At 41.5% G+C, this 57,671-nt stretch carries 44 protein-coding genes, 2 tRNA genes and 4 pseudogenes; 27 read left to right on the top strand and 23 right to left on the bottom strand.

Annotated elements, in window-relative coordinates:
* The first annotated feature begins 346 nt into the window (after window positions 1-346).
* The gene (locus EAE90_RS14100; RefSeq protein WP_214054020.1) at window positions 347-1,840 is read left to right on the top strand and encodes an APC family permease; all 1,494 of its coding nucleotides are present in this window, start codon (window positions 347-349) and stop codon (window positions 1,838-1,840) included.
* Entirely contained in the window at window positions 1,815-2,411 is a 597-nt protein-coding gene (locus EAE90_RS14095) for a DUF3156 family protein (RefSeq protein WP_246550746.1), read from the top strand. The genes EAE90_RS14100 and EAE90_RS14095 overlap by 26 nt, the downstream gene beginning before the upstream one ends.
* A gap of 86 nt (window positions 2,412-2,497) precedes the next feature.
* On the opposite strand, the gene EAE90_RS14090 is transcribed toward EAE90_RS14095, so the two are convergent.
* Both EAE90_RS14090 and EAE90_RS23865 read right to left on the bottom strand, forming a co-directional pair.
* Window positions 2,498-3,946, bottom strand: a complete 1,449-nt coding sequence (locus EAE90_RS14090; protein WP_214054019.1) for a M20 family metallopeptidase — start codon at window positions 3,944-3,946, stop codon at window positions 2,498-2,500.
* A pseudogene (locus EAE90_RS23865) lies at window positions 3,943-4,299 on the bottom strand (M20/M25/M40 family metallo-hydrolase); the annotation flags it as partial. The gene EAE90_RS14090 and the pseudogene EAE90_RS23865, both read right to left, overlap by 4 nt.
* A gap of 94 nt (window positions 4,300-4,393) precedes the next feature.
* Between EAE90_RS23865 and EAE90_RS14080 the strand changes: the two are divergent.
* From EAE90_RS14080 to EAE90_RS14050, 7 genes are all read left to right on the top strand, one after another.
* Entirely contained in the window at window positions 4,394-4,798 is a 405-nt protein-coding gene (locus EAE90_RS14080; protein ID WP_052739523.1) for a hypothetical protein, read from the top strand.
* A 173-nt stretch (window positions 4,799-4,971) separates the two neighbouring features.
* Window positions 4,972-5,715, top strand: coding sequence for a HipA family kinase (locus tag EAE90_RS14075; RefSeq protein WP_214054017.1), 744 nt, complete (start codon window positions 4,972-4,974; stop codon window positions 5,713-5,715).
* A complete protein-coding gene (locus EAE90_RS14070) occupies window positions 5,712-6,530 on the top strand; it encodes a DUF3037 domain-containing protein (protein WP_214054016.1) in 819 nt (272 codons plus the stop codon). Before EAE90_RS14075 ends, EAE90_RS14070 begins: the two co-directional genes overlap by 4 nt.
* 586 nt (window positions 6,531-7,116) lie before the next feature.
* The gene (locus tag EAE90_RS14065) at window positions 7,117-8,562 is read left to right on the top strand and encodes a 4-hydroxyphenylacetate 3-hydroxylase family protein (RefSeq protein ID WP_214054015.1); all 1,446 of its coding nucleotides are present in this window, start codon (window positions 7,117-7,119) and stop codon (window positions 8,560-8,562) included.
* Between the two features lie 326 nt (window positions 8,563-8,888).
* Window positions 8,889-10,457 carry an esterase family protein gene (locus EAE90_RS14060; protein WP_246550743.1) on the top strand — a complete coding sequence of 523 codons (1,569 nt, stop codon included), beginning with the start codon at window positions 8,889-8,891 and terminating at the stop codon, window positions 10,455-10,457.
* A 103-nt stretch (window positions 10,458-10,560) separates the two neighbouring features.
* Window positions 10,561-12,003 (top strand): alkaline phosphatase, encoded by a 1,443-nt coding sequence (gene phoA / locus EAE90_RS14055; protein ID WP_214054014.1) that lies wholly within the window; start codon window positions 10,561-10,563, stop codon window positions 12,001-12,003.
* A 160-nt stretch (window positions 12,004-12,163) separates the two neighbouring features.
* Window positions 12,164-12,430: a DUF1435 family protein gene (locus EAE90_RS14050; protein ID WP_214054013.1), complete on the top strand. Its 267-nt coding sequence runs from the start codon at window positions 12,164-12,166 to the stop codon at window positions 12,428-12,430.
* A gap of 54 nt (window positions 12,431-12,484) precedes the next feature.
* On the opposite strand, the gene EAE90_RS14045 is transcribed toward EAE90_RS14050, so the two are convergent.
* The 3 genes from EAE90_RS14045 to rsmC all read right to left on the bottom strand — a co-directional run bounded on the left by EAE90_RS14045 (window position 12,485) and on the right by rsmC (window position 13,899).
* Window positions 12,485-12,571 (bottom strand) — tRNA-Leu (locus EAE90_RS14045).
* 68 nt (window positions 12,572-12,639) lie between these two features.
* Window positions 12,640-12,726 (bottom strand) — tRNA-Leu (locus EAE90_RS14040).
* Window positions 12,727-12,882: 156 nt separating this feature from the next.
* The gene (gene rsmC, locus EAE90_RS14035; protein ID WP_214054012.1) at window positions 12,883-13,899 is read right to left on the bottom strand and encodes a 16S rRNA (guanine(1207)-N(2))-methyltransferase RsmC; all 1,017 of its coding nucleotides are present in this window, start codon (window positions 13,897-13,899) and stop codon (window positions 12,883-12,885) included.
* A 127-nt stretch (window positions 13,900-14,026) separates the two neighbouring features.
* Between rsmC and EAE90_RS14030 the strand changes: the two genes are divergently transcribed.
* The 6 genes from EAE90_RS14030 (at window position 14,027) to EAE90_RS14005 (ending at window position 19,340) form a co-directional block, all read left to right on the top strand.
* Entirely contained in the window at window positions 14,027-14,440 is a 414-nt protein-coding gene (locus EAE90_RS14030; RefSeq protein WP_214054011.1) for a DNA polymerase III subunit psi, read from the top strand.
* Window positions 14,409-14,855, top strand: coding sequence for a ribosomal protein S18-alanine N-acetyltransferase (gene rimI, locus EAE90_RS14025; RefSeq protein WP_214054010.1), 447 nt, complete (start codon window positions 14,409-14,411; stop codon window positions 14,853-14,855). The genes EAE90_RS14030 and rimI overlap by 32 nt, the downstream gene beginning before the upstream one ends.
* Window positions 14,856-15,011: 156 nt before the next feature.
* Entirely contained in the window at window positions 15,012-16,601 is a 1,590-nt protein-coding gene (gene prfC, locus EAE90_RS14020; RefSeq protein WP_214054009.1) for a peptide chain release factor 3, read from the top strand.
* Between the two features lie 322 nt (window positions 16,602-16,923).
* Window positions 16,924-17,301: a BON domain-containing protein gene (locus tag EAE90_RS14015; RefSeq protein WP_214054008.1), complete on the top strand. Its 378-nt coding sequence runs from the start codon at window positions 16,924-16,926 to the stop codon at window positions 17,299-17,301.
* Window positions 17,302-17,497: 196 nt separating this feature from the next.
* The gene (locus EAE90_RS14010) at window positions 17,498-18,562 is read left to right on the top strand and encodes a patatin-like phospholipase family protein (RefSeq protein WP_339921469.1); all 1,065 of its coding nucleotides are present in this window, start codon (window positions 17,498-17,500) and stop codon (window positions 18,560-18,562) included.
* Between the two features lie 4 nt (window positions 18,563-18,566).
* The gene (locus EAE90_RS14005) at window positions 18,567-19,340 is read left to right on the top strand and encodes a TatD family hydrolase (protein WP_214054007.1); all 774 of its coding nucleotides are present in this window, start codon (window positions 18,567-18,569) and stop codon (window positions 19,338-19,340) included.
* Between the two features lie 146 nt (window positions 19,341-19,486).
* On the opposite strand, the gene EAE90_RS14000 is transcribed toward EAE90_RS14005, so the two are convergent.
* The 9 genes from EAE90_RS14000 to EAE90_RS13960 all read right to left on the bottom strand — a co-directional run bounded on the left by EAE90_RS14000 (window position 19,487) and on the right by EAE90_RS13960 (window position 31,464).
* Complete coding sequence (locus tag EAE90_RS14000; protein WP_214054006.1) at window positions 19,487-20,233, bottom strand: SDR family oxidoreductase; 747 nt, start codon at window positions 20,231-20,233, stop codon at window positions 19,487-19,489.
* Window positions 20,234-20,290: 57 nt separating this feature from the next.
* On the bottom strand, window positions 20,291-20,743 hold the full coding sequence (locus tag EAE90_RS13995; protein WP_246550742.1) for a cupin domain-containing protein: 453 nt from the start codon (window positions 20,741-20,743) through the stop codon (window positions 20,291-20,293).
* A gap of 72 nt (window positions 20,744-20,815) precedes the next feature.
* A complete protein-coding gene (locus EAE90_RS13990; protein ID WP_214054005.1) occupies window positions 20,816-22,540 on the bottom strand; it encodes an FAD-dependent oxidoreductase in 1,725 nt (574 codons plus the stop codon).
* Window positions 22,541-22,597: 57 nt separating this feature from the next.
* Window positions 22,598-24,259 carry an FAD-dependent oxidoreductase gene (locus EAE90_RS13985; protein WP_214054004.1) on the bottom strand — a complete coding sequence of 554 codons (1,662 nt, stop codon included), beginning with the start codon at window positions 24,257-24,259 and terminating at the stop codon, window positions 22,598-22,600.
* Window positions 24,260-24,299: 40 nt separating this feature from the next.
* Entirely contained in the window at window positions 24,300-24,995 is a 696-nt protein-coding gene (locus EAE90_RS13980) for a methyltransferase domain-containing protein (protein WP_214054003.1), read from the bottom strand.
* A 21-nt stretch (window positions 24,996-25,016) separates the two neighbouring features.
* Window positions 25,017-27,452 (bottom strand): AMP-binding protein, encoded by a 2,436-nt coding sequence (locus EAE90_RS13975; RefSeq protein ID WP_214054002.1) that lies wholly within the window; start codon window positions 27,450-27,452, stop codon window positions 25,017-25,019.
* Window positions 27,453-27,496: 44 nt separating this feature from the next.
* Window positions 27,497-28,285: a class I fructose-bisphosphate aldolase gene (locus EAE90_RS13970; RefSeq protein WP_281422344.1), complete on the bottom strand. Its 789-nt coding sequence runs from the start codon at window positions 28,283-28,285 to the stop codon at window positions 27,497-27,499.
* Between the two features lie 9 nt (window positions 28,286-28,294).
* The gene (locus EAE90_RS13965; protein ID WP_214054000.1) at window positions 28,295-29,602 is read right to left on the bottom strand and encodes a 3-dehydroquinate synthase II domain-containing protein; all 1,308 of its coding nucleotides are present in this window, start codon (window positions 29,600-29,602) and stop codon (window positions 28,295-28,297) included.
* Window positions 29,603-29,946: 344 nt separating this feature from the next.
* The gene (locus tag EAE90_RS13960; RefSeq protein ID WP_246550740.1) at window positions 29,947-31,464 is read right to left on the bottom strand and encodes an MFS transporter; all 1,518 of its coding nucleotides are present in this window, start codon (window positions 31,462-31,464) and stop codon (window positions 29,947-29,949) included.
* A gap of 176 nt (window positions 31,465-31,640) precedes the next feature.
* On the opposite strand from EAE90_RS13960, the gene EAE90_RS13955 reads away from it, so the two are divergent.
* A complete protein-coding gene (locus tag EAE90_RS13955) occupies window positions 31,641-32,534 on the top strand; it encodes a LysR family transcriptional regulator (RefSeq protein ID WP_214053998.1) in 894 nt (297 codons plus the stop codon).
* Window positions 32,535-32,559: 25 nt separating this feature from the next.
* Here EAE90_RS13955 and EAE90_RS13950 read toward each other — a convergent pair whose 3' ends face one another.
* On the bottom strand, window positions 32,560-33,216 hold the full coding sequence (locus tag EAE90_RS13950; protein WP_214053997.1) for a phosphohydrolase: 657 nt from the start codon (window positions 33,214-33,216) through the stop codon (window positions 32,560-32,562).
* Between the two features lie 348 nt (window positions 33,217-33,564).
* Here EAE90_RS13950 and EAE90_RS13945 point away from each other — a divergent pair, with 348 nt between their 5' ends.
* From EAE90_RS13945 to deoD, 5 genes are all read left to right on the top strand, one after another.
* The gene (locus tag EAE90_RS13945) at window positions 33,565-34,830 is read left to right on the top strand and encodes a NupC/NupG family nucleoside CNT transporter (protein ID WP_214054052.1); all 1,266 of its coding nucleotides are present in this window, start codon (window positions 33,565-33,567) and stop codon (window positions 34,828-34,830) included.
* A gap of 502 nt (window positions 34,831-35,332) precedes the next feature.
* Window positions 35,333-36,112, top strand: coding sequence for a deoxyribose-phosphate aldolase (gene deoC / locus EAE90_RS13940; RefSeq protein ID WP_214053996.1), 780 nt, complete (start codon window positions 35,333-35,335; stop codon window positions 36,110-36,112).
* 73 nt (window positions 36,113-36,185) lie between these two features.
* Window positions 36,186-37,508, top strand: a complete 1,323-nt coding sequence (gene deoA / locus EAE90_RS13935) for a thymidine phosphorylase (RefSeq protein ID WP_214053995.1) — start codon at window positions 36,186-36,188, stop codon at window positions 37,506-37,508.
* A gap of 196 nt (window positions 37,509-37,704) precedes the next feature.
* On the top strand, window positions 37,705-38,928 hold the full coding sequence (gene deoB / locus EAE90_RS13930; RefSeq protein ID WP_214053994.1) for a phosphopentomutase: 1,224 nt from the start codon (window positions 37,705-37,707) through the stop codon (window positions 38,926-38,928).
* Window positions 38,929-39,004: 76 nt separating this feature from the next.
* A complete protein-coding gene (deoD, locus tag EAE90_RS13925; protein WP_036811781.1) occupies window positions 39,005-39,721 on the top strand; it encodes a purine-nucleoside phosphorylase in 717 nt (238 codons plus the stop codon).
* Between the two features lie 88 nt (window positions 39,722-39,809).
* Here the strand turns inward: deoD and EAE90_RS13920 are convergent, their stop codons facing one another.
* The gene (locus tag EAE90_RS13920) at window positions 39,810-40,964 is read right to left on the bottom strand and encodes a trans-sulfuration enzyme family protein (protein WP_214053993.1); all 1,155 of its coding nucleotides are present in this window, start codon (window positions 40,962-40,964) and stop codon (window positions 39,810-39,812) included.
* An 18-nt stretch (window positions 40,965-40,982) separates the two neighbouring features.
* Complete coding sequence (locus EAE90_RS13915; RefSeq protein ID WP_214053992.1) at window positions 40,983-42,350, bottom strand: pyridoxal-phosphate dependent enzyme; 1,368 nt, start codon at window positions 42,348-42,350, stop codon at window positions 40,983-40,985.
* Between the two features lie 484 nt (window positions 42,351-42,834).
* On the opposite strand from EAE90_RS13915, the gene EAE90_RS13910 reads away from it, so the two are divergent.
* The 4 genes and pseudogenes from EAE90_RS13910 to EAE90_RS24710 form a co-directional block, all read left to right on the top strand.
* The gene (locus EAE90_RS13910; RefSeq protein WP_214053991.1) at window positions 42,835-47,322 is read left to right on the top strand and encodes a hypothetical protein; all 4,488 of its coding nucleotides are present in this window, start codon (window positions 42,835-42,837) and stop codon (window positions 47,320-47,322) included.
* Window positions 47,323-47,324: 2 nt separating this feature from the next.
* The gene (locus EAE90_RS13905) at window positions 47,325-49,370 is read left to right on the top strand and encodes a hypothetical protein (protein ID WP_214053990.1); all 2,046 of its coding nucleotides are present in this window, start codon (window positions 47,325-47,327) and stop codon (window positions 49,368-49,370) included.
* Window positions 49,371-49,556 carry a hypothetical protein gene (locus EAE90_RS13900; RefSeq protein WP_214053989.1) on the top strand — a complete coding sequence of 62 codons (186 nt, stop codon included), beginning with the start codon at window positions 49,371-49,373 and terminating at the stop codon, window positions 49,554-49,556.
* 23 nt (window positions 49,557-49,579) lie between these two features.
* A pseudogene (locus EAE90_RS24710) lies at window positions 49,580-49,663 on the top strand (zinc ribbon domain-containing protein); the annotation flags it as partial.
* A gap of 289 nt (window positions 49,664-49,952) precedes the next feature.
* Here the strand turns inward: EAE90_RS24710 and EAE90_RS23860 are convergent.
* The gene (locus tag EAE90_RS23860; protein WP_214053988.1) at window positions 49,953-50,180 is read right to left on the bottom strand and encodes a type II toxin-antitoxin system TacA family antitoxin; all 228 of its coding nucleotides are present in this window, start codon (window positions 50,178-50,180) and stop codon (window positions 49,953-49,955) included.
* 1,017 nt (window positions 50,181-51,197) lie between these two features.
* Between EAE90_RS23860 and EAE90_RS13885 the strand changes: the two genes are divergently transcribed.
* Window positions 51,198-51,662 carry an avidin/streptavidin family protein gene (locus EAE90_RS13885; RefSeq protein WP_052105826.1) on the top strand — a complete coding sequence of 155 codons (465 nt, stop codon included), beginning with the start codon at window positions 51,198-51,200 and terminating at the stop codon, window positions 51,660-51,662.
* Window positions 51,663-51,804: 142 nt separating this feature from the next.
* A pseudogene (locus tag EAE90_RS13880) lies at window positions 51,805-51,960 on the top strand (IS4 family transposase); the annotation flags it as partial.
* On the opposite strand, the gene EAE90_RS13875 reads toward EAE90_RS13880, so the two are convergent.
* From EAE90_RS13875 to EAE90_RS24290, 5 genes and pseudogenes are all read right to left on the bottom strand, one after another.
* Window positions 51,944-52,135, bottom strand: a complete 192-nt coding sequence (locus tag EAE90_RS13875) for a hypothetical protein (RefSeq protein WP_214053987.1) — start codon at window positions 52,133-52,135, stop codon at window positions 51,944-51,946. The pseudogene EAE90_RS13880 and the gene EAE90_RS13875 overlap by 17 nt on opposite strands.
* A gap of 123 nt (window positions 52,136-52,258) precedes the next feature.
* Window positions 52,259-52,699, bottom strand: a complete 441-nt coding sequence (locus tag EAE90_RS13870) for a hypothetical protein (RefSeq protein WP_246550738.1) — start codon at window positions 52,697-52,699, stop codon at window positions 52,259-52,261.
* Between the two features lie 791 nt (window positions 52,700-53,490).
* Window positions 53,491-55,365: pseudogene (locus tag EAE90_RS13865) on the bottom strand (hemagglutinin repeat-containing protein); the annotation flags it as partial.
* 80 nt (window positions 55,366-55,445) lie between these two features.
* Window positions 55,446-55,817, bottom strand: a complete 372-nt coding sequence (locus tag EAE90_RS13860) for a DUF6911 family protein (protein WP_214053986.1) — start codon at window positions 55,815-55,817, stop codon at window positions 55,446-55,448.
* Between the two features lies 1 nt (window position 55,818).
* On the bottom strand, window positions 55,819-57,671 hold a 1,853-nt coding region (locus EAE90_RS24290; RefSeq protein WP_214053985.1), incomplete at its 5' end, for a cytidine deaminase-like fold-containing protein.

The following is a 57,671-nucleotide window of genomic DNA, read 5'->3' as shown; positions in this document are numbered from 1 at the left end:
AACGTGATATGGATTGCAATAAATGAAATTTCTCAACGTGATGATCACTGGCTAAGAACAGGTGTTTTGGTATATATCTGAAATAGTTTCTTAATGTATTAACCAAGCGATTTTATTTTTATTGATTGATATTTAAGTGATTATTTTTGCTTTTTTCTGTTTTCTGGTATTTTTCGTGACACCTTTTCCGTTATTAATCCCTCTTTAGGTATCGTTCTTTAGGACGATGGTCGGTATTCCTCTTCACTTTCTATAGTGTATTTATCCTCAATGAAATTTACAAAAAATTCACAAATGAATCTCGGTGTACGTTATTTTTACGGCTAGAAGTTAAGAGGGAAGATAAATGAATATGTCAACACGACTGACTTCGCATATTGAAAAGGGAGTGGTGGGGTTTCCTACCGCACTGGCAAGTTCCGTCGGGGTGATTATGGCAAGCCCGGTTATTCTGACTGTAACCAGTGGTTTTGGGATTGGTGGTGATACTTTCGTCCTGGCAATGCTGATCAGTTTTATCATGATGCAGGCCCAAGTGACGACGTTTGCTGAGGCGGCGGCTATTTTACCTACCTCCGGCTCTGTCTATGATTATATCTCTTGTGGAATGGGGCGATTCTGGGCGATTACCGGCGCGCTTTCGGCTTATTTGATTGTTCATATTTTTGCGGGTACAGCAGAAACTATCCTCTCCGGTGTTATGGCATTGGTGAATTTTGACAGCCTTAATACGATGGTGGAAAGTTATAACGCTTCATGGATGGTTGGTGTTGGGTTAGTGATTATATTCGGATTACTTAATGCGTTGGGTATTGAAGCGTTCGGTAAAGTCGAAATTGTGCTGACATTCTGCATGTGGAGTACTTTGGTTATTTTCAGTATTTGTGGATTATTAATGCCATTTGCTGTGCCGATGGAGAGTTGGTTTGGTGAAGGGCTTAATTTGAACGAACCCTTGGCGGTGCTGAGTTTAGTGGGAATGGCGATGTTTATGTTTGTCGGTTGTGAGCTGGTGACGCCAATGGCCCCTGAAATTAAAAATTCTGCCAAAGTTCTTCCGCGAGCAATGATAACCGGCCTGTGTGGGGTGGCTTTATGTATGGGGCTGTATGGAGCGTCAATCAGCCATCAGGTAGAAAATGTGCTGGTGGATGTAGAAAATAACGTTCGCTTGCTAGAAACGCCAATGGCCATTCCGGCTTTTGCCAGTCAGGTGATGGGGGATTTTGGTAAATATTGGATTGGTATCGGGTTATTACTGGCGGGAGCGGCGACGATTAATACCCTAATGGCGGCGGTGCCGCGTATTCTCTATGGTATGGCATTGGATGGCGCATTACCGCGTATTTTTGCTTATCTACATCCACGTTTTAAAACGCCAATCTTTGGAATTTTGGTTGCGGTAATGATTCCCTGTTTACATACCTTTATTATTCAAGGTGATTTGAACCAGATTATGCCTTTGGTATTAGCAGCCGTATGTGCCTGGTGTGTTGCTTATTTGCTGGTGACATGTTCTGTGATATTGCTGCGTATCCGCAGACCTGATTTACATCGTGCTTATAAATCACCTTTTTTCCCATTACCTCAGATTATCTCTAGTGCAGGAATTATTTTGGCGATCATTCACATCACACCTCCGGGAATGAATCCCGGTGATATATATATTCCATTCGCTATTATATTAGGTTTGACCGCCAGCTATGCCCTGTTTTGGACGCTCTGTGTACAACGGGTGAATCCGTTTAAGCCTGTACCTGTTGAGCAGATACTTTCGCATACTTTTGTTAAGGGTGAATTGCCGGGGGTGCAACTTGAGCCACTTCGTTCCCTTAATTGATGGTATTTGGCGGCGGTTGAATAAACCCCGCTATCTTACTGGCTATCGGGCTGGAATAACGCTAAATCGTTTGGAACAGAATTTGCTGCCTTACTGTTGTCAGCGCTTATCAGCAGAAAGTTTGCAAGTGACGTTACCTGATGGATTGCAGATTGAAGTTTGTGAAAAGCCGAAGGCGCTGTTTCTGGCTTATATTGTCAGTTGTTGTTTTCGTTTGCAGGGAATTACGTCACTCAAGGAAAAAATCGTTATTCGAGCTAAGGTAAAGGGAATATTTCGGCGAAAGAGCGTGACTTATTACTGTTGTGATGGTGCAGAATTTGGGCAACAAATTATTGATTTACTCAATCAATATCCATTAATTGGAGAAACATTAACAGAGCTGGATTTCCGGGATCTAGTATTAAATATTCATCAAGGGCAATGGCAACTTGAGGTGGAACATTTTGCTGCTTCTGAGGTTGTCAGCCGATTGCCGGCTAGTCGTCGTTATTTGCGTTTGACTGTTGAACAGCGCCATTTGTTGCTCAGTACTTTGCTGATGTTTAGTCAATTTATGGGAAAGATCTAATAAGAGATAACTTGAAAGATAACGGGTATAAGTGACCGAGTACTGGTTTGACTGTTATAGGCAAACCAGTATTTATCGGAACAAAGTTACTTCAAAGGTGATGGTTTAACATCGGGTGGAATAGGGCTCTGATAGGGATTTTTATCCCTCTGGCGCTTGAACTCCGATTGAACCTCTGATAGCAGAGCAGGGTCTGTTAATAATTCAAGCGCGGTAGCGGCCATAATTTTCCCGGCAAGACACATCCCTTTGTGAGCAATGGATGAACGCCCTTGTGCGACTAGTTGCCAAGTATGTAGTGGTGTACCAAAGGCAAAGCAGGGGCTGAAGCATTGGGCGGTTGGTGTTACCCAGCTAACATCCCCAACATCGGTAGAGACATACATTAACTCTTGCGATTCTATATAGGGTAAGACTTCATCTGTCAGAGCTTTTTCCCCTTGTCGCTCACTCCAGAGTTTACCCTCTTCACCCGCTATCTGAGCTGCATTGAATTTGACATTGCGTAAATCATCTTTTGTCAGTGTTTGATGGATTTTTTCAGCAAATTGGCGTTCTTCATCAGTGTATTCAGGAATACCAAAAGCTTGAATATACTGATACATCACTCTTTCTATCGTGCGGTTAGGAACATCATTTGAACACGCTGTGTCAAAGCGAATATTCAATTGCGTACCGGTCATTAAGGCGGCACCTTTAGCGATATCAATAACTCGTTGGTAAATATCTTGAGCCTGATCCAGTTGAGGAGCTCGAACAAGGTATAAAACTTCGGCATTAGCCTGTACAACGTTAGGCGACATACCGCCCGTATTAGTCACTGCATAATGAATTCGTGCTTCCTGAATGATATGTTCACGAAGAAACTGAGCACCCACATTCATCAGACTGACCGCATCTAAAGCACTTCTGCCTAAGTGAGGGGAATTGGCGGCGTGTGATGCAATCCCTTTGAAATGAAATGCTGTTTGGATATTTGCCAGAGACTGGACATTAAATACGCTACTGAATGATTGAGGATGCCATGTAATTGCCGCATCAACATCATCAAAAAGGCCCTCCCGGACCATAAATGTTTTACCGGAACCCCCTTCTTCTGCTGGGCAACCGTAAAACCGCACAGTTCCAGGACGTTGATTTTTTTGCAGCCAGGCTTTCACTGCAAATGCCGCAGCGAGTGCGGCCGTCCCCAATAAATTATGTCCACACCCGTGGCCGTTACCGTTTTCAACTATAGGGCTGGGTTCATAACAGCCTGCTTTTTGGCTTAAACCAGCCAGTGCATCATACTCACCAAGTAAAGCAATCACAGGGTGTCCACTACCATAACTGGCGATAAACGCGGTCTCAATATTGCCTACCCCACGCTGAACTACAAACCCTTCATTTTCTAACGCATTTGCGAGCAGTTCAGCAGAAAAGCTTTCTTTAAAGTTGGTCTCAGAGTGTTCCCAAATCTTATCGCTAAGGTAAGTAAAATCACTTTGGCGTTGATTAATGTATTCATGGATGAATTCAGTTAATGAATTATTCATAGTATGAACTCCGAAATCAGTAAGTTAAGGGTGACAGCGGCTAATGTTTCCACCGCGGTTGTCATCACGTTTTCATCAAAGTTAAACCGTTCATTATGATGATGACCTACACTGAGTTCTGTACCGAAAATGAGGTAGGTGGCTTGACCACCATTCGATTTGACGCGCTCCATAAAGTAGGCTGCGTCCTCCGAGCTAGCCGCTTGCTGGCGTCTTTTGACAACAGATGAAAGTTCTGGGATATATTGTTGAGCCTGTCGGTAAATGAAATCGACCTATACAGGGCTAGGTTGGTTACTTTGAGCGGCTCCCATTAACTGCATTTCGTATTCAACCCCCTGCATTTTTGCCGCTGCTACGTTCAAGTGAATCAATATATTTTTTAGTTCTATGTTTCACTCATTAAGTTTCAAATGTAGGTTTATTAATTATTAAACTGAGAGTAAAGTGTTTGCTTGTTTAGTCAATACTAATCAAAATTACAGAATGGACATAAAAGGTATCAGGCGAAAACGCCTTAAAGAATGGTTTTCTACCAAAACTCTTCCCGAAAAAGAGAAGAGTTATTTATCGCAACTTATTAACGGTAAAGCTTCTTTTGGAGAGAAAGCAGCTCGGCGTTTAGAACGTGATTATCACATGCCGATCGGCTACTTAGACACTGATACAAACACTGGTGAGGTTTCTCAATGTATAGAATTATCAAAGAGACAAAAAATTCTTCTAGAATTATTTGATGAACTACCAGACAGCGAAGCTGATGAACTTTTAAAAACGCTTGAAGAAAAAAAACGGTATTACAATCAGTTATTAGAAGAACTATCACAGAAGAAAAGCAAAAAGAAAGCATAAGGAATTTTTTTTAATAACCAAAACGTTCTCTTTTCATGGGGATGGATCGCATTCTGAGTATTATCACACAATAATTTGGCAATAGTGATTCAGTATGATGTTCCACACGTTGGCGAGTAGATGATTTAAGTTACAGCTACTATAAGATAACGTATTAATCAAAAATGTAAAACATGAATAATAACGATGAATTACAAGTTGTTGAACTAATACGCAAAATGGATGAAGGTTCTACTCAGCCTTTTTTATGTCGATGTAATGATGACAATCTTTACGTGGTAAAAAGCGCTGCGTCAATGCCTAGAACACAGCTAATACATGAACTAATAGCGTCAATTCTGGCACAGAGCATTGGGTTATCAACCCCTGATTTCTCTGTTGTTTATGTACCAGACGACTTTGTGGACTATCTTCCTCCAATTTATAGGGGGGGATTAAGTCCAGGCTACGCCTATGCTTCACGTTACATCGCAGATTCAGCAACAATAACATTTTCATTAGTTCATGAAGTTATTGATATACAAAAACAAAAAGAAATATATCTATTCGACAGATTGGTGAATAATTCTGATAGATGCCTTTCAAAGAAAGGGGGTAATGTAAATATCATTTATAACTACAAAAAACAAAGATATTATCTTATTGATCATAATCTGGCTTTCGACCCACAATGCGATATATCGGAATTTGATCTTCATGTCTTCTCACCAATACATAGAGATTGGGTTTATGATTTACCTGATGATGAGGTCATTGATGATATTGTTGCAAAATTAAATAATAAATGCGAAGAAGCAATTTTAAATTTACCTGACGAATGGATTGATGAGTTGCCAGAAAAGGACGCTGTACTAAATAGTGTTACTTCTTTGCTCAACAGGGGATCAGATCAAAACTTTCGGAGCACCATAGTATGAACACACCGTTACTCTATAGCATAGTTAGATATGCGCCATATGCGGAGACAGAAGAATTTGCCAATGTGGGTGTGATCATTTGTGCGCCAAGACTTGGTTATATGGTTTACAGGTTAACCAAGACAAACGATGCTCGTGTAAAAAATTTCTTTAAAGATGACACCATCTTTCATGTAGTAAAACCATCTATAGATAGAGAGTTACAAATAGCCACTAGCATAATTTCTGAGTTGCATAGTCCAGAAAAGATACGTGATTTCTTTTACACATTCACGTCACCAAAAGAATCAATTTTTTACTATAGCCCACCCAGAGTCTTACTAGCTTGCGATTGCAAAGAGGAACTAAGCAGGCTGTTTAATAAGTTCGTGAAACATACTGAGCATACAAAAGAAAAACGTGAAAAAATATTAGCCAGAGAACTAAGGGAGCGATTTCAGTCTCATCAGGAATTGAAAAATATTTTTAAAAAAGAAACTGTTGGAGGTGAATTGACCCGTTTTTCAATGCCATTAGTTGCCATGAAAAATAAAGATGTTTTGTGTGCAATAAAGCCGTTAGCCTTTACCCAGGAAGAACCAAGTAAAATGCTTGAGCATTGCGATACTTGGGTATCTAGAATAAAGAGAGCCGCAAGCGAAAATATCCTAAATATGAAGACGGTTTTGTTCACCATTGATCACAGAAGAAAGCCAGGACTGGCAGAGCAAAAAGCTATTGATGAGATAAGAAAAACCTTGGATTTCAGTGAGATATTTCATCTAAGTCATGATGATGAGAAATCAATAATCGAGTTTGCAAAGCATTCAATATAACCAGCCTTAGCCCTCTATCGAGGGCTCCCCATCAAACTAGCCAAAATCTCACCCCGGAAATTTTTTTGAAAATAAATTAATCTAAAAAACAATGATATATTAAACTTTGCTAAACATTTGTTTAATGATTGCTTGGTAAATATATTTATTAAACTTACTCATATCAAAGTACAGCGAACAGGCAAGGAAAGCCCACGAAGTAGCTGCGTATTAAACCACCATGCCAAAATCTATCGAAATAGGGTTTTGATTTATTAGCGCTAAATTTGTGGGTATACCTCAGCGCAGTGTAGCTTGGGATTGTGATACTGGAGCTGGACTGGTCCTTAAATGAGTTGATGGTTAAGATAAATAGAGTAAGAAGATAAATCGTATTTATGTATCAAATTAAGAGAGAGATCACAGATACTCAAGAAAATTTACTGAAATATTTTATCGAATCATTGTGATTCAATCTATACTGGATACGTAGAAAATAATTAGATAGAAAAATTTAAATGGCGATGCCCGACAATAGGGTAGGGAATTGCTATGCCTTTGAAGATCGATTTACCTAAAATTAATTCTATTTCGGAGGAAGTTGCTAATGTCTAAGACCGGTGAGGAATATATTGAAGGCTTGCGTGATGGAAGAACCATTTTTCTGAATGGAGAAAAGATTACTAATCACGTGGATCACCCTGCTTTTCGGAATGCAATTAGAACCGTAGCTTCACTTTATGATTATCAGGCAGCACATGCTGATCAGATGACGTTCGAAACACCTGGTGGTAAGCGTGTTGGTTTATGTTGGGAACTTCCTACTACCCGAGAGAAATTAATTGCCAGAGGTGAGGCTGCGTATGCTTGGGCAATGCAGAGTTGTGGTTGGCTAGGTAGAAGTCCAGATCATGTTTCTGCTGCTTTTACCGGAATAATGACTCATCTGGAAGTATTTGAGGAATATTCTAAGGATAGGGCTGAGGCATTGAAAAATTACTATTCATATGCCCGCGATAAAGATATTTATTTGGCTTTCACATTAATCAATCCACAAGGTGATCGTTCCAAAACGCCTAGTGAGCATATAAAAAACGAATTTCATACTCTTGGTGTATTGGAAGAAAAACCGCAAGGAATCATTGTTCGCGGGGCAAAGATGTTAGGAACCGCGGCCGTCCTTGCAGAAGAAGTGGTTGTTGGCGTGTTTAATCCACTTAAAGAGGGCGTTGATGATAAATATGCGGTGTCTTTTGCATTACCGCTGAATACTAAGGGAATAAAAATTCTTTCCAGAAAATCCTATGAAATAGGCAGTAATAAATTTGACTCCCCTTTAGCGTATCAATTTGACGAAAATGATGCGGTAATTTATTTCGACGATGTTTTTGTTCCGTGGGAAAGAGTTTTTGTGTATAAAAATACGGATATGTGTCGTCGGCAATTTCTGGCAACTGGCGCTGACGTTTTAATGGATGTTCAGGGCATGGCTCGGTATGCCGTTAAGCTACATTTTTTAACGGGTTTGGCCCATCAGCTTACCGAAGCTACCGGCGTTAATGAATTTCCGGCTGTTCGTGAATCGTTAGCAGAGCTTGCTTGTTATGCTACTAATATTGAAGGGCTGTTTCGTGGTTTGATCCACAATCCTGATCGGCATAATGAATATTATATTCCCAATCGATCACAACTGTATGCTTGCCAGGTTTTATTGCAGTCAACTTATCCAAAGGTGATAGAAAGCATCAGAAAACTCTCAGGTGGTGGTGTGATTATGTTACCGTCAAATTATATTGATTTAGCAAATCCAGAAATTCGTGATTTAATAGAAAAAACACAATATTCAACTTTACTGGCCCCCATTGAACGAGTGAAATTATTGAAGTTAGTGTGGGATGCGATCGGTTCTGAATTTGCATCACGTCATACTCAATATGAAATGTTCTATTCAGGCGCGCCTTTTATTGCTCTGTCTCGTGTTTATGAAAAATATGATTGGGATTTTGCTAAAAGTATGAGCCAAGGGATTTTAGATTCTATGGATGTGAGTTAAATTCTGTATTTAATTCAGATGTAGCTAACTCGTTTTATTTTTATCAAATTTGACGATGCGGGATAGATTATATCCCGTATTATTTTTTACTTAATCTTTTGAAAGATAGGGTGGTTCGACTAATATCATATCAAGATATTGAATTATTTATGTATCCACCCATAAATTATTTCGTCTTGTTAGAGAGTTGTTTTAATGAAAGTTAACACACAATTTATGCTATTAATAATAGTAATTGTTCTTATTATTAAATAAAAATTTAGTGCATGATTTGCCGTGTCAAAAAAATTGAATACCAATAATCAACAATTAAAGAAGAGAAAAAAATGAAAGTAAACATAATGATATGTGCTCTTATGGCTTCCTTTAATGTCTTTGCCTCTCAGTGTCATCAAATAAAATTTCAGCAAGATCAACAGGCGATAGCCGGAAATTTTAATTCTCAAGGGGTAGCATGCATTGAGTTTAAAATTCAGGCTGAGCATTATGTAAAAGGATCGGCACTGGGTATGCAAAAATTGGTGGTGCAGAAGGGTAATCAACAACATATTCGCACGCTTTTCACTGATAACCCGGTGGATGCTCGTCAGTCAATTGGCTTTACTGTTCCTCAGGCAGGAAAATATCGGTTGGCAGCCAAGGGCAAAGCAGGAGAGCCGTGGCAACTTACATTGTCATTTCCGCCTTATACTCCCAAGGATAATGATTATAGGCAGCCGCCAGAGAGTCCACGCCTGAAACAACTCCAAGTTGAAGTCGCGCAAGGAAAAGGTACCCATGCCTTCTGGCGAGAAATAACCCGTAAGGGTGCGCCGTTAATTGAAGATTATGATGATAAGAATAAGCGCGTCACTTTCCTGTGGCGTGGAGCGAAAGCGAATGTCTTTATTTTTGGTGCGCCGAGTGGCGATCACGATCCGATGTCACATTTGTCAGGGACTGATGTTTGGTTTCGCAGCTATATCGTTCCGTCAGATACCTTGATGCAATATAAATTGGCGCCGGATTTGCCACGAATCGAAGGCACGGCTGAGGAACAGCGTAGATCGATTTTGATTACTGCACAGGCTGATCCGTTGAATAAAAATGTAGTACCGGTTGTATCCGAAGATGTGTTTAACCATGATTCATTGCTGGCGCTAAGGCCAACTCTATGTGATATCGCACAATTTAAGCAATCGCCTTTTCATGGCGCGACTAAACTTCATCAGCTTGAGAGTAAGATTCTGGGTAATAGCCGAGAAATTGTGATTTATCAACCGGTTACTCCGATGAAACAGACTGCTATGTTGGTGCTGTTTGATGGGAAGATTTACCGTAAGCAGTACTACATTGATAGATTTTTCGATTCCCTGATTGAACAAGGCAAGATCCCACCTATGTATGTGGTGTTTATTGATAGCTTGGATAGTGTACGCCGGAGCCAGGAATTGCCGCCCAATCCTAATTTTGCTGAATTTATGGCGAGTGAATTGATACCGTGGCTGGCCGGTCAAGGTATTAAAGCACCGGCAGAACGTACCATTATTTCGGGTTCCAGTTATGGTGGATTGGCATCTTCATGGGTGGCATTTAATCATCCTGAGTTGTTTGGCAATGTTCTTAGTATGTCTGGTTCATATTGGTGGGCTCCTCAGGGGGAAAAACCTGAATGGTTGATCCGTGAATTTGCCAAAGCGGAGAAAAAACCGCTGCGTTTCTATTTACAAGCGGGATTGTTTGAAACCCGTGTGGGGGAATTGGAGGGCATTTTATATAATAATCGTCGTCTGAAAGAGACGTTATTACAGAAAGGTTATCCAGTTGAATCCAGTGAGGTTTCTAGTGGTCATAACTATATTTCGTGGTGTGAAACCTTGTACCACGGAACCCGGTCGTTGGTAGCGAAATGGTGAATTAATTTATTTTCTTCACATAATTGTCACATAGTTTATTTAGTATCCCTTTACCAGATAACGATGATTTTTATGCCGATTGCGTTTTAATAAGGAAACTTTAATGTCGAACAAGTATATGAAAAGTTTGGTTGCAGTCATGGTCTCAGCTTTAATTTCAGGTGTCAGCTTACCGGTGTTGGCGGCTGATGAACAAAATGCTAATCAAATTATGGCGGAAAGTCGGGCGGTGAAGGGTAATATTACGGAATTTGGCGGTGCTCGCCGTATGACTCAAAACCAGACTGAGGCATTAAAAGCAGCGATCAATAACCATAAAGCTAAGAACGTTATTTTGTTTATTGGTGATGGTATGGGGGATTCTGAAATTACTATTGCCCGTAACTATGCGGAAGGTGCGGGTGGATTTTTCAAAGGAATTGATGCCTTGCCATTTACCGGCCAGTACACTCACTATTCTCTGGATAAAAAGAGTCATAAACCCAACTATGCGACTGATTCAGCTGCTTCTGCCACCGCTTGGGCTACTGGTGTAAAAACCTATAATGGCGCGTTGGGTGTCGATGTATTTGGTAAAGATCATCAAACTCTGCTTGAGCTGGCAAAAGTGAATGGTAAAGCAACAGGTAACGTAACGACGGCTAGGATACAGGATGCAACGCCAGCAGCACTGTATGCGCATATCACTGACCGTGACTGTTATGGCCCGCAGGAGACGATAAAAAAATGTCCAACTAATGCGCTAGAAAATGGCGGGCGTGGTTCCATCACCGAGCAATTATTAGTGGCTCGTGCTGATGTCACATTAGGTGGCGGCGCCAAGTTTTTCGCTCAGAAATCGGTTGCCGGCGCTGGCAAGGATAAAACGTTGGAACAGCAGGCACAGGAGCAGGGTTATCAGATTGCCAGGGATGCTAAGTCACTGGCATCCGTGACTAGAGCGGATCAGAAAAAACCGCTGTTGGGTCTGTTCCATGAAGACAATATGGACATTTCTTGGGAAGGACCTAAAGCCGTTTATCACGGTAATATTGATAACCCCCCAGTGACTTGTAAAGTCAACTCGAAACGGAATCCTGATGCGCCGACGTTGGCGCAGATGACGGAGAAAGCCATTGATCTGTTGAAAGAAAATAAGAAAGGTTTCTTCTTACAAGTGGAGAGTGCTTCGATTGATAAGCAGGATCACAAAGCTAATCCTTGTGGGCAGATTGGTGAAACGGTCGCATTGGATGAGGCGGTGCAAGTTGGTTTGAAATATGCGCGTAAACATGGTGATACATTAGTTATCGTCACCGCTGATCATGCTCACGCCAGCCAGATTATCGAAGCTGATTTGAAATCTCCGGGGTTGACTCAGGCATTAATCACTAAAGATGGTTCGGTGATGGCGGTAAATTACGGTAATTCTGAAGGTAAGGAGCAGGAGCACACGGGGGCTCAGCTTCGGGTGGCCGCTTATGGTCCCCAGGCAGCCAATGTTGTGGGGCTGACTGACCAGACAGATCTGTTCTTCACGATACGTGATGCGATGCAGTTAAAGTAATTCGGTCAGATGATGTTTTGAGTAGTTGAGGAATAAAGAGTTAAGGCCGGATAGCATCCGGTCTTAATTTGTCTTTTGCTTAGCAATTGCAACTGGCTTGTACTTCACACTTTTTTGTATATGATATTGGTAATCATTATCATTTGACTGGGTGCAAGTTATGGTCAGAATTAAAGACAGAGAGAGATCGCTTTTCTGGCAGGGTATCACCAGCTTGTGGGGCATAGGTTTATCTAGCCTGGCTGGCATGCTATTCGTCATCGTCAATCCTGGAATTGAGCAGTTCAAAATTGGAATGGTATTAGCGATGTTGCTGACGCTATTTATGTTGTTAAACCAGAAGTCACGCCATTTTTTGTTGATACCATCAGGGTTTGCTGTGTTGTGTGCTTTATTGGCTGGAATGCACCGATTTGGCTGTTTTTGACGTTTTATTGAAGAAAGAATGGATGAGAAGCGCGATTATAGAAAATGAACAGATTGGTGCGAAAGGAGGGACTTGAACCCTCACGTCCGTAAGGACACTAACACCTGAAGCTAGCGCGTCTACCAATTCCGCCACCCTCGCAGGTACTGTCATTTAACTTTTTATTGCCAACTCAATATTGGCCGAATTTAATCAGCGGTTGTCTGATTTGGTGCGAAGGGGGGGACTTGAACCCCCACGTCCGTAAGGACACTAACACCTGAAGCTAGCGCGTCTACCAATTCCGCCACCCTCGCAAATTCAGACACTATCAATCTGTTGATTGATAGCATGGAGGCGCATTTTAGAGGTTTTGTAGTCGGCGTCAATCATTATTTATTATATACCCGTCATCTTTCAAGTTGCCTCTATCAAAAATAACCTGTCCTTGAATCAAGGACAGGCTGAGTCAATTAGAATTTTTTTGTTGCCTGATAAACCTTGAATTTCCCTGTCTGAGCAATGACTTCATGAGTGCCAAAAGTTTTATCCAGTAAATCGGGATAAGGCAGGAAGGCATTGGCTACAATCCGCAATTTTCCTCCGGGTTTGAGGTGGTTGGGGGCTTGGCGGATCAGATCATCGGCTGCCAGTAAACTGGTTTTTAATCCATCATGGAAAGGAGGATTAGAGATAATCCAGTCGAATTTATCTTCAATATTGGAATAAACATTACTGACAACAACATGACCTTCCAGTTTATTGGCTTTTAAGGTTGCTTTACTGGAGGCAATGGCTGCTGCATTAACATCACTGAGAGTCAGTGCTAACTCAGGATTTTTCTTACCCAATACCGCGGCTAAAACACCCGCGCCACAGGCGATATCCAGTAAATTGCCAGAGAGAGGTTTGTCAAAGGTAGAAAGCAGTAAACGGCTGCCAACATCCAGTTCATCCTGGCTAAATACACCCGGTAACGTATTCACTATGACGTTTTCCACCTGATAACTGTTCCACCAGTTATCCTGTTCGAACTGCACCTCATGTTCTAACTGGCCGTAGAACAGGCTGCAACGACGGGCACTGTCGATTTTTCGAAACGTTGCCATGCCTTCCATCAGCTTGTCTACACTACGTACTCCGCTACGGTTTTCTCCGACAATAAAAATATTGATGCCTTTTGGCAAAATAGAAAACAGGCTGCGTAATTGAAAGCGAGCTTCCTGCTTACTTTTAGGCCAGTAGTAGATCAGGGTGTCACAACCCTGGGTAAATGCTTTTTCGGCTACCAGGCCAAACCAGGCATGATCACCTAGAGTGCGGATCAGTGATTGCCAGTGATGATATTGGTTAGTGTGCACTCGCACACTGGCAGCATCAATTTGTGTTGCTAATGTGTCCTGAATATCACCGGCGAAGAGCAGATGATGAGAGCTAAGTTGTTCACGGTGACGCAAAATAACTTCACTGGCGGGGGTTAACGCAGACATTTGTCTATAAGCTCCTTCATGTTCTGTGTCCAAGTATCAGGAATGATAAATCTAACACCTAATATTGGCGCAGATCGTGGCCTCTGATAACATATTACCGATTGTTTTTTACAGCAGGTAAATAGATATGGTAATCCGGCGCAACAGGTTATTAGCTCAACTGGGGATTACCCAATGGACCTTACGTAACCCGGCGGTTTTACAAGGTGAATTAGCTGTTCACTTACCTAGCTCCACCCGTCTGCTGATTATTACCAATGACCACATTGATTTAACTAATTCATTATTAATAGATATTTTCACCGCTATGGGGTTGGATAAATCCTCTGTTTACTGCATTACAGCAAATAATGTTGCAATGTTAGCGGAACAGGTTAAGTGCCCATATTGGTTGTTAGGTGTGGATATTACACTATCATGGCCGGGAATTTCTTTGAGAAGCCCGGCATTAAATGATTTATATTGTGACGGACAGGCAAAACGTTCTCTCTGGCAGCAGATTTTTCAACATGAACAACATTTCTCTATTAACTCCCGCTGATCTCCCGTCCGCTTTTCTGGTTGAGAAAGCCAGTCATGCGTTCCCGTGGAGCGAGAACACATTTTTCAGTAATCAGGGTGAGCGGTATTTGAATTATAAAATAGCGATTAATGAACAACTTATTGGCTTTGCGATAACCCAAGTGATATTAGATGAAGCAACCCTGTTTAATATTGCTATTCATCCTGACTACCAAGGTAAGGGTTATGGTAAAGCGTTATTAGCGTATTTAATATCAATTCTGCCGGGTAAAGGGGTGAATACCTTATGGCTTGAAGTCAGACAATCGAATCATGCCGCTATTAGATTGTATGAACAATCAGGGTTTAACCAAGTCTCTGTTCGTCAGCGTTACTATCCTACTGCGACAGGTAAAGAAGATGCCATCATCATGGCGTTGCCGCTGTTTGTCTAATAAGTGCTATAAAATTGATTGATTGTTTATAACACCAATTTCAGCGAAAATGAGCGCCAATTTTTCATTCACCCACGGGTTTGGCAACTGTTTCCCTTGCGGGGAAGCGTCTGATGTTGAATACAAGCCCGTATATAAAGCAGAAGATTGTTATTGATGTCAAATTCCCCTTTTCAGCAGGAAGTCGCTAAACGGCGAACTTTTGCTATCATTTCTCACCCTGACGCAGGGAAAACGACGATTACTGAAAAAGTGTTGCTGTTTGGACAGGCGATTCAGAAAGCCGGCACGGTGAAAGGCCGTGGCTCAAACCAGCACGCGAAATCTGACTGGATGGAAATGGAGAAACAGCGTGGTATTTCCATTACCACTTCTGTGATGCAGTTTCCTTATCAAGATTGTCTGGTTAACCTGTTGGATACGCCGGGGCATGAAGATTTCTCCGAAGATACTTATCGTACATTGACGGCGGTTGACTGTTGCTTGATGGTCATTGACGCCGCTAAAGGGGTTGAGGATCGGACACGCAAATTGATGGAAGTGACCCGTCTGCGCGATACCCCGATTTTAACATTCATGAACAAGCTTGACCGCGATATCCGTGATCCAATGGAACTGATGGATGAAGTGGAAAATGAGTTGAATATCGCTTGTTCTCCGATTACCTGGCCGGTTGGGTGCGGTAAGTCTTTTAAAGGGGTTTATCACCTCTATCTCGATGAAACTTACCTGTATCAGACCGGAAAGGGCCACACGATTCAGGAAGTCCGTGCAATTAAGGGGCTGAATAATCCTGAACTGGATGCCGCGATTGGTGAAGATTTGGCTGAACAATTGCGTCAGGAACTGGAACTGGTGCAGGGGGCTTCTCATGAGTTTGATCATGAGGCATTTTTACAAGGTGAACTGACGCCGGTATTTTTCGGTACTGCGCTAGGTAACTTCGGCGTTAATCACATGCTGGACGGTTTGGTGAAATGGGCGCCTGCGCCGATGCCGCGTCAGACAGATGTTCGCGCAGTCTCCGCTCAGGAAGATAAATTTACCGGGTTTATCTTTAAGATCCAGGCCAATATGGACCCTAAACACCGTGATCGCGTGGCTTTCTTGCGTGTCGTGTCAGGTAAATATGAGAAAGGCATGAAACTGCATCAGGTAAGAATTAAGAAAGATGTGGTGATTTCTGATGCCCTGACATTTATGGCGGGTGATCGCTCTCATGTGGATCATGCCTATCCGGGAGATATTATCGGTCTGCATAACCACGGGACAATTCAGATTGGTGATACCTTTACTCAAGGGGAAGATCTGAAATTTACCGGTATTCCTAACTTTGCTCCGGAATTGTTCCGTCGTATTCGCTTGCGTGATCCTCTGAAACAGAAACAACTGCTGAAAGGATTGGTTCAATTATCTGAGGAAGGCGCTGTACAGGTATTCCGTCCACTGACAAATAACGATTTGATTGTGGGAGCTGTTGGTATTCTCCAGTTTGATGTGGTTGTCGCCCGTTTAAAAAGCGAATACAACGTTGAAGCTTTATATGAACCGGTAAACGTCTCAACGGCGCGTTGGGTTGAATGTCATGACGCTAAGAAGCTGGAAGAGTTCAAGCGTAAGAATGAGCAAAATCTGGCGCTCGATGGCGGGGATAACCTGACCTATATCGCCCCGACGATGGTTAACCTAAATTTGACGGCTGAACGTTATCCTGACGTCAATTTCCGCAAGACGCGGGAACATTAATATTTCTAAGGCTAACAATGAGTTAGCCTTTTTCTTTACAAAAATATATGTAACACAAGAATAATTTATAATTTAGTCGGCAAGATCCGTCTTACTTTTATAGCGCTTTGCTTTATTTTCCTGTTATTATTTCCTCGGTCTTTACTGTATTGGCGTTTTTATTTTCTGATTTTATTGGAAGTAATAACCTATTTTTTAATGCTAATGAGGATTGTGATTCTGTTTAGATTACTTAGGTTATGTTGTGCAAAGAGATGTGTAAAGACAGCTTGAATGGCTTTATAGATTCAGAAATCTAACCGGCAATTAAGGAAGGTATAGAATGAAGAATGTTAAATTGGCTCACTTGTTGGTGGCTATTGCCTTGGGTACCACTTTAGTTAGCAATAGTGTACTGGCGGAAGAGTCTTTTAAAAATAAAGCGACACAAGCACTCGACAGTGCTGGTCAGAAAATCGATGATTCAATGAAAAGCATCGATGGTTATATGGGTGATAGTGCTACCACAGCGAAGATTAAAAGTGAGTTGTTGGCAGCAAAAGGGATCAACAGTAGTGATATCTCGGTAAAAACAGAGGGGAGAATCGTTTATATTTCTGGTTTTGTGAAAAGCGAGAAACAATCTAGAGAAATTATAGAGATTATCGCTAAAGTGAAAGGGGTCAAGTCGATTCAAAACGGTCTGACCATAAAAAAATAATATATTTTGTTAATTGAGTGGTTGTTTTCCATTCAAATGATTTTACGTTGTACTAATCAGATAGTACTAACCAGATATGCGCCCTCACCAGGGGTACTTTTATCAAAATATTGACTACGTAGCACCATAATATAATGACGGATAATAACTTTCCAAGTTATGCTCTCTATCCGTCATTTATTTTCTTGGGGGCTGTGTGGGGAAACGTATACCGATAACGTTGGGAAATATTGATCTATTATCCTATAAATATAAGTCGTCTATTAAATCTGGAAAGGTTGCGCTTGTTTGTGAAGGTGGAGGGCAACGCGGCATTTTTACCGCAGGCGTGTTGGATGAATTTATGCGTGTCGAATTCAACCCGTTTGATCTACTGCTTGGCACTTCGGCAGGCGCTCAGAACCTTTCAGCTTATATTTGTGGGCAGCGTGGATATGCCCGGCGTGCTATCAGTCGCTATACAACTAATCCAGCCTTCTTTAACCCGTTGCGTTTTGTACGTGGAGGTCATTTAGTTGATTTAGATTGGTTTGTGCAGACCGCTTTTCAGGACTTGCCATTGGATATCCCGACAGCTTTACGTAAATTTGCAGCGGGATGTGAATTTTATACGTGTGCATGCCGTTCAGATAATTTTGAGCCTACCTATTTCCAGCCTGATGAGAACAACTGGTTGGAAGTGATTAAGGCATCAAGCGCTATTCCTGGGTTTTATCGCAATGGCGTGACGATTAATGATGTTGTTTATTATGACGGTGGCATCAGTGACGCTATTCCGGTAGAAGAGGCGTATCGGCGAGGTGCTGATACTATCGTGGTAATCCGCACAGTCCCGTCACAGCTCTATTACACGCCTGATTGGGTACAACGGATGGAGCGTTGGCTGGGGGATAGTGGTTTGCAAAAGATGGTACGGATGTTACAACAGCATGCGAAAAGCTACTACCGCATCCAGAAATTTATTGAAAATCCACCCGATGATGTACAAATTTTTGAGATCTATCCGCCTGCCCCCTTAACTACCAGTGCATTAGGCAGCCGTTTGCCGGCGCTGAATCGGGATTATCACCTTGGGCGTCGTTGTGGGCGCTATTTCCTGGAGACAGTTGGCCACCTATTTATTGGTAATAAGTTTAGTTTTGCTAGGGATAACAACGACCATTTAAGCGGTAGCGCCTTGTGCGGGAACGAAGAAAATAGCACGTTGGTTACGTTGCCGACCAACTTAGCTGCATTGTCAGAACAGGTTGATAACGGATAGTTTCATGTTTATTGATACCCACTGCCATTTTGATTTCCCTCCGTTTCTCGGTGATGAACAGCAGAGCCTGCAACGAGCGGCACAGGTTGGTGTGGATAAAATTATTGTCCCTGCTATCAGTAGGGCAAATTTGCAACGGGTATCTGAATTGGCTCATTCTTATCCAGCGATTTATGCCGCATTGGGTTTGCACCCTCTTTATATCGAGCAACATCAGGAAGAGCATCTTGCGGATCTGGAACAGTTTCTGAAACAGAAACACGAAAAGTTAGTGGCGGTTGGGGAGATAGGGCTTGATCTCTATATGACTGAACCGCAGTTTGAAAAGCAGAAAGCGGTGTTATCTGCTCAATTGCGGTTAGCAAAACAGTATGAATTACCGGTTATCCTCCATTCCCGCAAAAGCCATGATCAACTGGCAGCGATCCTAAGAAAAATCAACCTTTCTCGTACCGGAGTAATACACGGATTTGCGGGTAGCTTATCGCAGGCGGAGGCTTTTATCCGTTTGGGATATTACATTGGGGTAGGGGGAACCATTACTTATGAAAGAGCGCAGAAAACACGCCGTGTAATGGCTGAACTTCCATTAACGTCTCTGGTGTTGGAAACCGATGCCCCGGATATGCCACTTTTCGGCTTTCAGGGAGAACCTAACCGACCGGAAAGAGTTGCCGAAGTTTTTGCTTCGTTATGTGATCTTCGTCGTGAATCTCCTGATGAAATTGCTAACCAACTTTATCATAACAGTATTGAACTATTTGGATTGGTTATATGATTGAGAGATTAAAAAAACGGTGCCCCAACCGTGAGATTTAGCTGCCCAACATTTGAGGCGCCGTTTATTTGTTAAGTCATCTTGAGAAATTTTATCCGGGTATTGCACAAACCAACGGTACAATTACTCGTAAGATCTGCTTTTACTTAAATATTAACCATACCGCCATCGATAATAATATCAGTTCCCAACAAAAACTTAGATTCATCTGACGCGAGGAAAACGGCTATATCTGCGACATCCGCCGGGGTTCCTAGATGTCCAGTTGGAATCATCGCGCTCACTTCCTGATATACACGTTGGGTATTGTTTATCCCTAGCTTGTCGAATGCCGGAGTCATGATGGGGCCGGGGCTAATACTATTAACCCGAATCTGACGATCGACAAATTCCGCAGCCAAAGCACGTCCCATCGCTAATAAAGCCCCCTTGCTTGCTGAATAAGTCGCACTTGTGCCACTTTTACCAATATGACCACTGACTGAACCGGATAAAATGACGGAAGATGGTCTCGCAAGAAGAGGGAGCAGAGATTGTAAGAGGAAAAACGGCCCTTTTAAATTAATTGACATCAGGCGATCAAAACCCTCTTCACTTTCTTCTTCTAATTTATGACTCGTCACAATTCCGGCATTCAGGAACAGAGCATCAATCTGCGGCCAGCGCTCTTTAATTGTATCCCTTAAGATTACTTGTGATGCTAAAGATCCTGCGTCACTGGGTATAACCCAAACATCCTTGCCAAAGAATCTCTGGGCAAAATCTAATGTCTCTGGATTGTTTCCAGTAATTGCAACATAAGCTCCTTCAGCATGAAATTTTTTTGCCGTTTCGAAACCAATACCGGTTGTTCCTCCGGTAATTAATGTATATTTCCCCGATAGTCTAAACATGATTGCTTCATTCCTCTTAATGGAATAGGTTTTTAATTGATGTATATCCTGCTAAATTTAAAGTTCTTCACGAACGGCAAGGCCCAGGTTTTGCAACATCGGTGCATTCTCACATGCAATATAAAGAGCATCATCAGTGGCATTGCTATTTGTATGTTGATGCCATGCCCATACAGGCACATATATCGCGTCACCGGCTTTCCATGAAATACGTTGCTCGCCAATTAATGAATATCCCTCGCCATTCACGATATAGATTATTGTTTCATAGCTATGTCGGTGTTTACGTGTGGATTCTCCAGGTTGCAGTCCTCCTAATGTCATACTCAAAACTTTACTGGGTAAATTAACCATAGCCACTTTATGACGTCTTTCATTTGAGAAATTCAAATCTTGGCTAATATCTGAATTTAATACATTTTCATGAATCAATTGTGTTGGTTTATCTTCAATTAATTCACCTGGAACTTTATTAAAATCTCCAGAGGAGAAATAACTCTTTTTCACCATAATTACCTCTAATGTCGCTTCTTATCCCAAAAATTACATTTTTTACTATTTTGAGATAACGTTAAAAACACTTTATTTTAAAAGTAACTTAGCCATATTTTCCGCCAAGCGTTTATCATGTTCTCTATTATCCCGGCAATACCATGCGATATGTCCATCAGGTCTGACAAGAACACAGGAATTTTCATCAAAATGACAACGGCCATAAAAATCACCATAAATATCATCAATTTCCTCGCCAGGACCAATAATATATGCATTTATTTTGCAATCATGTTCTTGGTTATATTTTTCTACTGCCGAAATCCATTTCTTCCCCGCTATTCCGGTGAACAGTGAAAATTTCCCATGACCAACCAAATTAATTGAGGATATAATTTTCCCCTTTTGGCTTAACCAAACATGTGGAATTCGTGCGCCAGGTATAAATGTAGAGTGATACATGAAAAATAGATCGTCACTTTTTTCTTCTTCGTTGGAAACTTTTTCATTTAAAATAGCTGCCGATCTATAGCATTGATTTAACTCAGCTCCGTGTCCATTAAGCTCATAATTCTTCAATCTTAATGCTTTATAAAATCTATTCCTTCTCGCTATACCAATATCATCATTAGAAGAAAGAAATTCTGCGGTAGAAATGGTAGGTTTATCCAACCCCAATGAAAGACTCAGTTCTTGGCTTTCACTTATACTTTGCATTGCCCGGGCAACAACTGCTTTTCCTACTGGAACTCTCTCTTGACTATAAGTTTCTAACAATTCCTGTCCTGCATAGTGTTTGAGAACATAGGCAAGTTTCCAACATAAATTATAAGAATCTTGAATAGAGGTATTAGATCCCAACCCATTATTTGGTGGATGCCGATGAACAGCATCGCCGACACAAAATATTCGCTGATTAGAATACTCCTCTGCATACATATTATTTACCGTCCAGGTCGATATTGACTTAATATCTATATCCACATCATAATCACCGATAAGTTTTTTAAGAATATTGACCGCATCGTTCTTTGTAATTATGGGCGGTGGTTTAGCGATGTCGTAATTCCACACCCCCAACCACTCTTTCCACGGACGCACCATCCTTAATGCACCCAAGCCAATGCCACCAGAAATAGCCTCGTTATTGAAAATGAGAAATAACGCTCCGGGCCGATGAGAAACTAAAGCAGATAGATCAGCGTCAAAGAAAATATTTATACAGCCAGCAAGATTCAATTCGCCTTTCATAGGTAATTGTGCATCGGAGCAAACTTTACTTCTGGCGCCGTCAGCGCCAATAAGATATTTAGCCCGTATTTGATACTCTCTCTTTTCTAAACGATCAAAAGCCGTTACCGTAATCCCCTGTTTATCTTGTGTGGCCTGTATATATTCTGACGAAAATTTAACATGTGCTCCATTTTTAATAGCACGGCCAATCAATATCGGCTCAAGGTAAGTTTGCGGTATATCACAGATACTAAATGGACTCGCTATTTTATAGTCACTTAAACGTTCTGGATGCGCTCCCCATGATTTTATTCTCGCAATTTCGTTTCCTGCTAACGTCTCGCAGAATATACTATTACCCATCACCTCATTTAGTACCGAACTCGCCATTAATTCATCACCAACACCAAACTCCGATAATATTTCTATTGTCCTCTGATTTGTTATATGCGCACGAGGTGTATTAGCCAACCACCGATGTTTAGTGATGACTATGGTATTAATCCCATAAGTACTCAGAAACAAAGCTGCTGCGGAGCCGGAAGGACCGCTACCGACGATAAGAACATCTGTCTCAATCATAATATTGTGTTCCGTATTAAGTTCATGTTAATACCCATATCTCCGGAAAATCATCTCTTACTTACCTATAATTTTATCCAGTATTGAACCTATATTGTTCGGCACCTCATCGCCTTTCCAGGCAATATATTGGTCGGGACGTACCAAAAGGAGCCTTGCTTGGTACAATTGCCAAGCATCACTACCGGAAAGATCAATAATCTTGATCGGAATTTTACGTTGATATGCCTGATCTAATAGTTCGGATACTGCTGGAAAATAAGCCCCTACCCGAAGTAAGCTAAATCCAGTGCCTAAAATATCGAATAGCGATATTCTTGTTCCAGGAGCCGGTGTGAGCCACAGGTGCGGTAATCGGCCTCCTGGCACATGACTTGGTTGATAATGAATAAAGTCATCATCCGGTATTGGCGCGCTATTAATAATATGAGGAGAATGATCATATCTGGCGCCGAGTTCAACACCGACAGAAGAAAATTGACTGCGGAATGTACTCAGCTCAATCCCCATTTTTTTACGGGCCAAATTTCCTGCGGAATCTGCATTTTCTAGATTTGCCGGTATAGATAATGATGAAACCCGCTGCGTTAAAAAACGTGCGGCAGCGGTATTTCTCAATGCAATTGGACGGCGCTCGCTTTCATAAGAATCCATTAACGCATTACCCGCCCAACCCTTGAGAGACGCAGCAATTTTCCAGGCTAAATTGCTTGTATCATCGATTCCAGTATTCATGCCAAAACCGCCGGTAGGAGAAAATAGATGAGCGGAATCGCCCGCTAAATATATTTTGCCATCAGAAAATCTTTCAGCGACCAGCGCAACGCCGCCTTTCCATACCGAATGACTCAGAACGGATACTTCAATATCTGAGCCTATTCCTGCCTGAGCGATGCGAATTAATTCCGACTCATTGATAACCTTTCCGTGTTCACTCTGAGTCATAAGTAAAAAATCATCTTTGCCATCCAGGCTGATAAATAACATTCTCAACAGGGGGGAGATAATATTGTACATCCAAGATTTTTGGTCTTTTAATATCCCTTGGTGAAGCTGAGGGATACGGATATAACTGGATATCATGCCGCCAGTCAGAAAACCTATTTTGGCTTCAACCGTTCCTTCATATGTAATACCAAGCTTGGAACGAACAAAACTTTGTCCGCCATCGCAGCCAATCATATAGCTGGCGTGCCAGACCTCATCGGAATATTTTCCCTTAATACACTCCGCATAAAGTTTTACTTGCTCTTTAAACTGGATAAAATTTTTAACGCGCCAGCCATATCTCATGGTGATATTGGGACGACTACGGGCATGCTGTAGTAAAAACCTTTCAACATACATTTGGTTGACCCGCATCAATGGCTCTGGAACCGGATCGGTCGAAACAGCATGTTTGAGTCTGGATATTTTCTGCATTCCCGACGGCATATTGATACGGGCGAGTTCCCATCCATTAAGCCGGGTAAAATATGATATATCCAGAGGAAACTCTTTTGGTAATCCTAATGCCCGAATAGACTGAGATATCCCTAGGCGACGATAATGTTCCATTGTGCGAGCATTGTGGGTATTACCCTTAGGGTGCCATCGAGTTTCCTCGTCCAAATTAAAAATAACGGAACGAATACCGTATAAATCCAAAAATAAAGCCAGCATTAAGCCAACGGGTCCGCCGCCGACGATGGCTACTGGTGATTCATTTTCTAAAGTCAAAATTAACCCTCCTTAACCATGACCCGTGGCAATAAACCGCTTAGATTAAAGATGTCAGTTGGAAGATTTTATATATCTGGGCATTTTCACCTTTTCCTTCTTCCTCATATAAAACAAAATAGTGGTAGCCATGCTCCGAGAGTAACTCACTAAATGCGGCTTCATTGCCCTGGCTGCTAAACCCGATGAGTATCTTCCCCTGAGGGTTAAGATACTTTCTTGCATCCTGAAGGAAACGTTTATGAGTTATATACCCCGGATCGTAAAATGCGTGATAAATTTCTTCTTTAAAAGTATAATTTTCAGGAACAAATAAAAAATTAGAGTTCCAGAAAATAATATCAAAACTTTCACCGTCTTTTAATATGTCAAATAAATCACCATGCCTGACAGAAATTAAATTATTTACCCGATGCCGAGTCACATTAAATAAGGTGTTTTTCACTGCCTCCTCATTAATATCAGAAGCAACAACGGGATAACACCCTTCCAGCGCTGCGGTAATAGCGGTCACTCCTGCACCACAGCCTAATTCCAAAAAAGAGCTATTTCGCACATAAGGAATATGCCGGGTAAAAATACCGGTGGACTGGAAATGAGTGGGAGGGAACACATTTTTATGAATGTTAAATCGCCTTCCCATACATTCAAACTCAGAAATACCGGAGGATTCAGCAAGAATCAGTTTTTGTTTTATAGTGTCGATAACCGGTTTTTCATAAAGATCTTCATTCACTGTAATTTACCTTCTCTATTATTAATTAGTGGGTATATGGCGAGTGATTTTTAAAATTCCATTTGGAATTTCTTTACTTGTTTCATATTCCTCAAGAATTTTAGGCAGAAGATCCCTTAATCTGCGTTTCAAAACCTTACCGGTTACGCCAATAGGGATTTGATCGAAACTGTTAACAACAATAACAATATATTCTCCAATGGAGTTCTCGATTCCATTCTTTTCCTGCATGAGCTGAAGAGTTTTTTCTGCAACAGTATCGACATCCTCAGTTAATTTCTTACTCAATAGAATCAAGGCAACTAATGTTATTTTTCCATTTTCAGCACGAGGGAAATTCAATCCTATAATTGTTGCATCATATACACTTTCGATTGTTTGTATCATCTCTTCCAGTTGAAGGGTATACAACGAGCCGTCAGGGGTATGAACAACATCAACTACACGATCAATTTGATAAAAAACATTGTCTTTGCAATATCCGACATCTCCGGTTAAGAAATATCCATTTCGCCATGCATCAGCGGTTTTTTGGTTCTGTTTCCAATAGCCAGAAGTAATTGTTGGTGAACACACCGCGAGCGCTCCGACACTTCCTGGCGACACTTCATCACCAGAAGCCATGTCCACTATTTTGGCTGTAACGATATCAACAGGACGTCCAATTGAACGAGACGGTGCAATTCGATCAACCGTGGATACGCTTTGAAACAGAGCCATACCAAGTTCCGAACTGCCAAACGCATCGATAAAACGCGCCCCCGGCGAACCGACCAGTAAACGGCTAATGTGGCTTTGATGGGCCGCATCACCCATGCTAAACCAGCGTCGTATTGACGGGAATTCCGCATACGATACTTCGTGTTCCAGCAAAGAAACGTAGCTTTTGGGGAAGGCAACCACCATTGTAGGCGAAAAATCTTTTATTGCTTTTCTTACCGGTTCACCTTCCTGGCTACTGAGTACATAAGTTGGGAGACCATGTAATATAGCTGTTTCAAGGTGACTAATAGCAGAGGAGTGAGACTGCGGCAAAACAGTCAGCAAACGTTCGTCTGGTGATTCGATAAAACGTCCAAGCCTTGCACGTTTTCCCATAAAGAATTGCCGGTGTTCAAATTTTACCGCTTTAGGAACGCCTGTCGTACCAGAAGTATGACTCAACATTAGTAATGTTGTATCCACGGGAATATACGGCCACCAGGAGGGCAAGTTATATTCCACCTCGGTATTGAAATTTGAAACATTGAGAATTTTACATATATCACCGGCATTCCGTAAACTCTTTATCAGTGAATTATGATTAACAGAAAATTCATCGGTGACGAGTTTATTAAAACCGTTCTCTTTGATATAAGGGATGCCAATATCCGACGGCATCGCCGGATTAATTAACGCAATTGTGGCGCCAATACTTGTGATTGCCATGTAATGCAGAAATGGGCCTATTCCATCTTGCACACAAACAGCAACGACATCCCCGGTTTTAATCCCATTAGCCAAATACCAACCCGCCAGTTCACGCCTAATACTTGCCAAGGTATCCAGGCTGAATTGTTGGATATTACGTTGGCTGGCAATGGTGATAGGTTTATCTGTAAAAATAAAATCCACCGTTGGGGTACTACTTAGCGATAAACAGCGGTCAAGAAAATTACCGCTACCTAACATGTTATCATTACGCAAACAGGCTAAATCACGTTCAGATAAAAGGGTCGTTACATTCGGAGCTATCCCGACACTACTTTGATATATCTCATTTAGCATCGCCATCCGAGAATGTATTACTTCTGCACCAAAAGCCATCACTTCTGCCTTGCCGTGAGGATTTCCTGCAATCATGCGATCAATAATTTTCCTCATCACTATGGCATGTTCTTCATCCTCCTCAACATGGATTTTGAAGAAATGCAATGCGTCATCAGGCGCTTTCATTGCTCGCAATGCATCTAAAACCGGACCATAAATCAAAGGCACGATCGCCTCAGCACCCAAGCACAGCGCAGCGAGTCCCCTTAAAGAATTATCACTTCGGCAGTGCTCAAACATAATATTAATCAATTGCTGAGTACTTTTAAGAATCGGATAACTTTTAGGAACCGCATTAATTGCCGCCATTGCCTTTTTATATAACTCTACGTGAGATATCTTTGCAGCATCGGTTCCTGTTAGCTCTTCCAGCAAATTATGCGAAAGAAGCGTAAAATCATTTTGATCGACTAAATTTCCCATCAACGAGCACAGATATCGAGTGAAATATTGTGAATAGTACTGGTGCTGGATCATGAACTTTCTTAGTAAATCTTGGCTAGCTTTCCCAGAGCGGCAAGTCACCAAAAATACATTGGTATTAATTTCTTCTAATAGCTCTTTAGAAAAAATGTCTTCCCATAATGGTGATAAAGAATAACCTGTCTCTTTTTTAGGTTCGTTTTGAGTATTAATAGCGAGTTCCATGATAAACCCTTTTAGTCATATTCAACTGCGTGAAATCTATGATATCAAGCCAAAGATATTGATTCTGAATTTATACATTCATATAAATGGTGAAGCAGGGATTGTGGGTTGAGATTTTGAAAAATATTTCTACCAACACATAATCCGCAAGCTCCAGACGAAATAGCCGCTTTGGTATTATTAATTAGTATTTCGTCAGATGTTTTTTCTCCCCCGGCGAAGAAAATTTTAATATCAGAACCATGAAGTTCCACGATTTCTGCAATAGCGGATTCTGAGTCAGGAAAACCTATTTTTATTACATCAGATCCCAGTTCGGTGACAATCCTGATAAGATGGTGAAGCCTTTCCATCTTTATTTCTGACGATTCGGAAACAACTTTATCATATAGCATTGTGAGTACAGGCAGCCCGACTTCATGCGCGATATCTGTGACAGAGCCTAATATAGATAAATTGTGTTCGAAATTTGTTTCAGTGAAATTTACCTGTATAGAAACGGCATCCACACCAAGTTGAAGAGCGGCTTCTATACTCGCCACTAATATTTTCGTGTCCGGTGATTCTGATATCGATGGCATGCCGCTCATATGAAGAATAATACCTGTCGAAGGGCGCAACATTCCACGCAGAATCAGTTTTTCCAATACTCCTTTATGGGCCAGAACAGCGCTGACATAATTGCTATTGATCCACGATTCAACCGCATAAACACTTTGTAAACCAGAGATGGGCCCCATAGTTAATCCATGATCAATCGGCACTATTAATCCGCGGTTTGATTTGGGAAATAACAATCTGCTTTCTCTTAATTTTCTTCCGACGTATCCCATAATCATCACCTACTTTTCAATAATAGATTCATTAATCTTAATGCCAACATGACGACCAGGTTCGGTAATATAACCAAGCACCTTGTCTCCAGGTTTAAGTTCAGAGATGTTTAAAGGTTTTGCTTCGCTAGAGAAAATTCTCACATGCCAATCATCTTGCATCAAAACATTCACCCGTTTGTTCCCAGGGAACTCGGCTTCAATTAACCGAAGAGGGCGTTGCTCTATTTTGACGCGACCAACCGTTATATGCCGTACTTCACCCTTCGAATTAACCGCCATCACCGATGAGCCGGCTTTTAACTCGCTCATATAATCGGTTCGGTTATTAAAGTTATATACATAGGCGTGTATCGCTCCGGCATTAATACGGAATGGTCTCAGTTCCATATAAGGCAGAAAGAATACTTCCGGGCAGCACAACAGGGCGCCTTGGGAGGTACTGCCTACCAGCATGCCTTCGTTCTCGCTGAATAATGTGGATGTATCAATGCAAGCTCGATATCCCATACCGACAGGACGACTTTCTGTAATGATTCCGACTTGCAGTTGCAGTGATTCTTTTTTGTTATATGATAAACGATCGATAAAGTCGCTCATCACATCATGTTTATTGGGTGAGAAAATAACACCTTCAGCACCATATTCCATCACACCATAAGAGACTATTGCATCATCGACATCATCAGGATCGCTAATTTCTTTTAATAAAATAGTCCCGGTAGATTGTAACGATGCAATTACCAGCTCAAGAGGAATATTGGTTGGATCACGAAAAAGAATCCAAAGAAAATTGAATTCCATTCCTTCATTGATTGTTTTAAGCAGACTATCCTGATCATCAACATAACTTTCATAGCAAGTCGCAATAGACTCTGCTTTAAGTTTCTTCAAAGTGGCTATGTCATTGGCGCAAATACATTTATTTGAGTGGGTATCAGAAGATTTAAATAAAGCGAAATGTTCGCTCTCTTTAAATTTATTAAGCTCTTCAAGTGTTCTCACTTTCAGAACTATTTGCATTCTTTTAGGTATTGCATTAATGAAAGTTGAAATATTATTTGGATATAAAACTATACCACTATAAAGAGAATTTATCACCCTGATGAAAATAGTATCGTCTGGCCTCTGGGCTGACAATTTTGCCGTATCAAACCAAATGACTGGCCCATTTAAATCTTCACGCTTGGAATTATACTCTTTGCTTGGGCTGCTTAATCTTATAGATGCCCTTTTGGCAATCATTTCAGATGTTTCAAAATTTTCAGACGCGATACTAACTGCCTCCTTTGGTACGCTAACGATATTTTTGCTCATATTAAAAATCCCCCGTAAAATATAAGATAATTTCTTCAATTGGTAATTTTTTTAATAAATAGTAATAAGTTGTTATCATATCTTCGGTTTTTTTCATGTCGATAAACACCCAAACTTTAAATTTTTATTTAATAATGTTAAAAAGGTGTGTAATTATATTCTCCTGAATATGTTATTTATTGTTTTTCCAATGTGGGAAAATGTGTAGAAAAGTTTCACTCTGTGTTTAAGGGGATATAAATAGTGTCGGCATTTCTCCTGATGATCTGACGATAAAAGAAAGTTTCTCAAATTACATAATAATTAACATTTAGTGATTTTATTATTAATATCAATTGTTTTTTCTATTTATTTTCACCGTGGGATTTTACTTTACCCAATAAAATAAACACTAACATTGCGGTAATCGCTGCCGCTACTGCAAGTGCAATGAATTGATATCGAAATGCTTCTTCGTATACTTTATGGAGCAATGACTTATCTAATGAAGGGAAAATGGTAACAGCATTACTTAAATCGCTCATTGCAAGCCGTGTGGATATTTCAGATAAAATATCAGCCGGAATATTGCTTAATGTACTTAAACCCGAAGATATATGAGCAGAGAGAATCGCGCCCACCACCGCTAAGGCGATACCATCTCCCGCTAAACGGACAGCATTGAAAATCCCAGTCGCCATACCCGCTCGCTCTTTAGGTACGACACTCACCGCCAAACCGTCCATCAATCCCCAAGGCAAGCCAATCCCGATGCCGATAACCAACATTGGCCATAATCTTTCCGCCGTTGTATCGCCAGAAATCCCATAACCTAGCCAGAATAGGCCGCCAGCAGCGATGATAAGCCCTATACCTGAAATGACGCCGACGTTAATCCAGCGAGCTAATTGACCGGCAATAAAGGGGACTATTAGCAAGGGCGCGGACAAGGTAATCATCATTTGACCTGCTTCGAATGCGCTGTATCCTTCGACGCCAATAAAACGTGCCGGCAATATAACGAGCAAGACAACATAAGCATACGCTGGCGCGATGGCGAGCAGTTGCACACCGACAAAGCGCGCATTGGCAAATAACGAGAGATCTAACATGGGCCTTGAACGTTGTCGTTCAATAATAATAAATATGATGAAAATAATAATGGAACAGATCAGTGTCGCAAGCACCGTACTGTCTCCCCATCCTTTTTCAGGAGCCAGAATGATCCCATAGGTGAAAGCAGCTAAAGATGAGGTAAATGTTATTGCGCCGGGCCAATCCAGCCCTTCTGCGTCGGGATCGCGTGTTTCTCGTGCATAAATACTCACCAATATACTGGCAACTAATGCCACCAAAGCAGGCAGCCAAAAAACCCAAGGCCATCCTAACGAATCAATAAGCAGCCCGGCCAAAAAAGGACCAAAAGCTGCTCCGGCCCCAAATGTTGTGCCAATCAGGCTGAAAATGCGTGTACGTTGATGACCCTCAAATTCCTGAGTCAACGCGGCCATTGAACCGGCAAAGGCTGCTGCTGCACCCAACCCCTGTATGAGCCGTAAAATATCAACCCAAAACACGGACGGCATATAAGGTATCGCCGCAGTAACAACAGCAAAGAGAAATAAACCGAATAGCCAGAGTCTCTTGCGCCCATGAGTATCGGCTAAGCTACCGGCAGCCATTGTCGCACTGCCATAAGTAAGAATATAAGCGTTAATGACCCAACTCAGTTCTACCGCACTTCCACCAAGCGCTTTGTTGATCGAAGGCACCACGACGGCAGGTCCTGCAATGCTCAAAGGAATCACCGCGGCGGTAAGACAGGCAGTCAAGACCAGCGGCCCTTTATTTTCGCTTGATCCAATATTTACTTGAGATTTCATCACCATTTCGATTTTTTGCCCTGAGTACGTATGGCTTGTCGCTGTATAGCAGCTAGAGCAAGATGTATTTTATTTCATACTACAGATTCACTAATGGCAGATAAATAGGACTATAATCATTTCTGAAGTGACTATTTTGTCATTAATCGTGATCTAAAAAAGCCCAGGAAATCCAGATGAATAGTTTGAGTAGGTTCATGATTTTCATTCGTGTAGCCGAAGCTCGTAGCTTCACTGCTGTAGCCAATCAACTTGGGCTATCCCCTTCGTCCATCAGTAAAAGCATCTCCCGGTTAGAAGATAAATTGGGGGTACGTCTGCTCCAACGTAGTACTCGCAGCGTCAGTTTAACGACAGAAGGCATTTTATTCCTTGAACGTTGCAAACGTATCTTGGATGAAATCACCTCGGCCGAAAATGAATTATTGAGTTCTATCTCTGCACCTCAAGGCCGTTTACGGGTGAGCCTGCCACTCGTCAGCAGCCTGATGCTGCCCGTATTGTCAGCCTTTACTATGCGTTATCCACAGATAGAATTGGATTTGGACTTTAGTGATCGACTCGTTGATGTCATTGATGAAGGGTTTGATGCTGTGGTGCGAACAGGAGAGCTCAATGATTCACGATTGATGAACAAACGTATCGGATCTAGCCGTTTTTTATATGTTGGCGCTCCCAGTTACTTTGCACAATATGGTAAGCCATCACAACCTAAAGACTTACTCCATCACGCCTGCTTGATGCACCGGTTTCCAACAACCAATCTTTTGGAGAAATGGCCGCTATGCTTAGGAGAATCTGGAGGGGATATACATCTTCAAGCAAAGATGACCTGCAATCATGTTGAAACACTACTTTACATGACACTGCAAGGTCACGGCATTGCCTGTTTGCCTGATTTTACCGTTAAGCAAGCATTAGCTAACGGTACATTGTTAACCGTGTTGGATAAATGGTCTGATACTTCGAGTACTTTCCGTGTCCTATGGCCATCTAACCGTTGGGTACTCCCCAAAGTCAAAGCTTTTGTCGATTTCATGGTAGATAACTTATTCCCACAGGAGCGATAGGAATATTGATCAAAAAATTAATCCATTAAATTAAATCGCCTTTAATCTCGCTCGATAATTTACTCAAAAAGTCAACCAAATATTGGGCATTCGATTGTGCGATCCTCTTGCCCTCTGTGGTGTTCATCTTTTCAGGGAGTTTTAATAATTTTGTCTGAAAATGATCGATTGCATAGGATTTATCATCCAACGGGCGATTAAGCGCAAAGGGATCATCATGGTGAAAAAGCCCGTGGCCGAGCATACCGGCTATGTAAAATACTCTAGCGATCCCGATGGCTCCTAACGCATCTAATCGGTCTGCATCTTGGAGTATCTTTGCTTCTATTGTTTCTGGAGTTAAGGCTGCGCTATAGCTGTGGGTTAGAATGGCATGTTTTACCGCATCATAAAGTTCTTTTGGGAACTCTGGAAATTCAATAGATAGAATTTTTACGGCTTCCTGTGCTGCAAGCTTTGAGGACTGTTTTTTCTCTGGATGATTCTTTGGTAATGACACGATGTCATGTAAGTAACTTGAGGCAATGATGATTAAAGGCTCACCTCCTTCTTTCTCCATGATTCTTTTCGCATTATTTGCGACACGGATCAGATGCCCAATATCATGAGCATTATCATTAGAGTTTGCGAGTCGATATTTTAAAAACGCTCTTAAGCGCTCTTCTAGCATATTGGCTTTCATTATTTTCACTTACTCAAAGATACAATGTGTTATCTGTCTTCTGTCTTCTGTCTTCTGTCTTCTATCCTTTAATTGCGCTTACCTGATAATTATTCCTTAATTGTCGATTATTTTGCCATTTCGAGATTAGATTATTCATTGCAGATTATTTTTGTAATTTGTGTGATTTGCATCACATTTATAATTTTTTTATCGCTTTTTTCAGCAGATATTTGTGATGTCAATAGCTTGTTCATTCCGATGACTGAGTATAATCAGCGCCGATTCATCGTCAGTGAATGATTTACGTTCAACTGGCATATTTAATTTATTATTAAGTGAACAGGGATTCTTCCAATGCAACTCCTTATGAGCCTGGTCGGGATGGCAGTGCTGATCTTGATCGCAGTACTCTTTTCCAGTAATTATCGTGCTATTAAACTTCGTACTGTCCTTGGCGCCTTTTTGATTCAGGTCGCTATCGGTGCTTTCGTACTTTATGTTCCCGCAGGTAAGAAGATATTAATGGGGATGTCTGAGGGAGTTTCCAGTGTTATCCAGTATGGTCAGAAAGGAATGGATTTTATTTTTGGTGGATTAGTTTCCCCCAAAATGTTTGAACTGTTTGGGGGCGGGGGATTCGTTTTCGCCCTGCGCGTACTGCCTATTATTGTTTTCTTCTCTTCATTGATCGCTGTGTTGTACTACATTGGCGTTATGCAGCTAGTTATCAAAATATTGGGTGGTGGTCTGCAAAAAATTCTCGGCACTTCACGTACAGAATCTTTGTCTGCGACAGCGAATATTTTCGTGGGCCAAACTGAGGCGCCGCTGGTTGTTCGCCCTTATATTGCGACCATGACTCAATCTGAACTGTTTGCGGTAATGTGTGGTGGTCTGGCATCCGTTGCGGGTTCGGTACTGGCGGGTTATGCATCAATGGGTGTTCCTTTGGAATATCTGATTGCGGCTTCCTTTATGGCGGCGCCAGGCGGCCTGCTGTTCGCTAAATTGATGGTGCCTGAAACTGAAAAAACATCTGACACCGTTGATGCAATGTCACTGGTTTCGGCAGAGGAACGTCCTGCTAACATCATTGATGCAGCCGCTTCTGGCGCCGCTTCTGGTATGCAATTGGCATTGAATGTCGGTGCAATGTTGTTGGCGTTTGTGGCCCTGATTGCATTGTTAAATGGTATTCTCGGTGGTATCGGTGGTTTGTTTAAATATCCACAACTTTCTCTTGAACTGATGTTGGGTTGGATTTGTGCGCCGATTGCTTACCTGATTGGTGTTCCGTGGAATGAAGCAACCGTTGCGGGTTCTTTCATCGGTCAAAAACTGGTTGTGAACGAATTTGTTGCCTTTATGAATTTCGGTGAGTATTTGAAACCGGATGATGTGGTTGCGGCTGCTGGCTTGCAGGTGCTGTCAGATCACACCAAAGCGATTATCTCCTTCGCATTGTGCGGCTTCGCTAACCTTTCTTCCGTTGCTATCCTGCTAGGCGGTCTGGGCGGTATGGCGCCGAACCGCCGCGGAGATGTTGCTCGTTTGGGGATGAAAGCCATTATAGCGGGCACATTATCTAACTTAATGAGTGCAACTATCGCAGGCTTCTTCCTGGCTCTGTAACGTTGTTGAAATTAGGCAGGTGGGATAATCCCGCCTGCAATCTATTTTCCTACCGGTTTATCTTTAATTCGTGATGAAAAAGCCGCGCCTTCATACTCTTTGTTTATTGGACGTGAGTTATATTTTTTGTCGTGTATTATTTGATAATAAGTAAGTTGGATTTGCCGGTAAATCCCATGATAAATATAGTTTTATGTGATAAAAATCACATTTGAAATTATTATCTTGCAAATTACATGTAATTAGTGTGATTGTTAGCACAATTTTTTGAACGTTGAAATGTTCAAATATAAGATATGCCAAATTTCAAGGATCAAGGCGAGGCTCGCATTAAGGACCATAAGCCGAAGAGAGCATAGTGCGGTGAAAAGGAGTTCAATCGTCGCTGTAGATACCATCGCGACATCTTTAGGGAACCAAGTCCGCTCGCCAACAAACAATCGTTTAACAGCATGTGTGGCTCTAGCAGAAGCTAGCCGCGATAAGAACGTTGGAGAGTTTTATGACCGATTTAACCGCAGCAGCGCAGCGTGCGCTAAGTTTGATGGATTTAACGACACTCAATGATAATGATACCGATGAAAAAGTGACGGCGCTTTGTCATCAGGCGAAAAGCCCGGCGGGTAATACTGCGGCTATCTGTATCTACCCTCGTTTTATTCCTTTGGCACGTAAGGTATTACGCGAACAGGGCACACCTGAAATCCGTATTGCAACAGTAACAAACTTCCCACATGGTAATGACGATATTGATATCGCTTTAGCCGAAACTCGTGCTGCTATCGCTTATGGCGCTAATGAGGTTGACGTGGTTTTTCCATACCGTGCATTGATAGCCGGTAATGAACAAGTCGGTTTTGACATGGTAAAAGCGTGTAAAGCCGCCTGCACAGAAGCGGGTGTGCTGCTAAAAGTTATTATTGAAACCGGTGAACTGAAAGAAGCATCTCTGATCCGTAAGGCATCTGAAATTTCAATCAACGCGGGTGCTGATTTTATCAAAACCTCTACAGGTAAAGTGCCGGTTAACGCCACACTGGCAAGTGCTGAAATCATGATGAAGGTGATTCATGAGATGGGAGTGGGTGAAACAGTTGGTTTCAAACCGGCTGGTGGCGTGCGTACCGCGGAAGAGGCAGCACAATATCTGGCATTAGCTGGTCATATCATGGGTGACAAATGGGCTGATGCCCGTCATTTTCGTTTTGGGGCTTCCAGCTTGTTGGGCAGTTTGCTAACCACTCTGGGGCATCAGAATCAAGAGCAAAGCAGCAATTACTGAGAGTCAGGCACTGTATCAGTTACTGTATAACTGTCGAATTTTTCCCGATTTTAATCATGATTAGGAGAATGCTTTGTTTTTGGCACAGGAAATTATCCGTAAAAAGCGTGATGGGTATCCACTGAGTGAAGAAGAGATCCGCTTCTTCATCAATGGCGTGCGTGACAATACCGTTTCCGAAGGACAAATTGCTGCGCTGGCGATGGTTATTCACTTCCGGGATATGGTGATGGAAGAACGTGTCGCCCTGGCGCTGGCTATGCGTGACTCCGGTACCGTGTTGAACTGGCAAAGCCTGAATCTGAACGGCCCGATGGTGGATAAACACTCAACCGGCGGCGTTGGTGATGTGACTTCCTTGATGCTTGGCCCGATGGCGGCGGCTTGCGGCGGTTATGTTCCGATGATTTCCGGTCGTGGTTTAGGTCATACCGGGGGGACGCTGGACAAGCTGGAAGCGATTCCGGGGTTTGATATTTTTCCTGATGAGCAGCGTTTCCGTGACATTATTCAGGATGTTGGCGTGGCGATTATTGGTCAGACCGATTCGCTGGCGCCGGCAGACAAACGCTTCTATGCAACCCGCGATATTACCGCGACGGTGGATTCTATTCCCTTGATCACCGCCTCTATCCTTGGCAAAAAACTGGCTGAGGGGCTGGACGCATTGGTAATGGATGTCAAAGTTGGCTCTGGTGCGTTTATGTCAACGTATGAAGCGTCACAGCAACTGGCGGAATCAATTGTTAGCGTGGCTAATGGAGCGGGTTGTAAAACGACTGCGTTGTTGACGGATATGAATCAAGTTCTGGCATCCAGTGCGGGTAATGCGCTTGAAGTTCGTGAAGCTGTTCGCTTTCTGACGGGTGAAAATCGTAATCCACGTTTACTCGAAGTGACAATGGCGCTGGGTGTTGAAATGTTGGTATCCGGCCATTTGGCGACAGACCGTGAAGACGCTCACAATAAACTCCAGTCTGTCTTAGATAACGGTAAAGCAGCCGAAATCTTTGGTCGCATGGTCGCTGCACAACAAGGCCCGACCGATTTCGTCGAGCGTTATGACAGTTACTTGCCAACCGCTGTTTTCAGCAAACCTATATTGGCTGAACAACATGGATTTATTACACATATGGATACCCGTGCTTTAGGCATGTCTGTCGTTTCCCTTGGTGGAGGTCGCCGTAAGGCAACAGATAGCATTGATTATAGTGTGGGGCTGAGCAATATCGTTGCTCTGGGTTCAGAAGTTAATATCGGTACACCCTTAGCTATTATTCATGCCAACAATGAGAATGAGTGGCAGGAAACGGCGGAGGCAGTACGTAAAGCTATCGTTCTGGGTACAGAAGCCAAACCAGCCACACCGATGGTTTATCGCCAAATTGGCGAATAATAACCATACTTATTATTAGATAATGGTGGCATTTTCGCATGGTTATACCCTATGGATTTCAAGTTGCATCGCGACGGCAAGGGAGTGAATCCCCGGGAGCATAGCGAACTCTGTTACCGGGGTGAGCGAGTGCAGCCAACAAAGAGGCAGCTTGAAAGATAACGGGTATAGTGTGATTTGACGCAGGAGAAAATTTATGAAACGTACATTCATCATGGTATTGGATTCTTTTGGCATTGGAGCCAGTGAAGATGCCGAAAAATTTGGTGATAAAGGATCTAACACCTTGGGGCACATCGCGGAAGCGTGCGCCCGTGGTGATGCTGATGTCGGTCGCAAAGGGCCTCTGTATTTACCGAACTTAAGCCGTTTAGGTTTGGGGAAAGCGACTGAGGAGTCCTGTGGAACTTTCCCTGTAGGCTTGGATAAAGACGCGGATATTATTGGCGCTTACGCTTACGCCAGTGAACTCTCTTCCGGTAAAGATACACCGTCAGGTCACTGGGAAATTGCCGGTGTCCCGGTGCTGTTTGACTGGGGTTACTTTAAAGATGAAGAAAACAGCTTTCCGCAGGCATTGTTGGATAAACTGGTAGAACGCGCGAATCTGCCAGGTTATCTCGGTAACTGCCACTCTTCTGGTACGGTTATTCTGGATAAACTGGGTGAAGAGCATATGAAAACGGGTAAACCGATTTTCTATACCTCTGCTGATTCGGTATTCCAGATTGCTTGTCACGAAGAGACTTTCGGTTTGGATCGCCTGTATGAACTGTGCGAAATCGCCCGTGAAGAACTGACTGATGGCGATTACAATATCGGCCGGGTGATTGCGCGCCCATTTGTTGGAGACAAGGCGGGTAACTTCCAGCGTACCGGTAATCGTCACGACTTAGCTGTAGAGCCGCCTGCTCCTACCATGCTGAAAAAATTGGTCGATGAAAAAAATGGCGAAGTCGTTTCTATTGGTAAAATTGCCGACATTTATGCGAATGTCGGCATTACGCAAAAAGTAAAAGCGACCGGCATTGATGCACTGTTTGATGCAACGCTGGTGGAAATGGAAAAAGCGGGTGACAACACCATCGTATTTACTAACTTTGTCGATTTCGACTCTTCTTATGGTCATCGTCGTGATGTTCCGGGTTATGCGGCGGCATTGGAACTGTTTGACCGTCGTCTGCCTGAAATGCTGAAACGGGTGAAAGATGATGACATTTTAATCCTGACTGCCGACCACGGTTGTGATCCAACGTGGGCTGGTACTGATCATACTCGTGAGCACATTCCGGTGCTGATTTATGGACCAAAAGTACAACCTGGTTCATTGGGGCATCGTGAAACTTTTGCTGATATTGGACAGACAGTCGCTAAATATTTCGAACTGTCGCCAATGGAATATGGCAAATCAATGCTCTGAACCTACTGACTGGCTGCTTTCGAGCAGCCATGTATGACTAAAATAACCATTAAATAAAAAAATAAGGAATTTAATTATGGCCACGCCTCATATTAATGCTGAGATGGGTGATTTTGCAGACGTTGTTCTGATGCCTGGCGATCCATTACGTGCGAAATATATTGCTGAAACTTTTCTGGAAAATGTGCGGCAGGTAAACGACGTACGCGGTATGTTGGGGTTTACCGGTACTTATAAAGGCCGCCCAATTTCTGTGATGGGGCATGGTATGGGTATTCCATCCTGCTCTATCTATGCGAAAGAGTTGATCACCGATTTCGGCGCTAAAGTCCTTATCCGTGTCGGTTCTTGTGGTTCAGTACGTCAAGATGTTCAATTGCGTGATGTGATTATTGGCATGGGGGCATGTACTGATTCCAAAGTTAACCGTATACGTTTTAAAGATCACGATTTTGCGGCGATTGCTGATTTCGATCTGGTCCGTAACGCGGTTGATGCGGCTAAAGCAAAAAACATCAATGTGCGTGTAGGTAACATCTTCTCGGTAGAGCTGTTCTATACACCTGATCCACAACTGTTTGATGTAATGGAACAATATGGCATTCTGGGCGTGGAAATGGAAGCCGCGGGTTTTTACGGTGTTGCGGCTGAATATGGCGCCAAAGCACTGACTATCTGTACCGTTTCTGACCACATCCGTACTCATGAAAAACTGACTGCTGAAGAACGCCAGACAACTTTCAATGAAATGATTGAAATCGCCCTGGAATCTGTTCTGTTGGGTGATAAATAATTCTGGCTCTACATTTGCTTTTAATTGCATAAAAAGAACCGCTTATTTAAATGCCAGCCAGTTGAGAAAATTGGCTGGCATTATTCTTTTATTGAGCCGCTTTTTCCAACGCCTGAGCTAAATCAGCGATGAGATCTTCGGCATCCTCAATACCCACAGAAATACGTACTAACTGTGGCGTGATCCCAGAAGCAAGGCGTTTTTCTAATGGAATAGACGCGTGAGTCATACTAAATGGTTGGCCGATCAGACTCTCCACCCCGCCCAGACTTTCTGCCAGGGTAAATAGTTTTAGCTCTTGAATTAACCGGCGGGCATAATCATCATCACCTTTTAAGTGAACCGAAATCATACCACCAAAGCCCTTCATTTGACGTTTCGCCAATTCATGCTGTGGATGGGAAGCGAGGCCGGGATAGAAGACGGTTTCAATCTGAGGCTGTTGTTCCAGCCAGTGTGCGATCTTTGATGCGCTGTCAATATGGCGTTGCATACGCAGCGCGAGTGTCCGTATTCCGCGCAGTACCAGGAAACTACTAAATGGATCGAGCACGCCGCCGACAGAATTTTGCAGGAAACCAAGTTTTTCTGCCAATTCTGCATCTTTTCCGACAACTGCCAGCCCTGCGATCACATCGGAGTGGCCGTTTAAATATTTAGTAGCGGAGTGCACAACGATATCAAATCCCAGATCAAGTGGGCGCTGGAGATACGGCGAGGCGAAAGTATTATCCGCCACACTAATAATACCGTGCCGTTGCGCTATCTGTGCGATAGCCGCCAAATCTGCCAGTTTCAGTAGCGGATTGGTGGGAGTCTCCACCCAAATCATTTTTGTGTCGGGACAAATGGCTGCTTCAAGGCCGGTAATATCGTTGGCTTCCACATAAGTGACACGCAAACCGGCAGTGCGGCTACGTACTCTTTCGAGCAGCCGATAGGTGCCGCCGTACAGATCATCGACTGCCACCACATGGCTATCCTTATCCAAAAGTTCTAGCACCGTAGAACTGGCAGCCAGCCCTGAACTAAAAGCGTAGCCTCGGCCACCGTTTTCCAGTTCGGCTATCGCGCTTTCCAGAGCATCACGAGTCGGATTGCCGCTGCGGGAATATTCATAACCAGTGTGCTGGCCGGGGGCTGATTGGGCGTAAGTCGATGTTGCATAAATTGCCGGCATTATTGCGCCAGTGTGATCCGGTGTATAGCCAGCGTGAACAGTTTTAGTATCAAACTTGGTCATAAAATCATTCCTAAAAAATCAATTAAGTTGCTGACGCCATGCGTTCAGCACATCTGTGCGAGTTATCAGCCCAAGAAAACGGCCATTATCGACGATCAGCGCCACATGTCCGGCGTCGAAAGTTGCCATCAATTGTTGCAAAGAAGCGCTTTTATCCAGCGTTTTCACCTGATGAGTCATAGCGTGGCTAACGGGCAGACTAAAATTGCGTGGATCAGCCTGCACGGAATGCATCAAATCCCACTCATCAATAATGCCGACTACTTGCTCTCCTTTCAGCACCGGTAATTGTGAAATCTCATATAAGCGCATGCGGGTATGAGCGGTTTTCAACGTATCTTCTGGCGATATAAAAACCGTAGCGCCATCCTGATAGCGATAAGTAATATAATCGCTGAGATCGTGCTGTTGCACACGCGATTGGAATCCCTGCTCCAGCATCCAATAATCATTAAACATTTTTGACAGATACTTGTTTCCACTGTCACATGCTAGCGTAACCACACGTTTGGGAGTGGTTTGCGCACGGCAGTAGCGCAGTGCGGCGGCGAGCAAAGTACCGCTGGAAGAGCCTGCCAGCACACCTTCCTTGAGCAACAGATCACGGGCACTGGAAAAAGCTTCTGCATCACTGACACGGTATGCATGGCGCACTCGACTAAAATCGCCCAGAGGAGGAATAAAATCTTCGCCGATGCCTTCTACCTGCCAGCTCCCGGCTTCACCATATTTGCCGCGTTCGATATAGTCCACCAGGATAGAACCATTTGGATCGGCCAGAACAAACTCAGTTTCCGGTGAAACTTGAGCGAAATAGTGACTCAAGCCGCCAAGCGTACCGCCGGACCCGACACCAATCACCACGGCATCGACATTGTGGTCCATTTGCTGCCAGATTTCCGGTCCGGTAGTGGTAGTGTGCGCTGCTGAGTTAGCTGGATTGTTGAACTGATCGATATAAAAAGCACCGGGGATCTCTCGCGCCAGACGCAGGGCATAATCTTGATAATACTCTGGATGACCTTTGCTAACATCAGAACGGGTAAGACGTACATCGGTGCCCAGTGCACGCAGATGAAACACCTTCTCCCGGCTCATCTTATCTGGAACAACCAGAATCAATTTATAGCCTTTCAAGGCGGCGACCAGTGCCAACCCGATGCCGGTATTGCCAGCCGTGGCTTCGATAATCGTACCACCAGGTTGAAGTAATCCCTGTTCTTCCGCCTGCTCGATCATGGAAAGAGCAACGCGATCTTTAATAGAGCCACCGGGATTTTGATTTTCCAGCTTAATAAATAATTGACATTGACCGGTATTCAGATGCGTTAACTCCAGCAACGGGGTATTGCCAATCATATCGAGAACAGAGCGTGATGTGGTCATATCATATCCAGATAATCCGTTGTATTCAGATAGTTATGGAGGATAACTCTGTATATGTATTTGTTTGAAAGAATGAATAGCAACCATATATAGCCAAAAGGAATATATTAGTTTTATTTTAGATGTTAAGAAGTATAGACGTTTAGATTTCCCAATTTATTAAAGAGTGAAATAAATAAAACCATTTAATTTACAGTCGGGAGCTAATCAGAATAAAAACGATGATTTTTATCAGCAATTTATACTTCGATAACTTAGTTATTAATCTAAGAAGTATTCAGGTTTTGAAAATATTCCATAAATAAGATGATAGCTATTTTCATCTTATTTACTTTTAGACTCTGTTATGATTTTAAAATAATATCCTCCTGTTTTCTTCTGTCCTCTGTCTTCTCTCTTCTGTCCTCTGTTTTTATTCTGGAAAATTATATGCATTTTGTGTAGAGTTTGATCGTGCAAAAATAAACCAGAAGAGATTTCATGAATGAGGTGGTCTGAAACCTTAAAAGAAAAACTTTTTGATATTGCGTATGAGAAATTGGAATTATTTAAAAGATTAGATGGTGTCATTGATGAACATGCTGAGATCTTGGAGGATATCAGACAAGATCTTAAACACGATGAGGCGACAGTTATTAGCATCATGTTTGAGCTTGCAAAGATGGGATTCCTATACCAAACAAGTAGAGATAAGGCCCGCAAAGTCGCTTTGCCGATGAAGGACAAAACAGCTTCTAAAGACGATTTTACATTATGCGTATCTTATAAAACGCTAACAAAGAAAGATAAAGAGGCGCTTTTAGAAGCTAATCAACTTTTTGAGTCGGGATGGTTGGTAGATGATGTTGTTACTCATTTTTCTCTGCAATTAAGTCGATCACAAAGAAACATTATACAAGAATTATATCGCCAAAAATTGATTATTCACTTAGATGGAAAATATCAGCCGTGTGGCATAACTCATATGTCAGAAAAATCTATCCTTGCTAATTATTTAGAAGATAAGAGAGCGCCACAGCATCTTAAAGATGACATTAATGTACTGAGATCTCAATTATCTGAGCTCTATAACGTATATCAAAATGATCACCCGACACTGGTATTTTCAAATGACGGAACGGGTTTTGGTAAGAGTTATGGAGTACTTAGCCGTTACATTGAATCGGTTGCTGTTAATGTGAAAAGCAGTGATTTTACTAATTTTTTATTTGTTACTCCCCAGAAATCACAGATTGATTTTGACAAAAAGTTGATTAAAAAGGCGAAGAAAAAAGGCATTGAATTTCTTGGTCTTTACAGCCAAGAAGATCTGAGAGACTTGAACTTTGTAAACTGGGTTGAAGATTGCAACGGGGAAATTATTGAGAATAAAAAACGTTATTTAACATGGGAAAAAAGAGCGAAAAACTCACCGCTAGCATCGAAAGCCAATAATTTAGCTATTATTGTTAAAACGATAGAGAATATTGAAAAGCAAATTCTAATACAAAAACAGCAAGGTGATGACGCTGATCTTATTCAGGATCATGAAGATCAGCTTAAAAAGTGTAAATCTAATTTAACGAGGGTGCTTGATGAGTTATCTGAGGCTGCTTTAAACCGACAAGAGTCGGCCATTAATCTACCTGCTATTATGGGAGCAGAGAATAAGATTGAACTGTTGCGTAAAGAAATTATCTTTCATTGTATACCAATGGCGGCAGCGATGGTTTCGCCTTGTATTCTGCTGGCGACGACTAGCAAATTTGACAGGCCGATTAAAATGCCACGGATAAATAAGCTAGGTAAATATATTGTAAAATCGATACCTTTTGATTACTTAATTGGTGGGAAAAAGAAACTGACGGACAATACATTAAGTGCTTTTTTAGAATCTCCTGTTGCAGAACAGATTGAATATTTAAAGACAGAGTTTTTTAAGATCGACGACGAAAACTATTTTAGAAAACACAATATCAGTTTTACATTAGTGATTGATGAAGAACATGAGGCTTACCGAATTTTCTCAAATTCGCGTAGTGTGAATTTAATTGATGATAAAGTACAACTTGTTCATGTTTTTGCGGTAACTTACCGTCTATTACAACAAGTGAAAGATATTGATGTTGCTAAGATGTCATATTTACCTTTTCTCTCTGAGAAAAATGAATTTATTAATGATATCAAGGCATATTTGGAAAAGAATTGCGAGCTATCTTTAGAAGGCACTATTGAACAAAACTTGGAGTCTTTACTTAAACTTTTTTCTGGTAATATCGATTTTGTTCAAATTAAGGGTGATGATATTGAACAAGTCATTAATATTACCAGAAATGTATTTAGTTTTTCTCCTAAACGTTTTTTTAATGAAGAATCACTAAAGAAAGTGAAAATTGAATTTGTGCATAGAGGAAGTGGTTGTCAACTATATTATTCTACGGATAATCGAGATAAAAATCCTTCTCTTCACGATACTTATCAACTTGCGATGGTAGTACTGGCTGCTGCTGCGAAGATTTCCAATCGTTCACAATTTGCGAAATCACTTAAACAGGCGGGGGATAGTAGTCAAAACTTTTTGATGTATAAATTTATACAGAAAGCAGGAAAAATCAGGAATGAACTGAAACAAATGTTCGAACATCCTGCGTCGGAAGAAATGTTGATTTCTCACTTTTATACATATTTTCAGTCTAAAACCGTATTTACCATAGAGCGGATGAAAGAATTAGAGTTTCAAGACGAGACATTAAGTAATCTCACGTATATAAATTTTACTCTTGATCTTATTAAAGAGCAGCCCGAAGTGGCTTTGCTCCGTAGCCTCTATAACACAAGAAATAGCGTAATTTGTCTCAGTGCGACGACAGGTTTTGCTGAAACTTATTCAGGGCAATATAATCGTAATTTCTTACGACGATTTTGCGCGGGTAAACCAAATAACTTAGCTATTCAAATCATTGAGCGAAGTGGTACTGATATTGCGTTATTGGCTTCTCTGCGGGATAAACGAGCGGAACTGAGAACTATCGACTTTGGTGTATTTAATTCAGATCTTCCTTTATTTGATTTTTGCAAGGATTTTGATGAGAGTTTTAAAATAAAATTTAATTTTCTTAGGGACGAACTTTATGGTTTGGATAAAAATTTTAAAAAGAGTTTAAATAGCTATCAAAAAATAGAATTTGAACGTCAGCTTTGTTCTATGCTCCTTGCTGCTTATCAAGGCAAGCATACGATGAGTTTGGCATTGAGTAACCGCTTTCAGCGCAAACTGAAAAAATATTTTTCCAGAACAGAAGTAAAAATTAAGAATATCAAAAAAGTGCATAGTTCATGGAAAATATTTGAGTATTTACCTTTTGCAAATAAACCTAAGATCCGTGTAATTTTATTTGATGCGGAATTACGTAAAGCGTGTAATATTAGAGACTTCATCCATATAAAGGATAAAAATACGAAAATTGTATTACTCTCATCTTATAAAAGTGCTGGTACAGGGTTAAATTATTTTCTTACTTATCCAGAAGAAGGTGGGGATTTATTTGAGGAGGATTTTGAGCGTTTAGTATTAACGAGTGCGCCATTCTGGAGTGCAATCATTAAGGATGAAAAAACAAATGATAGAACACTTCACTCGTTGCAAAACTATTTACTGTTAATGAAACAATGTTCTGATTCAGATGAGGAAAAATTTCTAAAGGATTTTGATATCAATTTATCAAGTGGTGAAGATTACCAGTTCTTAATGCGTGAACATAGGATCTCTAAACTAAAAGATTTAATGCAAGCTATTGGTCGTGTTGAGCGTAAAGATACGAAGATAAATACAGAGATATTTATTCCGGATAGTGCTGTAGAGGATGGAATAGTTCTGTTTAATCAATTTACTCGCATTAAGAAAAATCGACCTATATTAGAGAGCATGTCTTTATTGAATTATCAATTTATGCTGTTATGCGAAAAAGAAAGATCTATCTGTAGTTTTAAATCAGGTGAAGAAAGAGAATTATTTGAGGAGAAAATAGCTCAAAATTCGATATTACTTGAGGAATTTTTTGAAGATTTTGTGCCACAGATATTGTCATATGCAAGGGAAGGCAATATTGATGCAATTACGTTTAACGAACAACTGAGATCTATTGAAAGCATTACGTCTCCGTCAAACTACGTAGAAAAATTAAAGTCAAATCCTCATGTTCAAAAATACCAAACAATGATGGATGCAGTTGATGTGCTATATATTGATATCTCTACGACTCCACAGTTGAAGTTAAGTATTAAAAATCTTGAAGATGGGATAGTGACGTTAACGGATATTGAACATGGCTATTCAATATATCATCCTAAGGAATGGATATTTTCAGGTATTGGTAATCGAGTTGATGGTAGAAAAGATGAACATGTCACACATCTTTTAAAAGAAATTGTAATTCTAAGCAGGAATGTGTTTAAAGATTGCATTCCACATCCTTTTTTTATTCCATTGCTCAAAGGGAATATGGGTGAATATTTATTTACCCTACTTTTAGCTAGACTACATAATTGTCAGTCAATAGATCCTAAATTATTGAGTGAAAAAATAGGAAAAAAAGCTTATGAATTGTTTGATTTTTATATTGAGGTGGATAAGCATTTAATTTGTGTTGATACAAAGAATTGGTCATCTACTTTAGATAAAAGATATCAATCGTTAAAAACGCATAATAATGCTCAAAGAAAAGCTGAAACTATTTTAAGTTATATTGATAATAAATATGAATCAGTTAAGTTCGTATATTTAAATACTCGCATGGAAAATAATCCATTAAATCTTGAGCAAGAAATATCGCCAGATAGTAAAATTTATTATCTTAATTTATTTAAAGAATACTTTGGGTATGAAAATAAAAAGCAAGATTATGACCAAGATTTTCGTATAGGTTCAGGAAGTAAGTTAGTTAAAGAAATTCGTATTAATAAACAAATTTTAAATTTATTACAAGGTGGTTGATAATGATGAAATTGGTTAATCTTGTTGATGATTGTTCTGGCGTTTCTCCTGTAGCTAAAACTAATATTTTAGACATTGACGGGAGTATTTCTGGGAATATAGAGAAGCTATTTGAAGTAGATGATGGTAGTGGATTATATATTACTCACGGTCAGAAGAGTTTTATTAAAGAAGAAGGAGAAAGAGACAAAGACTTCTATGCTAAAGTAGATAAGGAAATACAAAAAATCATAAGGAAAAAATTAAATTTAAATTCATCAGAAAAAGTGTTTTACGATAGTTTTTGGAGTAGTAAAGTAGTTCACTTTTTTTATCTTTCCGACCAAGAATATGACATAAAAGGGTTTATTGATAAATTTGAAGAAAATAGCAAATTTTTATGCAATGTTTTTTCTGCGATTGTGGGATTGCATATTAAAAGAATTTTTCTAAAAGAGCTTGAAGAGAATTATGAAATAGAACCTAAATTTTATAATTCACGAATTTATTTATCAGCAGAAAAACGTGGTAATATAATTGATACTTTTTATCCGTGTTTTCATTGCATTTATCAAAAAGAGTTAGTTGTAAATTTACATAGAAAGGCTTTTAGAATTGAAAAAAAAGTGGATTCATACAATGTGGATTCATATAATACAGAAGAAATTCAATTATTATTTAGAACTAAAGAGAATAATTTTCAGGTAACAGATAATATCAATACCAATGAACACTCTAAGAAAAAATTCATGCGATTTATGAAAGGATATCGAAATAGTAAAAATTATGTTCAAAACTTGATTATACAAAAAATAAAAGAACTATTAAATCATGCTGAGATCTCTTTTAGTGAAAGATACTTTAAAGCTGATTATGTCCTTCATGATTTTATCACGGTTAATAAAAATTTATTACATCCTCTGGTATTAATAGATGCCAGAATTCCAAAGCATTCTGCTGATAGTAAATCTAAAATGTTTTTGGAAAAAGAGATTAAGGAAGTATTTGAACTAAAAGAATTAACTTATTCCTCTGCTAAAGATTTTAATACATTGGATAAAAATAAAAACTATTTGGTTCTCAATTCATTGGATGATGGCGCTAAAACCAGTATATTGGTCAAAGGTGAAATTAAAAACACGACATGGGATGCATTTAAGCATATTGGAGAAAAAGGAATAGAAGATGCTGAATTGGATTACTATTCGAAATTAAAACACTATAGGTTTGAAGCGCAAGGTGAAACAGTTATTCAGGGTATAGATTTAGATAATAATATTGTGGAAAACGATAAGGAGACCGGACTGGAAAAACTAAGCAATAAAATACGTACAAAAATCCAAAAGATCAAGAGTGAACTTTGGCTAAAAGAGAGAGTTTTCAAGGAGAAAAAAATTGAAAATATTGACCTTCCAGATTTAAAGATAACTCTTGTGTATATTAGGATTACAGAAGAATATAAGAAAAATAAGGAAATACTGGCTTCAATAGTTGGTATTAATATTCATAATAAAACGCTTTTCATCAATGAACATTCACTTGTAAAGAGTAAGACGGCCCTTGAGGAAAAATGCGAATTTATGAAGAAAATATCAAGTCTTTATAATGATTCTTTTTATTTATTTGATAATGTTGAAGAAGTTTTTCTTAGCCGATATCACTCGGATAGAATTCCCAGGATCATCGGTAATCAGAAAATAGATAATATTGAGTATGCTTTGGAAGATGAAAATTTAGTAAATAGGGTATGTAATCCGATTGAAACAGTTTTGCCCTATTACTTAGCGCCTAAACAGAATAGTCAGTATGAACATATTTATCTTCAACCGAGGGGAGATGACTTATTGTATTTTGTATCACCATGTAATTCACCTAATCAAACGATTGCGAAAGAGAACTTAATTTACAATATTCTGACTATGGATAAAGAGGGCAAACAGATAAATGCTATGGAACAAAATATCACATCTATTTTCCTACGTTCTTTTACCAACGATATATTGAGGTTAAGGGAAGTCAGTAAAAGTTCTTTATTTGAGAAAATAGCTAAGATATACATTGAAAACTAAGTGGAAATTAAAAGATTTTCTCCGAAAAAGCGGAAGGATTACACCGGCGGCACCGAGGCTATGCTAAAAGTCACGGTGCTATCTTTCCCTTCGAAAGGCTACTCCCGCCGACATAAAGTGGGAGAGGGATTTCGGCGGGACGTTAGCCCTGTAGAGTGTTTCACAACGTCACTGGATCAGGGCTGAAATGCGCCGCCAGCTTGAATACACGGGGTGGTCAGGTGATAGCTGTCCCACCAGCGTATACCAGCCAGAAATGCGTTGGTTGTGGTCATACAGCAAAAGAAAACCGCTAACCGCGGCAAGGCCCGATTACGTCTGACGGCCGTCCATTAGCGGGTAGCCTCGCCGTTTTTTACGGCGGGGAGCAGTCACTATCCAGTATGGTCATTCAAAACTTATCGGCTTGTCAGGTGCTTTATCACGCATCTGTTCAATGGCTGTGAGCTCCTTATCGGTCAATTTCGTGTGGTGGCCAATCTCAGCGAGCACCGATCCTAACTTGATCCGGCTTTCGACTTTTACGATTCTTCCAGAATGGAACTCGCTTCGGTTTCAGCGTTGCGGCCGTGATGTTTGGCATTATTCATTAAATTCGTGTGTACTATTAGTCAAATGTTTATCAGCAGCTTTTAATTTATCATTAGGACTTGGAGGATTATTCAATAGATCGAGGATTAACTTCTTATCTTCTGGTAATAAGATGATTTTAGAATTTTCTTTAATCACTTTCTTAGCCTCTTTACTTACTGTTTGTATTAATGAAAAGTCATATTCGATATTAAAAAAAGATGCTGTGGTTTTTACCACATCTTTAAATTTTTATATACACTTGGATTCACATAATAAATGCCACTTTTTAGCAGAGCAGTTAATGACATTTAATCGAAGCCCATTAACCATTAACGGAAAGTTAAAAAGAAATCAGCACGACAGGGAAAGTTTTTTAATGAACTGAAAGTTAGATGTTTTCTCATTGTCATAAGCTATAAAAATAACGGTTAAAACTTTATGCCGATTAAAACCGGAGATTAAAAAATGACTTTTAATAGTAGTTTAAAACCTGCCCATCATAAATCTTTTAGTGAAAAATAAGAAGAAATGGGTTTTGTTAATATTCATATTCCTGGAAAAAAGGTAGATAAACATATGAATAATTTAATCAAACAATCTGTTTTTCCAAAGGAACCGACTTTAATAACGTTTTTAAATGGTATAAACTTTGCCATAAACCAGTTAAATAATCGGTAATAAAAAAGTTCAAGTGAATGATTTAGCAGAATACAAGTTTAGTTAATTGCGGTGTTATTGTTTTTCATTTGTTATGTAAAGCTGTAAAATACGCTGGATTAAACGGCTTTATATTGTTTTAATCAGTCTAGACTACGATTTGATTTAAACTATGCTGCTTTTTATGTCTTTAATGTGATCTAGGATTAAAATCAATTAACGCACATCATATTCAAAGATATTAAAACAATAAACTAAGGTAATAAATTCATAAAACTATTTTTAGATTAAAAAGAGTGATTTTTTATTATTTTTTATGTGGTGAGACATATTTAATCGCTAAAAAAATCAATGTTTCATTCCGACTATGGAAGAAAATAATTTTCTAATTAAATAAAACCATTTTGCCATTATTTCTATAATAAATTACTCTACATAATATATATTTATCAGCGTGTCATTGGATTATAAATTCATATATATCAGCAAGTTAATTTTCTTCAACAAAACAACACGAAAGATAAAAGATATGAATTATACTTATAATTGTCATTAAGACACCAAAAAAAGTTCAATCATACTTAGTGGAGAGGACCTATGTTACTTGAAGAAATAATTAGAAAATCTGTCGCGACAAAGGGAATGATCGGCTTAGATAACATAGATAATAACAATGTGGACATATCAGGAAAATGGGCTAACGAACTTGGTTCTACAATAGAAATTATACAGCCAAATAAAAGCGTATTTTTTACAGGTAAATATATTAGCGCTGTAAGCGCCGGAGGAGGTTCAACGACAGGAAGTATCACAGGGAACATATGTGGAAACCTCATTGTCTTTCTTGTGAATTGGGATGAATATGCTGCGATAACTTCATGGGTAGGTCAAATTGATATAAATTCACCTTTCATTGTAACAACGCAGCCAACAACGGCCAAAAATAGTTTTCCAGAAAAAATTACTACCTTATGGATGATGACCAGTAGACCTGATGATATTAAAGACCAATGGGCATCAATAAACTCAGGAACGGATACATTCCATAGAATAAACAAATAAAACTTAATCTCCCCGCCGCCGTGCGTTGAGGAATACTCAGAAAAAATGGGGCAGGCATGACGTGATGTAATCTACTGATAGCGCCAATAATTTCAGCGAAATCACTGCCATGCCTGTTCGTCAAGCCACAGCCATGTTGACCAGAGGGGCATCACTGACATTGGCTAGGAGCGGGCGATTTTTGCCGGGGCGGACTCAGGTTAAAAACAAAATAAAACGTGTAGATCGTCTGTTGGGGAATGCGTCACTTCATAATGATATTCCCCTGATTTTTAACCATATTATCTCGGTGTTAACCTGACAACTCTCCTTGGGCGTGATTGCCGTTGCTGGGGTGGATATCCCTTCTGTACAGTCACGCGGTCGCCACTGAGCGTGGTGCTCTGTGCGCGGCGTTCATGCACTTCGTCGTGGGTTTCGACGGAGGATTTGGAGAGTAAGCCTTTACTGGGCTGTTTGCTTTGTTCTACCACGTTTGATAAAGCGGTACCCATTTAAATGTGAGCGAATGCTTCCCGTACTTCTTCATACAGAACTTTCCCCTACTTGTTGGGTGTCCAACTTTCGGGGGGCGGTTCACATAGTCGGGATTAATCTTATTTCAGCATTAGAGAAAGCTTACTTATGAAGTTGTTTTTATTGAATTCAATATGTAATACGTAATTATTTCTTACATATTTTATCCATCGATTAATGTATCCCAACAGCATATCTGGTTTACCTCCTCCGCTTGAAGTTGGTGTTCCCATGATTTCAATAAATTCGGACTCTTTTCCCTTTAGTTCTATACCTTCTGGTAGCTCGCCGATATAACCAGTAAAGCCTTCACTAGGTTCTATAAAGAAAGTAATTTGATCTATAATATTATTCTCTAGCAAAAGTAAAATTCCTGAACTATAAAAAGAATAATAAATCCTTTCTCCTAAAATATCAGGGGAAACATCAGGCATCTCATTAATTTCTTGAGCTAATAAATCAAAACGACGATCAAGCTTCGAGCACCCAAGCAAAGCTATAATTTCTTGTAATTTCAACATTATTTCATTACTCCTTTACTTCGATTACGTTCTACGATCTGTCGTACCGCATCATCAACTAATTTAGGGTCATAACCACGTTCTATCATATTACGTCTCAAAGCTTCGGTATCACGGCATACAGCACCACAAAGATCCTGTGCGTCTTTCTGGACTTGAGCTGGAGTATTTTTACCTCCATAAGTCGGGCTGGCTTTATGTGCATCCCGTGGAATTTCAACGGCTGTTGCATTTTGATATAAAGTTTTTTCCTCTGCGGGGGTTAGCTTTCTTCCCAACTCATTTTCTTTTGCTTTTCTAAGTGCTGCAAATGACGGAATATGATCATGCTCTAGTCCATCCCCCACGACTGCACGAGATTTCAATTCCTTATAGGAGCCAACGTCGAGCGCCTTAACAGCCTGGATTTCATCACTGGCTTTGTTAATTAACTTAGAGGCTTCGGTAACATCCCCTTTTACTAAGGCTTTTTCTGCCGCTTTAATGGCTTTGCCTGCGGCATCACCTGCAACAGGCACTAGACCGACAACTGCCGCTAGATAGTCTATCGCACTCTGAGCTTCTGCAAAACTCTTGATATCACCAGCAATCGGAACGAAGTCAATTCCGAAAGATGTCGCTCCTTTAAAGAGTTCTGCCCGGTAGGCATCTATTTTGGCCGAACAAGCATCAGAGCTAAGCCCTGCACAGTGCTGTACCTTAAGTTCTACCTCCGCCGCTTCAATTTGTTTTAACGCTTTTTGGTATTTATCAGCCTGTGATTCGCCAGATAGCTGACGTTCGACAATATCACTTAGTGCATTATTCTCAACCGCATTCTTCCCGGCCTGGGCCCCGGTGATGGCGCTGCCGGTAGAGTCACCGGCAATGCCGCCTGCCAGTCCTGCCGCCAGGGTAGAAAGAGTGCTGATGGTCTGTTTTTCCTCTTCACTTAAGTCGCTGACTTTAACATTCTCACCATGAATATGCTTCATCAGTTCTCGTGCGGCCAGTTCACCGCCCGCTGCTCCTGCCGCACCCGCCAGCGCATTGTTACCACTGACTTCGGCGGCCACTGCCCCCAGAATGGCATGGGCCAGGGTATTGGTGACGACATCGACTTGATGAGTTTTTGGGTCGGTAGTCAGGTCTTTAATCACCCCGGCCAGGTAAGGGGAAGCGCCGCCCGCCAGTGCCTGACCAATATTTCCGCCCGCGAGTCCCTGAATAGCTGCGGTAGCCGCCTGTAAAGCGGTGTGGTATTTCCCTCCGGTGCCAAGACCGGACTCATTCAATGCCTGGTTATAGGCGGTTTTGTAAATCTGGTCTTTAATTTGCTCAGGCGTAATGTTAGTTTTGCCTGCGTTTTCCAGTTTCTTTCGGGCCGCTTCTCTATCCGGGTCACTGATGTTCTCTAGTTTAGCGTGGGCCGCTTTGGTGGCGATAATTGCTCCTTCGGTGCTGGCGATATCAATCACCTGCGCACTGATTTCGCCAATCAGTTGGGCCTGTTTCAGCCGTTGCTGCTCTTTCTCTTTGTCAAAGATAGGACTGAGAGCGTTATTGGCGTGGTCGGTATCCCGGCTCAGGGTGGTGATCTGTTGCTGGTTGTCTTTATCCCGGATAATCAGGGTGCCGTCGCTGACCGCGGCGTGAGTGGTGCTTTGGTCATGGCCTTCCCGGTTAACGCCGCCCAGGGTATTGGCCGCCAGATTACTGAGGAACATGCCGCCTGCTGAGCCACCTGTGCTGATACTCACGCTGTGGTGTTCGGTTTTAAAATCCGCTTTGTTTTTGATATCGCCAAAGCCGAGAGTGCCGGTATCGAGGGTGTTTTTGTCTTTGTCTGCGGTACTGGCAATGACTGCGCCGTCAAGCTGGGTGTGTTCACCCACTTTCACTTGATAGCCGCCTTTACCGGCAAACAGCCCGGTCTGTTCCTGTACGGAGTCGAAGTTGCTGTGGATTTTGTCGCGGCTGGCGCTCAGGTTCAATGAACCGCTAGGTTGTGGACCGAGAGTAATACTGACACCGGCACTGGCGTTCTGCTGCTTCATATCGTAGCGATTGCTGTCCTGCTCGCTGCTGAGCGTCAGGTGTCGTTTGACGTCGGCGGTAATCTGTTCGCCGCTGACCTGAGCGCCTTTGAGCGAGGCATCCCGGCCGGCGTTGAGGGTGACGGTTTGTCCCGCATCCAGCGTAGTTTCATTATGGCTGACGCCGTTGCCGCTTTCACGGCCTTTGCCGCGGTTAACACTGGCGGAGAGATTGATACCCGTGCCCCCCGGTCCGGCAGTCAAACCGACTCCTAGTGAGCTGCCGCGACAGCTGTTTTTGCCGGTGGTCTGTTCGGTGTTCTGGCTGGATGAGAGCTGGATATCCCGGCTGGCATTGAGTTGCAGGTCTTTGCCCGCCTGCAACTGGCCGCCCTGAATGCGGATATCGCCGTTCTGGTCTGGTGTGCCGGAAGCGGTGAGGGTGAGATTATCCCCAGTCATCAGGCTGCTGCCCTGTTGAGTAGTCTGGTGCTGTTTCAGCTCTGACCGGGAGGACTGGCTGCCGTAGGAGAGGTTGACGCCCACCAGATTGTTGTTGGCTTTGTCGCTACCGCCTTTAGCGTCGGCCAGACGGGCTGCCTGGACAGCCTGTACTCCGCTAAGAGCGGCTTTGGTTTCATGTAATGATTTGAATTAATTTAACATTATTCTGCCGGATTAATGCGGGTGGAAAAAATAGCCCCGGTTTTGCAATAACCGGGGTTGGTTACTTAATTTAGAAGTTCTTTTGATACATTGCCAGTATCAAAAAATTCTTTGAATACTTTGACAACAAAATCGAAATCTTTTGTGAGTTGGCGAGCTGGCCAATAATCACCTAAGATATTAATTTTTTGATCTAGTCCTTCTGGGTCCCAATAAGAACGAACATTATATTCATCTTCCACTATTTCACCTAATGTGAGCAAATAGTCTCCTTCTTCAGTTCTTACCTGTAACTCAGTTTCATTATTGATGACACTTAATACTAATACTCCTGATTTATCTTTTAAATTTAATAGAATCTTCTCGATATCCAGCCAAATAGGAAATTTTGTTTTTCCCCCTCTCCCATTTAAGATCCACTTGATAGAAAAATTCATTTTAATTTTTCTCCTTTATCGATTTCATTCCAGGAACCCAGTATAGTGTGCTGCCTGATTTTTCTTCATATATTGTGAGTGATTTTAGCCCAGCTTTATCAGCCATTGCTGCAATATCTCCCTTACAGTAACCACAGATATAATCTCTCGTTACTTTCAGCTCCATATCTCGGCCCATAGTTAAGCCATTCTCATAAGCTTGCTGTATAGCTCCAACCTCGGCATGTGCTGTTGCCATATTTCTATTAGGGAGATCTTTATTAGGCCGTTTTTCTATTTTGGCTTGTATCCGACCATTGATCAGTGTAAGCCGACTTTGATCACCAAGATAGTAATCTGGCCGATTTCCCTGATTAGTGTCAGTAAATTTTTTCCCGGTTTCTTTATCAGTTAACTCTGCTGTGACCTTAGGAATGGAGGTATGAGTTTTTTTATCTAAAACTCTACTGCTTTCCTGAATTGTGAGTTTATCTGGTGAGACGATTCCTTCTGTCGGCTTGGTTATGGTTTTATTACCGGCAATACCTCCAAATATAGCCAGTGAACCCAGACTCATATTTGCTACGCCACTACCATATTTGCCGTCAATAACCTGCCCAATACCCGTACCTGCCTGATATGAACCTCCGGTAACAATGCTTCCCCGAATAAGTGTTCCTGGTGTGCCGGGTAATATCGTTAATGCATCTGTTCCGAGAGCAGCTTGTCCTGAATGTACGCTGTATGTTTTCAGATAGCTTAATGCTTCATTATAGGCTTTCGCATCTGCGGCAGCTGCAACAAATGCTCCCCCGTTAACTAAATTCTGAATTGCCGCCGCAGCTTCTTTTCCTGAGAAACCATATTCTGTCTGCAATTCATAGCCATATTGATTGAGCAAAACAGACAGCTCCTGTTTTCCTTTCTCATCTAATGTACCTTTGCGATATTTGTCTAACATCACATTACTGGCTTTGTCTTCATTGGTGAGTCTGACGATATTTTGTGAAGCTTCCAGGAGGTTTTTACCTGCCTTTTGGTCGTCAAGGGCTTTGATCAACGCATCATTCTTTTTGACAGTCAGGAAATTATTCTCCACCGCATTCTTCCCTGCCTGGGCCCCGGTGACGGCGCTGCCGGTGGAGTCACCGGCAATGCCGCCTGCCAGTCCTGCCGCCAGAGTGGAAAGGGTGCTGATGGTCTGTTTTTCCTCTTCACTTAAGTCGCTGACTTTAACATTCTCACCATGAATATGCTTCATCAGTTCTCGTGCGGCCAGTTCACCGCCCGCCGCTCCTGCTGCCCCCGCCAGCGCATTGTTACCACTGACTTCGGCGGCCACTGCCCCCAGAATGGCATGGGCCAGGGTATTGGTGACGACATCGACTTGATGAGTTTTTGGGTCGGTAGTCAGGTCTTTAATCACCCCGGCCAGGTAAGGGGAAGCGCCGCCTGCCAGCGCCTGACCAATATTCCCCCCTGCTAATCCCTGAATAGCTGCGGTAGCCGCCTGTAAAGCGGTGTGGTATTTCCCTCCGGTGCCAAGACCGGACTCATTCAATGCCTGGTTATAGGCGGTTTTGTAAATCTGGTCTTTAATTTGCTCAGGCGTAATGTTAGTTTTGCCTGCGTTTTCCAGTTTCTTTCGGGCCGCTTCTCTATCCGGGTCACTGATGTTCTCTAGTTTAGCGTGGGCTGCTTTGGTGGCGATAATTGCCCCTTCGGTACTGGCGATATCAATCACCTGTGCACTGATTTCGCCAATCAGTTGGGCCTGTTTCAGCCGTTGCTGCTCTTTCTCTTTGTCAAAGATAGGACTGAGAGCATTATTGGCGTGGTCGGTATCCCGGCTCAGGGTGGTGACATCCTGTTGCT

Source organism: Photorhabdus caribbeanensis (assembly GCF_018448885.1).
Taxonomy (GTDB): Bacteria; Pseudomonadota; Gammaproteobacteria; order Enterobacterales; family Enterobacteriaceae; genus Photorhabdus; species Photorhabdus caribbeanensis.
The sequence above is the reverse complement of the archived record's forward strand: the minus strand, read 5'-3'. Positions and strand labels throughout refer to the sequence as shown.

What these genes read in the sequence shown, in the direction of transcription:
- EAE90_RS13955 (WP_214053998.1), top strand. Translation starts at nt 31,641, where the DNA reads ATGAATAGTTTGAGTAGGTTCATGATTTTCATTCGTGTAGCCGAAGCT.
- EAE90_RS13905 (WP_214053990.1), top strand. Translation starts at nt 47,325, where the DNA reads ATGATGAAATTGGTTAATCTTGTTGATGATTGTTCTGGCGTTTCTCCT.
- rimI (WP_214054010.1), top strand. Translation starts at nt 14,409, where the DNA reads ATGAACAACATTTCTCTATTAACTCCCGCTGATCTCCCGTCCGCTTTT.
- EAE90_RS13950 (WP_214053997.1), bottom strand. Translation starts at nt 33,216, where the DNA reads ATGAAAGCCAATATGCTAGAAGAGCGCTTAAGAGCGTTTTTAAAATAT.
- EAE90_RS13910 (WP_214053991.1), top strand. Translation starts at nt 42,835, where the DNA reads ATGAGGTGGTCTGAAACCTTAAAAGAAAAACTTTTTGATATTGCGTAT.
- EAE90_RS14090 (WP_214054019.1), bottom strand. Translation starts at nt 3,946, where the DNA reads ATGAATAATTCATTAACTGAATTCATCCATGAATACATTAATCAACGC.
- EAE90_RS13915 (WP_214053992.1), bottom strand. Translation starts at nt 42,350, where the DNA reads ATGACCACATCACGCTCTGTTCTCGATATGATTGGCAATACCCCGTTG.
- EAE90_RS14000 (WP_214054006.1), bottom strand. Translation starts at nt 20,233, where the DNA reads ATGTTTAGACTATCGGGGAAATATACATTAATTACCGGAGGAACAACC.
- EAE90_RS13975 (WP_214054002.1), bottom strand. Translation starts at nt 27,452, where the DNA reads ATGGAACTCGCTATTAATACTCAAAACGAACCTAAAAAAGAGACAGGT.
- EAE90_RS13990 (WP_214054005.1), bottom strand. Translation starts at nt 22,540, where the DNA reads ATGATTGAGACAGATGTTCTTATCGTCGGTAGCGGTCCTTCCGGCTCC.
- EAE90_RS13885 (WP_052105826.1), top strand. Translation starts at nt 51,198, where the DNA reads ATGTTACTTGAAGAAATAATTAGAAAATCTGTCGCGACAAAGGGAATG.
- EAE90_RS13995 (WP_246550742.1), bottom strand. Translation starts at nt 20,743, where the DNA reads ATGGTGAAAAAGAGTTATTTCTCCTCTGGAGATTTTAATAAAGTTCCA.
- EAE90_RS14075 (WP_214054017.1), top strand. Translation starts at nt 4,972, where the DNA reads ATGAATAATAACGATGAATTACAAGTTGTTGAACTAATACGCAAAATG.
- deoB (WP_214053994.1), top strand. Translation starts at nt 37,705, where the DNA reads ATGAAACGTACATTCATCATGGTATTGGATTCTTTTGGCATTGGAGCC.
- prfC (WP_214054009.1), top strand. Translation starts at nt 15,012, where the DNA reads ATGTCAAATTCCCCTTTTCAGCAGGAAGTCGCTAAACGGCGAACTTTT.
- EAE90_RS14060 (WP_246550743.1), top strand. Translation starts at nt 8,889, where the DNA reads ATGAAAGTAAACATAATGATATGTGCTCTTATGGCTTCCTTTAATGTC.
- EAE90_RS13920 (WP_214053993.1), bottom strand. Translation starts at nt 40,964, where the DNA reads ATGACCAAGTTTGATACTAAAACTGTTCACGCTGGCTATACACCGGAT.
- rsmC (WP_214054012.1), bottom strand. Translation starts at nt 13,899, where the DNA reads ATGTCTGCGTTAACCCCCGCCAGTGAAGTTATTTTGCGTCACCGTGAA.
- deoD (WP_036811781.1), top strand. Translation starts at nt 39,005, where the DNA reads ATGGCCACGCCTCATATTAATGCTGAGATGGGTGATTTTGCAGACGTT.
- EAE90_RS13970 (WP_281422344.1), bottom strand. Translation starts at nt 28,285, where the DNA reads ATGGGATACGTCGGAAGAAAATTAAGAGAAAGCAGATTGTTATTTCCC.
- EAE90_RS14015 (WP_214054008.1), top strand. Translation starts at nt 16,924, where the DNA reads ATGAAGAATGTTAAATTGGCTCACTTGTTGGTGGCTATTGCCTTGGGT.
- EAE90_RS13945 (WP_214054052.1), top strand. Translation starts at nt 33,565, where the DNA reads ATGAGCCTGGTCGGGATGGCAGTGCTGATCTTGATCGCAGTACTCTTT.
- EAE90_RS13960 (WP_246550740.1), bottom strand. Translation starts at nt 31,464, where the DNA reads ATGAAATCTCAAGTAAATATTGGATCAAGCGAAAATAAAGGGCCGCTG.
- EAE90_RS13860 (WP_214053986.1), bottom strand. Translation starts at nt 55,817, where the DNA reads ATGAATTTTTCTATCAAGTGGATCTTAAATGGGAGAGGGGGAAAAACA.
- EAE90_RS13965 (WP_214054000.1), bottom strand. Translation starts at nt 29,602, where the DNA reads ATGAGCAAAAATATCGTTAGCGTACCAAAGGAGGCAGTTAGTATCGCG.
- EAE90_RS13870 (WP_246550738.1), bottom strand. Translation starts at nt 52,699, where the DNA reads ATGTTGAAATTACAAGAAATTATAGCTTTGCTTGGGTGCTCGAAGCTT.
- EAE90_RS14030 (WP_214054011.1), top strand. Translation starts at nt 14,027, where the DNA reads ATGGTAATCCGGCGCAACAGGTTATTAGCTCAACTGGGGATTACCCAA.
- EAE90_RS14050 (WP_214054013.1), top strand. Translation starts at nt 12,164, where the DNA reads ATGGTCAGAATTAAAGACAGAGAGAGATCGCTTTTCTGGCAGGGTATC.
- deoC (WP_214053996.1), top strand. Translation starts at nt 35,333, where the DNA reads ATGACCGATTTAACCGCAGCAGCGCAGCGTGCGCTAAGTTTGATGGAT.
- EAE90_RS14065 (WP_214054015.1), top strand. Translation starts at nt 7,117, where the DNA reads ATGTCTAAGACCGGTGAGGAATATATTGAAGGCTTGCGTGATGGAAGA.
- EAE90_RS14070 (WP_214054016.1), top strand. Translation starts at nt 5,712, where the DNA reads ATGAACACACCGTTACTCTATAGCATAGTTAGATATGCGCCATATGCG.
- phoA (WP_214054014.1), top strand. Translation starts at nt 10,561, where the DNA reads ATGTCGAACAAGTATATGAAAAGTTTGGTTGCAGTCATGGTCTCAGCT.
- EAE90_RS14100 (WP_214054020.1), top strand. Translation starts at nt 347, where the DNA reads ATGAATATGTCAACACGACTGACTTCGCATATTGAAAAGGGAGTGGTG.
- EAE90_RS14005 (WP_214054007.1), top strand. Translation starts at nt 18,567, where the DNA reads ATGTTTATTGATACCCACTGCCATTTTGATTTCCCTCCGTTTCTCGGT.